The sequence below is a fragment of the Gimesia chilikensis genome, from assembly GCF_007744075.1.
Taxonomy (GTDB): Bacteria; Planctomycetota; Planctomycetia; order Planctomycetales; family Planctomycetaceae; genus Gimesia; species Gimesia chilikensis_A.
Map to the genome: position 1 here is coordinate 6889400 of NZ_CP036266.1, position 57671 is coordinate 6947070.

General features: G+C 52.3%; 41 protein-coding genes (2 of these 41 running past the window's edge). 11 read left to right on the plus strand and 30 right to left on the minus strand.

The genetic code is table 11. The features are described from left to right. Positions 1 to 788 carry the 3' portion of a tRNA 5-hydroxyuridine modification protein YegQ gene (gene yegQ, locus HG66A1_RS26065; RefSeq protein ID WP_145191148.1) on the plus strand. The gene continues 589 nt to the left of window position 1, outside the view, so 788 of the gene's 1377 nt are visible here — the last part of the coding sequence; its start codon lies beyond the left edge, outside the window; its stop codon occupies positions 786 to 788. Positions 789 to 794: 6 nt separating this feature from the next. Here yegQ and HG66A1_RS26070 read toward each other — a convergent pair whose 3' ends face one another. The 13 genes from HG66A1_RS26070 to HG66A1_RS26130 form a co-directional block, all read right to left on the minus strand. After that, positions 795 to 1445 carry a BON domain-containing protein gene (locus HG66A1_RS26070; protein ID WP_232106676.1) on the minus strand — a complete coding sequence of 217 codons (651 nt, stop codon included), beginning with the start codon at positions 1443 to 1445 and terminating at the stop codon, positions 795 to 797. A 167-nt stretch (positions 1446 to 1612) separates the two neighbouring features. Continuing rightward, a complete protein-coding gene (locus HG66A1_RS26075) occupies positions 1613 to 2506 on the minus strand; it encodes a hypothetical protein (protein WP_145191155.1) in 894 nt (297 codons plus the stop codon). Between the two features lie 24 nt (positions 2507 to 2530). Next, positions 2531 to 6349 carry a secretin N-terminal domain-containing protein gene (locus HG66A1_RS26080; protein ID WP_145191158.1) on the minus strand — a complete coding sequence of 1273 codons (3819 nt, stop codon included), beginning with the start codon at positions 6347 to 6349 and terminating at the stop codon, positions 2531 to 2533. A 551-nt stretch (positions 6350 to 6900) separates the two neighbouring features. Continuing rightward, the gene (locus tag HG66A1_RS26085) at positions 6901 to 8799 is read right to left on the minus strand and encodes a cadherin repeat domain-containing protein (RefSeq protein WP_145191161.1); all 1899 of its coding nucleotides are present in this window, start codon (positions 8797 to 8799) and stop codon (positions 6901 to 6903) included. A gap of 61 nt (positions 8800 to 8860) precedes the next feature. Beyond that, complete coding sequence (locus HG66A1_RS26090; RefSeq protein WP_145191164.1) at positions 8861 to 10336, minus strand: hypothetical protein; 1476 nt, start codon at positions 10334 to 10336, stop codon at positions 8861 to 8863. Positions 10337 to 10404: 68 nt separating this feature from the next. Then, positions 10405 to 12111, minus strand: coding sequence for a general secretion pathway protein GspK (locus HG66A1_RS26095; protein WP_145191167.1), 1707 nt, complete (start codon positions 12109 to 12111; stop codon positions 10405 to 10407). Positions 12112 to 12132: 21 nt separating this feature from the next. Further along, on the minus strand, positions 12133 to 13059 hold the full coding sequence (locus tag HG66A1_RS26100; protein ID WP_145191170.1) for a prepilin-type N-terminal cleavage/methylation domain-containing protein: 927 nt from the start codon (positions 13057 to 13059) through the stop codon (positions 12133 to 12135). Continuing rightward, positions 13056 to 13508, minus strand: a complete 453-nt coding sequence (locus HG66A1_RS26105; protein ID WP_145191173.1) for a prepilin-type N-terminal cleavage/methylation domain-containing protein — start codon at positions 13506 to 13508, stop codon at positions 13056 to 13058. The genes HG66A1_RS26100 and HG66A1_RS26105 overlap by 4 nt, the downstream gene beginning before the upstream one ends. Continuing rightward, the gene (locus HG66A1_RS26110; RefSeq protein WP_197996810.1) at positions 13505 to 14125 is read right to left on the minus strand and encodes a prepilin-type N-terminal cleavage/methylation domain-containing protein; all 621 of its coding nucleotides are present in this window, start codon (positions 14123 to 14125) and stop codon (positions 13505 to 13507) included. Before HG66A1_RS26110 ends, HG66A1_RS26105 begins: the two co-directional genes overlap by 4 nt. A 45-nt stretch (positions 14126 to 14170) precedes the next feature. Further along, on the minus strand, positions 14171 to 14623 hold the full coding sequence (locus tag HG66A1_RS26115) for a type II secretion system protein GspG (RefSeq protein ID WP_145191179.1): 453 nt from the start codon (positions 14621 to 14623) through the stop codon (positions 14171 to 14173). A gap of 91 nt (positions 14624 to 14714) precedes the next feature. After that, complete coding sequence (locus HG66A1_RS26120) at positions 14715 to 15923, minus strand: type II secretion system F family protein (protein WP_145191182.1); 1209 nt, start codon at positions 15921 to 15923, stop codon at positions 14715 to 14717. 63 nt (positions 15924 to 15986) lie between these two features. Then, a complete protein-coding gene (locus tag HG66A1_RS26125; RefSeq protein WP_145191185.1) occupies positions 15987 to 17669 on the minus strand; it encodes a GspE/PulE family protein in 1683 nt (560 codons plus the stop codon). Between the two features lie 52 nt (positions 17670 to 17721). Then, the gene (locus HG66A1_RS26130; RefSeq protein WP_145191188.1) at positions 17722 to 21405 is read right to left on the minus strand and encodes a secretin N-terminal domain-containing protein; all 3684 of its coding nucleotides are present in this window, start codon (positions 21403 to 21405) and stop codon (positions 17722 to 17724) included. A gap of 516 nt (positions 21406 to 21921) precedes the next feature. On the opposite strand from HG66A1_RS26130, the gene HG66A1_RS26135 reads away from it, so the two are divergent. Continuing rightward, positions 21922 to 22923, plus strand: coding sequence for a hypothetical protein (locus tag HG66A1_RS26135; protein WP_197996811.1), 1002 nt, complete (start codon positions 21922 to 21924; stop codon positions 22921 to 22923). 36 nt (positions 22924 to 22959) lie between these two features. Here the strand turns inward: HG66A1_RS26135 and HG66A1_RS26140 are convergent, their stop codons facing one another. Continuing rightward, positions 22960 to 24837: a hypothetical protein gene (locus HG66A1_RS26140; RefSeq protein WP_145191194.1), complete on the minus strand. Its 1878-nt coding sequence runs from the start codon at positions 24835 to 24837 to the stop codon at positions 22960 to 22962. Positions 24838 to 25099: 262 nt separating this feature from the next. Further along, complete coding sequence (locus HG66A1_RS26145) at positions 25100 to 28453, minus strand: spermidine synthase (RefSeq protein ID WP_145191197.1); 3354 nt, start codon at positions 28451 to 28453, stop codon at positions 25100 to 25102. Positions 28454 to 28823: 370 nt separating this feature from the next. On the opposite strand from HG66A1_RS26145, the gene HG66A1_RS26150 reads away from it, so the two are divergent. Beyond that, positions 28824 to 30362 carry a M20/M25/M40 family metallo-hydrolase gene (locus HG66A1_RS26150; RefSeq protein WP_197996812.1) on the plus strand — a complete coding sequence of 513 codons (1539 nt, stop codon included), beginning with the start codon at positions 28824 to 28826 and terminating at the stop codon, positions 30360 to 30362. Here the strand turns inward: HG66A1_RS26150 and HG66A1_RS26155 are convergent. The 3 genes from HG66A1_RS26155 to HG66A1_RS26165 all read right to left on the minus strand — a co-directional run bounded on the left by HG66A1_RS26155 (position 30347) and on the right by HG66A1_RS26165 (position 33499). Then, positions 30347 to 30856, minus strand: a complete 510-nt coding sequence (locus tag HG66A1_RS26155; protein WP_145191203.1) for a hypothetical protein — start codon at positions 30854 to 30856, stop codon at positions 30347 to 30349. The genes HG66A1_RS26150 and HG66A1_RS26155 overlap by 16 nt on opposite strands. 88 nt (positions 30857 to 30944) lie before the next feature. Continuing rightward, positions 30945 to 32384: a hypothetical protein gene (locus HG66A1_RS26160; RefSeq protein ID WP_197996814.1), complete on the minus strand. Its 1440-nt coding sequence runs from the start codon at positions 32382 to 32384 to the stop codon at positions 30945 to 30947. Positions 32385 to 32545: 161 nt separating this feature from the next. After that, entirely contained in the window at positions 32546 to 33499 is a 954-nt protein-coding gene (locus HG66A1_RS26165; protein ID WP_145191206.1) for a DNA-methyltransferase, read from the minus strand. 323 nt (positions 33500 to 33822) lie between these two features. On the opposite strand from HG66A1_RS26165, the gene HG66A1_RS26170 reads away from it, so the two are divergent. Further along, positions 33823 to 34269, plus strand: coding sequence for an SRPBCC family protein (locus tag HG66A1_RS26170; protein WP_145191209.1), 447 nt, complete (start codon positions 33823 to 33825; stop codon positions 34267 to 34269). Between the two features lie 16 nt (positions 34270 to 34285). Here HG66A1_RS26170 and HG66A1_RS26175 read toward each other — a convergent pair whose 3' ends face one another. The 5 genes from HG66A1_RS26175 to HG66A1_RS26195 all read right to left on the minus strand — a co-directional run bounded on the left by HG66A1_RS26175 (position 34286) and on the right by HG66A1_RS26195 (position 39029). Further along, positions 34286 to 34663, minus strand: coding sequence for a hypothetical protein (locus tag HG66A1_RS26175; RefSeq protein ID WP_145191212.1), 378 nt, complete (start codon positions 34661 to 34663; stop codon positions 34286 to 34288). A 206-nt stretch (positions 34664 to 34869) separates the two neighbouring features. Further along, positions 34870 to 36201 (minus strand): bifunctional lysylphosphatidylglycerol flippase/synthetase MprF, encoded by a 1332-nt coding sequence (locus HG66A1_RS26180; protein ID WP_145191215.1) that lies wholly within the window; start codon positions 36199 to 36201, stop codon positions 34870 to 34872. Between the two features lie 83 nt (positions 36202 to 36284). Then, positions 36285 to 37184 carry a 2-oxo acid dehydrogenase subunit E2 gene (locus HG66A1_RS26185; protein ID WP_197996815.1) on the minus strand — a complete coding sequence of 300 codons (900 nt, stop codon included), beginning with the start codon at positions 37182 to 37184 and terminating at the stop codon, positions 36285 to 36287. Between the two features lie 56 nt (positions 37185 to 37240). Continuing rightward, positions 37241 to 37495, minus strand: a complete 255-nt coding sequence (locus HG66A1_RS26190) for an acyl carrier protein (RefSeq protein WP_145191221.1) — start codon at positions 37493 to 37495, stop codon at positions 37241 to 37243. A 37-nt stretch (positions 37496 to 37532) separates the two neighbouring features. Next, complete coding sequence (locus HG66A1_RS26195; protein WP_197996816.1) at positions 37533 to 39029, minus strand: class I adenylate-forming enzyme family protein; 1497 nt, start codon at positions 39027 to 39029, stop codon at positions 37533 to 37535. A gap of 469 nt (positions 39030 to 39498) precedes the next feature. On the opposite strand from HG66A1_RS26195, the gene HG66A1_RS26200 reads away from it, so the two are divergent. Beyond that, complete coding sequence (locus HG66A1_RS26200) at positions 39499 to 40464, plus strand: TauD/TfdA family dioxygenase (protein WP_197996817.1); 966 nt, start codon at positions 39499 to 39501, stop codon at positions 40462 to 40464. Positions 40465 to 40504: 40 nt separating this feature from the next. Further along, entirely contained in the window at positions 40505 to 41413 is a 909-nt protein-coding gene (locus HG66A1_RS26205) for a class I SAM-dependent methyltransferase family protein (protein WP_145191231.1), read from the plus strand. Positions 41414 to 41449: 36 nt separating this feature from the next. On the opposite strand, the gene HG66A1_RS26210 is transcribed toward HG66A1_RS26205, so the two are convergent. The 4 genes from HG66A1_RS26210 to HG66A1_RS26225 all read right to left on the minus strand — a co-directional run bounded on the left by HG66A1_RS26210 (position 41450) and on the right by HG66A1_RS26225 (position 46973). Beyond that, positions 41450 to 42961, minus strand: coding sequence for an FAD/NAD(P)-binding protein (locus tag HG66A1_RS26210; RefSeq protein WP_197996818.1), 1512 nt, complete (start codon positions 42959 to 42961; stop codon positions 41450 to 41452). Positions 42962 to 43072: 111 nt separating this feature from the next. Then, a complete protein-coding gene (gene yciA / locus HG66A1_RS26215) occupies positions 43073 to 43483 on the minus strand; it encodes an acyl-CoA thioester hydrolase YciA (RefSeq protein ID WP_145191233.1) in 411 nt (136 codons plus the stop codon). Between the two features lie 69 nt (positions 43484 to 43552). Continuing rightward, positions 43553 to 45247 (minus strand): alpha-keto acid decarboxylase family protein, encoded by a 1695-nt coding sequence (locus HG66A1_RS26220; protein WP_145191236.1) that lies wholly within the window; start codon positions 45245 to 45247, stop codon positions 43553 to 43555. A gap of 46 nt (positions 45248 to 45293) precedes the next feature. Next, the gene (locus HG66A1_RS26225) at positions 45294 to 46973 is read right to left on the minus strand and encodes an NAD-dependent malic enzyme (protein ID WP_145191239.1); all 1680 of its coding nucleotides are present in this window, start codon (positions 46971 to 46973) and stop codon (positions 45294 to 45296) included. A 315-nt stretch (positions 46974 to 47288) separates the two neighbouring features. Between HG66A1_RS26225 and HG66A1_RS26230 the strand changes: the two genes are divergently transcribed. The 5 genes from HG66A1_RS26230 (at position 47289) to HG66A1_RS26250 (ending at position 55363) form a co-directional block, all read left to right on the plus strand. Then, positions 47289 to 48185 carry a carbon-nitrogen hydrolase gene (locus HG66A1_RS26230; protein WP_145191242.1) on the plus strand — a complete coding sequence of 299 codons (897 nt, stop codon included), beginning with the start codon at positions 47289 to 47291 and terminating at the stop codon, positions 48183 to 48185. Next, positions 48182 to 49234, plus strand: a complete 1053-nt coding sequence (locus HG66A1_RS26235) for an agmatine/peptidylarginine deiminase (protein WP_145191246.1) — start codon at positions 48182 to 48184, stop codon at positions 49232 to 49234. Before HG66A1_RS26230 ends, HG66A1_RS26235 begins: the two co-directional genes overlap by 4 nt. A gap of 149 nt (positions 49235 to 49383) precedes the next feature. Beyond that, a complete protein-coding gene (locus tag HG66A1_RS26240) occupies positions 49384 to 51489 on the plus strand; it encodes an acetylxylan esterase (RefSeq protein ID WP_145191249.1) in 2106 nt (701 codons plus the stop codon). Between the two features lie 161 nt (positions 51490 to 51650). Then, a complete protein-coding gene (locus HG66A1_RS26245) occupies positions 51651 to 53972 on the plus strand; it encodes an alkaline phosphatase D family protein (protein WP_145191252.1) in 2322 nt (773 codons plus the stop codon). Positions 53973 to 54034: 62 nt separating this feature from the next. Continuing rightward, positions 54035 to 55363 carry a Trx7/PDZ domain-containing (seleno)protein gene (locus HG66A1_RS26250; RefSeq protein WP_145191255.1) on the plus strand — a complete coding sequence of 443 codons (1329 nt, stop codon included), beginning with the start codon at positions 54035 to 54037 and terminating at the stop codon, positions 55361 to 55363. 9 nt (positions 55364 to 55372) lie between these two features. Here the strand turns inward: HG66A1_RS26250 and HG66A1_RS26255 are convergent, their stop codons facing one another. From HG66A1_RS26255 to HG66A1_RS26265, 3 genes are all read right to left on the minus strand, one after another. Next, the gene (locus tag HG66A1_RS26255) at positions 55373 to 56272 is read right to left on the minus strand and encodes a metallophosphoesterase family protein (protein WP_145191258.1); all 900 of its coding nucleotides are present in this window, start codon (positions 56270 to 56272) and stop codon (positions 55373 to 55375) included. A gap of 98 nt (positions 56273 to 56370) precedes the next feature. Then, positions 56371 to 57009: a DUF502 domain-containing protein gene (locus HG66A1_RS26260; protein WP_145191261.1), complete on the minus strand. Its 639-nt coding sequence runs from the start codon at positions 57007 to 57009 to the stop codon at positions 56371 to 56373. 78 nt (positions 57010 to 57087) lie between these two features. Then, positions 57088 to 57671 carry the 3' end of a sulfatase gene (locus tag HG66A1_RS26265; RefSeq protein WP_145191264.1) on the minus strand. It continues 781 nt past the right edge of the window, so the window shows 584 of its 1365 coding nt (coding positions 782-1365); its start codon lies off the right edge, out of view — the gene reads right to left on this strand; it ends in the stop codon at positions 57088 to 57090.

Sequence of the window (57671 nt, forward strand, 5' to 3'; positions counted from 1 at the left end):
CCAACGCCTGTCGTTGGGACTATAAAGTCAATGAAGCCGTACAGACACTGGAAGGGGACATCGTGCTGAAGAATCCCCCGCCCCCACGTGAACCACAGTTGCCGATCGTGGACCAGGTTTTCCTGCTCGAAGAACCACAACGACCGGGAGAGTACATGCCCGCCTATGAAGACGAGCATGGCACCTACATCATGAACTCCAAAGATCTCCGCGCGGTACAGCATGTGAAGACCTTTACCGACATGGGCATCAGTTCGTTAAAAATTGAGGGACGAACCAAGTCCTTCTTTTATGCAGCCCGCACCGCACAGGTCTATCGTAAAGCCATCGACGATGCTGCAGCAGGGGTGGAGTTCAATTACGAACTGATGGAAATGCTCGACAGCCTGTCGAATCGCGGTTATACGGAAGGTTTCTTCCAAAGACATGCATCAGAGAGCATGCAGAATTACGAGCACGGTCGGTCGGTTGCCAGCAAGCAACAGTTTGTCGGCGATATCATCGACCGCGATGCAGACGGTCTGATTGTTGATGTCAAAAACAAGTTCGGGCTCAATGATGAACTCGAGCTGATGACTCCTGCAGGGAATACGGTCTTCTCACTGAAATCGCTACTGAACCAGAAATCAGAATCTGTGGACGTGGCGCCGGGCAGTGGGCACGTAGTGAAGATTCCCTTCACAGAGAATCAGCTTGAAGAGAGTGCAGGCTCGATGAGCGACCACGATCAACAGTTCGCACTGCTCATGAAATCGGTTGGGACGCCAGCGACGGCCTCACTCACCTAGAGCCGCTTACTTCTGACCTTTAACAGTCAGTTCGTTGTTGATCTTGCGCACCCCCGGCTCAAGCATCGCCAGGAATTCGACCAGCTTCCGAGTTCCTGCTGAGTCGACCTCACCACGCAGTGTCACACTGTGATCGGCGTTGACCTGAAACTGCACGCCACTCAATTTGTCATTTCGAGTTCGCAGTTGATCGAAGGAATTCCCGATTGATGTGGAGACGTTACTCACAGGAATCGCCGGCGCCGTAAATGCGACTCGTAACTGGGGTCGGAACTCAGGGACCCTGGGCCCCGTCTGCCCTGCATTCCGCTGATTCAGACTGTTTTGCGAGCCTCCCCCCGTCGCACGATTGAAATTCCGATTCTGTCCGGGAGCACCGCCGGTCGCAGACTGGGCATTATTGCGACCAATAAATGCATTCTGCGCAGCATCAGAGCGGCCAATAAAATTGTTCTGAGAGTTAAGATTTTGTGGCGTTCCCATTCCAGATGAGAGCGGTGTCTGCAGATTGTTCAGAGGAGTCTGTGCTGTCCCTGAACTTCCCCCCAACCCGGATGTGGATCCTCCCAAAGATTGATTCCCCCCCCGTGATGATTGTGAGCCACCACTGGTAGAAAGCGTCTGCACCTGCCCCTGACAGATTTGTGTCTGGAGCATGACCGCACACGCAAAACCCGCAGTGATCATTGAACTTGTGAAGAATTTATTCAACATGATATTCCCTTGAAATGGGAGATAGAACAGGGGCTTGCAGACACTTCTCTAATTATACCATCGTCATTTACGGGGGGAAGCAAATAATCCGTTTGTCGCCCGCTGCCTCTTTAGCGATTCCCACTCAGACGGTATTGCCGATATTCTGTGTCAGACTGAGAATCAAGCGAAGTTCCCTGCTGAACCGGTGCAGGTTCAATCCGGGTCTGTTTTTTCTCGTTGAGCAACTGCCCCAACTGTTCTTCCAGTCGTCGAATCCGCAGATCCCGATCATCGGCAGATGGAGATTGTTCGCGCGGCGCGAGGGACTCGGCACTCACCTGTTGAATCACAGGTTCCTGGACTGGCACTGATACGGTCTTACGTTTGAGATCGGCAGCCAGTTCCAGTCGCTTGCCGCGCTCACGTCGTGCCAGCGTCTCGACGGAGGTGACAGCATCTTCTTTAGGTTGAGGAGCAGGTGATAGTTGCGCCAGTGGTTGAGCCGAATCAGCAGGAGGCTTATTGCCTTCCAGTTTGACAGAAACCATCCGGGAATAAACTTCGGGGGCCTCCGTTTGAGTCAACTTAACCCGCAGAGCACATTCCGCCTGATCCTTCCCTTTACGCACGTAGGGAATGAAGAGTTGATAAGCTGGCCCCAGGGTCGAGTCCACAGCATGAACCTGCCAGGCTCCGGAATCAAATTTGAACTGGTGGATCGGCTTGGACTGCTCGGCCCCCTCACCCTGATCGTCATAGAGGTAAATCATGACCTCCCCCTTCACGTAGACGGGGGTCGTATTGTTGTGTTGAAAAAAGAGTATCTGTCCGGCGAATCCGCGTGTAGGTAAACCATCCACTCCCTTGCCTTCTGCCGGCTCCCACAGCGCGATCACTTCCACTGCCGGCTTCTTTGCACTGGCATACTGTCTGGAATTCTGCCAGTTCCAGGTCGTGAGTGCCAGGCTGCTGCAACCAGACAGAGGAATGAAACACAACAGGCAGATCACAGAATATCGCATAGATCTGATCGAATGCTGCATTACTTAGTCTCGCTTCCAGTAGGGAAATTTCGGTTTCTTGAATCGTGTTTTCGGAGCAGGTTTAGTGGGGATCGCAGGTTTTGATTTCGTCTCATAATTCATCTGCTGAATTTCTCCCCCCAGAGCAGGTGCCGGCGGAGTTTCGGGCATTGGATTCAGATTCGATTGTGGCATCACAGTCGTGGGAATCTCTTCCAGCATACCAGGGCCATCGGGCATGAATTCCGGTTCTCCCGGAGGCACTGCGAAGATGGGACCGTGCATATCTTCTGCTTTTTCCACCTGTAGATGAATTCGTTCGGCTTCCACCTGCTTGATGAATTCAGAATCTGCATCGTTGCGGATAATTCTCGGCGTGAGGAACACGAGCAGTTCTTTACGACGTGTAGAGAGATAATCGTAACGGAACGGGATGCCCAGAACGGGGATGTCACCCAGCCAGGGAACCTTACGTTCGATCGTGGTATCAGATTCTGTAATCATGCCCCCCAGAACAACGGTCTGTCCGTTGGGCACACTGACTGTTGTCTGCACGGAAGTAATATTCTTGATGGGAGATTCCACAACGTTACCGGTGGTCGCATCGGTAAAGATGGGAACACTCGATCCGTTAAAGTCACTTTTCTCCGCCAGGGTTTCCATGACAATGTTGCCGTCCGGACTGATTCGGGGAGTGACCGTCAGGATAATCCCTGCTTCCGACTGCACGATAACAGGATTCGCTGAACCGACTGCGGTGACAGAAACTCCATTGACCACGGGCACAATCTGACCGACCTGAATTTGAGCTGTCACATTATCTACAGTACGAATCTGTGGACGACTCAGAATGTGCACGTTCCGTTTTGCGGCGAGAGCCCGAATCAGGATACTCACCGATTCCGAACTGGCAGAAAGTACCAGTCCACCGAAACCAAGATCACTGTTGCCTCTCTGCAGCGAGAAGTTACTCAGGGCCTGGCCTGCGGTGTTGCCGGTATTATTCGTGTTATTGGTCCCCAGAGGATTCACAGAATTGAAGATGAAACCTGGTGTTGCTTCCTGAGACACGATCGTCTGATTGGTCTGAGTCACGTTATTCTGCCCGGTTACGGTCTGCTGTACCGTCAGAACATTATCAATCAGACTGCGGTTAAAGAGCAGGGAGTCCTGGATCCCCAGTTCCACACCAAACTCATCGTCGTTATCCAGTTCCACTTCGACAATCAGGGCCTGAATAATCACCTGCGGTGCTTCTTTATCCAGCTCTTTGACCAGGTTGGAAACCTGTTCGAAATAACGGGGAGTCGCACTGATGATCAGGTTATTGTTGATCGGTTCCGGAACCACAATCACTTCGCGTTCCAGCAGTTCAAAACTGCTGATCAGATCCGGGTCCTGGGCAACCAGTGACCTCTGCGTTTCGAGAAATTCATTGATTGCCTGAGATACATCAGCCACCGGGGTATTCTTCAATTGAATAACGGTCGTTTCCCGTTTCCTGCTGTCGGCACTATCCAGTTTGAGCAGAATCGCTTCGACGATCTGCAGGGCATCGGCGCCCCCTTGGGCAACAACAGAGTTTGTACGGCGATCGACTGAAAACTTGAGCGGAATCAGGTTGCTGTTCGCATCATTTACGCCTGCGATCTGAATTCCCAGATCGGTCTGCTGGTTTTCCTCTGAGAATGTTGACTGTAACAATGTAACCATTGACTCAGCATCAGCATTTTTCAGTGTAAAGACTTTGAGCTCTGCAACTGTGGTGACGCGTTCGTCAAACTGTTGAATCAGGGCGCCGATCAGGTCCAGGCTATCCTTAGGGGCTGTTACAACCAGTGTATTGGCCCGAGGATCCGGAATCAGACGAATGTCAGCCAGAAGACCGGATCTGAGTACCCGACTCTGCTGCCCTTCTTTTGACAGGTATTCAAGTACCACAGAGCGGGCTTCCTGCAACTGCTGTGCGGCTTCCCCACCGGCGCCACCAATGTTGGCTCCCAGGCCGGTCGTAGTCCGGGCGGCTGCCGGATTTAATACACTCTGCAGAGTAGCATTCAACGTTTCCGCCAGATCGGCGGCAATGGCATTCTTGAGTGGGAAGATCTTAACACGGCTCACCGCCTGTGACTGATCCAGATCAATCTTATTGATTAAAGCAGCCACTTCCTGCATGTCGCGAGGCTGTGCCTGCACGATGATCGAGTTCGTGCGAATATTTGGTGAGACCACCACCCGCGTCCCCAGTCCGCCGCGCTCGTTGTAAAACTCACGCAGGGTTGTCGCAACCTGACTGGCGCTGGCGCTCTTGAGCTGAAATACACCAAACTCATTCATCGGATCCACTGGCTGATCAAGTTCATCAGCCAGTTTCAGAATGGAGGGCATGTCAGTTTCCGGAGCCAGAATCAGCAGGGCATTCGGTTTTACCAGGGGAATGATTTTAATCTTCTGTTCCTGCCCCTGGATTGCCCGCAGCTTGACGAGGTCTTCGTAAACACCATTCAACAGTTCTGCCAGAGCAGCAGAGTTCACATTCCGCAGATTTAACAGATGAATATCGGGGCGTGTTCCTTCACTGAGTTTTTCCAGTTCCTTGATGATCTTCATCAGCGCGTTCACATCTTCATCTTTCCCGCGCAGAATCAGGACTCCCAGATCGGGAACCGACTCTATGTTGACGTTACCACTCAGGTCCTGTAACAGTTCAGGTAATGATGGCTTTGGGGCCATGTTCTCCGGTTTTTCAGCCGGTTGAGGTGGTACCTGTGGAGCGTTCGGGTTTTGTGGTTGAGCTTCATCAAACGACATTTGGTCGATACGTTCCCGTAGCTGATCAATCTGTTGCTCACGAGGCGCCCCCAGCTGATCTACATAGCCTCTTGCAGGTCTGTTCCGGGTAGCGGCCGCAGTGGAGGCAACCTGTGTCTGCTGATGCAGTGTCTGTGCAACTCGACCAATTTGTGGTGAACCCGTTACGAGCTGAATTGATTCCGCATAACCATTGGCAGATCGGTCCAGCTTGAGAACGGTTGATTTGAGGGCAGCAGCTTTCTTCCGTGATGACTCGAAAACAAGTTCGTTGTTCTGTTTGTCCAGACCGATACGGAAATCGACCTGAGCTGAGATCACATCCAGACCTTTACTGTCCTGATCCCGATTTAATGTCTGCTGGCGTGATTCAAATACCACAATACCAGGCAGCCCCCGGGGGCCTTCCCCCTGCAGTTCTGCCTGTGTTTCAAATGCATGATAAAACAGTCTGAGAATGTCGGTGCTATGAACGGTACGGGGATGGACACTGAAAAGGACTTTTGCAGGTTCAATTGCGCCCGGTTGCAACTGACGGGCACTGTTCTCAAATGCCGGTGGTTCTACAGTAGCGGCGATATCTGCGTGTCTGGTTGCTGGAACCGAAGTTGGTGCAGCCTCCTGATGTGATACACGCTCGACATCTGACGGCTTCTGCTGAGGCTGCTCTGATTCATTTTCTGCTGACTGAATTGTCGGACGGATATATCGCGCCTTGGTCGATCGGAGATCCAGGACGACAATAAATTTATCTTTCTGTAACAGACGGAACCCTTTGGGTTCCAGATCCCGGTTCAAAATCTGAAACGTTTCTTCGAGGGTATGTGGTCGTTTATCTCTGCGGGAGAAGAATCCTTTGGGAACAACGTCCATCACAAGTGTCAGTCCGCTTTGTTCTGCGACTTTACGAAGTACCTGATCCCAGGTGGACTGTAGATGGTTCAGGGTAATATTGGCAACATCTTCGCTGTTTTCCGTTTCATCCTGATCCTCTGCAGGCAGTTCGGATACGGGAACACTCTTTGAGGTCACCACTGCAGCTTTTGCTGACTGATCAGACGACGCAGTGGAAGGTTTGCGCAGGCGGTTCCAAAATCCCGGTTTGCTGTCAGCATATGCTGAGAGAGAGGGACCGCACAGTATAAGAATCGTTAACAGACAACGTAGATGTCTGGAAAATTTTCTGACTATTCTATTGTAAGAAAACAAGGGGGCACCCCATTAGAATCAGAAGTGAACGAGAGGAATCAAAGGTCGGGAAAGTGGACGCATCTCAGGCGAGATCATCTCCGACAGAATCCCTACAATCGTTATTATCGGTAAAGTTTAACATTGACATTGAACAAAGGTTTTGATTTTGCCAAGAAAGTCGGTGTTTTCCCACCGGAGCCAGTCCGCCTTAAGTGCATATTTATCAATAACTTACAACACCACTCGAAATGCAGGCGCAGGAAGAAATGCATTGCTGGCGAATATCGGCAGGCAAAATAGGATGTATTGGACTGATAAAAGGAGAGGAGGATCTACGTAGATAGGAGAGTTTTGCTTTTACAAATGCCACATAAGAGAGATGGGATGCGGCGCTAATTTAACACGGGAACCGAGGCCAGGTTTCGCAGAGATCTGAAATTTTCTCCCAAAGAGAGCATCCAGGGCTTTCCGTCTATTTCCAGAATGATGTGTTGATCGGTGATCGTTTTCACAACCGCATGCAAATCTGCGACATCGATTGAATCCCCCTCTTTGACTTCCCGTTTTTCATTGGTAGCGCGATTGCGGATCCAGGCGATTCGACGGCCATCCAGTTCGATACTGCCTGTTAAAAATGTAAAAAATGCATCATCTAATGTGACATTAACTGTCAGCTTCTGAGTGCTGGACGCAGAGGGTATCCCGGAATCGGTGACTTTGACTGTCACAGGGTATTCTTTCATTTCTGTCGCTACGGACGGCGTCCAGGTCAACTCACCGGTCTGAGAGTTGATCCGCATGCCTTCGGGAGCACCTGACTCTAATTCGAACATCAGTTTCTGAGCAGGTTGATCCGAGTCAGTTGCTTTTACCTGGAGGGTTAAGGGGCGCGTCTGGTATGCCGTCACAGTAGATACCGTTTCCAGTTTTGGGGCGGTATTTTTTTCCATAAACTCGATCTCGAACGTTCTCTCAACTTTCTGATCGCCTTGGGTGGCAGTGATTGTCACGGGAAATGTTCCGGTCTTCTGTTCTGTTGCCGGTGCCCATTGCAGTTTTCCAGCCTGGGCTACAATCCCGAGTAAATCTGATTTGACAGAAATCTTCGGTGCTGACTGTGAGGGATTGATCCCTGCAAGGGGCAGGGACAGATCCAGGCTGTTACCTCTGATCAGAGTCTGTTTCCCAATATCGCGAAGTTCCAGTTGATAAACCTTGTCAGGAACCGGTTTGGCGAAAGGACTGTTATCAGCGATCTGCTGATAGTCATATAATGCCTGCAGGTATTCCGGCACCTGAGTTACAGCCGCTCCTTTGTTATGCGAGGCTGGTCTGGTATCAAGCACACCACGCTGGACAGTCCACTCTGTTGAAGTACGACTGCTCACATTCAGAATTTCATTATCAATTTTGATCAGGAAGCTCTCACCAGAAGGGAAATAGCGATCCGACAGAACCTTGAGCAGCTGAGCATCCTGGGTCAGAGTCTGTTGCAGCTTCGTGCTTCCTTCTGCTGTCTGATTCATGGGAGCCAGTTCGACCGGAGTCCCCGCTTCATAGCGTGCCGGCACCGTTTGGCTAGTACCACGGGTCACTGTCCAGGTATCACCCTTGATCGCATTCACAGTCAGAAATTCCTGATTAATCCGCACGCGGAACGGAGTTTCGTTCGGGAACTCCCCAGCCCCATTCAGTTTCAGACTGGTTGCATCAAAATTCAAACTCTCAGACAACCTGGTACGTGGAAACAGCTGTTCGCGCGGCCTGGCTTTACTCAGTGCCAGCCCTTCCGCAGTTAACTTCACTTCTAGCTGATCCGCTTTTGCAGTCCCGGTGCTGTCCAGTTCGAGATTGATGATGTTCTGACGTAAATCGGTCTGGTAGAAATGCAGCAGAAACTGAGCGAGTTGAGCGTAGGTTGCTGTCCCTTCCAGCGACACCTGAATCGCAATATAGGTTTTGCCTTCTCGAATCCGCCGCCCGGGTGAGAGTTTCAGATTGGTAATACCCGAGAGTTCCGCTACATCGCTCAACCATTCGAGGTAAAGACGCTGCGCGTCATGCTCGTCTGGAGGGAGACTATGTGCCACCCAGTCACCCAGTTGTCGGGCAGAGCGGAGCAGTTCCAGTTCTTTGTTCTCCTTCTGATCGATCTGTTGATTCAATACTTTAAGCTGATTCTGCCGTGTCTGAACCGGTTCGATGAAGGTGCTGTTAATCACAGGCATCCCGAGCCAGACCAGAATGATGGTCCCAAAAATCGCAGCTAGTATTTTTTCTCGTTTCTGCATAACTTTTACATTCAACACTAATCAAGATCGTGGCAGCTCAGACAGTTAAAAACTGCTGACATTATTTTTTTGTTTCTGTTGCCGACTTCGTTGTGGGGGCTTCTTGAGGCGGCAGGCGCTCTGCATCAATTTCAAAGGGAACCGGGTACTCGGTATCGCTCGTCAGATTATTACTTCGTTTGGGATGGACTCGATAATTGTTGTATGAGAGCTGCTGATTCAGATCTCTCACGTCCAGGTCATCTTTGGCATTGCCAGTCGTACGAAGACGGCTCAATGACTGGCCGCTGGAACGACTCACAGAGAGCTCACTCAAATAGATCCGGTCTGTTCCCGGTAATACGCGTTCCAGTTCCTGAAATACTTTTAAGGTCGGAGAATTCGATTTCTCCCATTCTTCGATCACAGCCACCGACTCCAGAGTGGGCAGTCCCCGCTTGAGCAGTTCATCGAGATCGCGCTGTACCTTTTGCCGCTCTGCAATTTCTTCATCCAGTTCTGAGACCCGCTGATGTGTGAGAAAAAATGCCGTCAATACGATCAACGCCAGTCCACCGACTCCCAGAGCAATCTGCAGTTTCCTGCGATCCGGTTTTTCTTCTGCTTTATGGGGATGCAGAAAATCAACTGTTTCCAGACGTTTGTGCTGCCGAGCATAGACGAGTCCCAGGGGTCCTGCCACAGTGCCTGGTACAGCAGAAGTATCTGCAGTCGTTATAGATGCCAGTGGATTCAAAACTTCGACAGTACACTGATACTGTTCCTGCAGATCCTGAATAAGTGACTGCTGTTGGGACTCATCACCGATCAGGGTGATGGAACTGATACCCTGGCCTGCCAGTTGAGTACTGCGTGCCATGAGAAAACGTTTCAGTTCGGTCTGGATTGTTTGATTCGAAACAGTTCCGTCTGCTTCAGAAACCGGTACGGAATTGGTAAACAGTAACCGACGCGCCTGGATCAATGACATTTCCAGATAACCGTCCGTCGGATTCAGTATCAATGTCGGCGATTCCAGATCTCCCTTTGTCGTATGGGCAACCCATTCCGCAGCACTGACGGAGCTTAGTCCGGTAGAGGCGACTTCCAGCCCCATCGACTGAAATGTTTTCAGAGCTTTGTCGTGTAAATCTTTTCCGATACTGACAACGAGAACGTCGCGGGTGGTCTTACCTTCCTGAACCGGCATCAGCAGGTAATCGAGCATTAACTGTCCGAGAGGGACAGAAGATTTCGTAGCCGTCTGAAACCGTACAATTTCGGGAATTTCATCCAGAGGAACATCTGGAATTTCGATCAGGCGCACCGTGGAATCGTGACGGGGAAACGAAATCAGGACCTGCTTCGCGGAGACTCCCAGGCGATGCAGTTCATTCTTAAGCCAGCTGCCGGCAGAGACCGGATCCTGCGCAGGACGATGTTGTTCCGGCCAGGTAATTTCAAAGGCACGTTTGATGGAGACCGAGGTCACACCGACATGCGCTTCGATTCCAGTCAGCTTCGACTTGTCCCAGTTAATAGCCAGATAATCTGCCATAATAAATTTCTCAATAAACGGGTTTAAACATCCTGAGTTCGACTGCCGGTTTGTCTGATACTTTGCAATTACTGATCCGGTGACGTTCCCTGTACCGTCGAGAGATCATAGCCTGCACCGAGATTACTTAAATCACGAACATAGGTAATGCGTGGCGGAATAAAAGTTCCGTCAATAATGGCTTCCATGCGAGTCATCTGTCCTGACTGACCGAAATAGCCCAGCGTCTGCACTCGAAAGACATCGCCGCCACTACAGATATAGGGGGCCAGTTTTCGCAACTGTTCTATTGTCGTCAGACCTTCAATCACAAGCCATCCCGTTGTCTGACGAGCCTGGCTGATTTCTGTGGCAGGGGCTCCGTTTGTAGCAGTCATTTGGGAATTTACGATCGCATTAGCCAGCGTTTCATCCATTTCGGGAATTCCCAACAGAGTTTCCAGGCGGGCTTCACTGATCTGAATTCGTCCCTCAATGTACTGATTCTTTGTGGTCGTCAACATGTCATGGAGAATCGGGAGACTGGTCGTCATGCTCGCCGCATCTGCAGGCCAGGGACTGGTCAGTGTTGTCTTGGTCCCATCGATTTCGATTTCCACTTCTGATCCCACCAGATCATAAATGGAATTGATTGTGAATGCGGCTCCGGCAGACAGGTCCATGCCCCCGCGGGTGACCGTCACTCCCTCTTCCGAAAATATTGCTTTGGCCAGACCGGTCGCCAGTTCATTTAAGGCCTGTTGTTCCGACGTACTGCCTCCCACGGTTGTCAAGGTTGGCCCCGAGTCCAGATCTTCAGCAGTCTGCAGGGGCCCACTCACTCTGTAAGCGACGATGAACCGGGCTTCATCAGGTCCCAGTTCGGTCTCCAGTTGATCGTAGAGTTCCGTGAGCATGGTCTGATTGACGTTAATCTTCTCAGAGCCATCCGGACGAATATTTATCTCTCGACTGTGTACTGTGAGATAAGCCGACCAGCCTGCATTCAGCACCCCATCTGCATTGTCCAGGGGCAGCGTGGCATCGCCATCGTCCTCATTCGGATCGAGAATACCATTGCGATTTGTATCTTCACCATAGAGTAGTTCCGGAGTCACTCCACGGACGAGCAACAGTTCATCCAGTGATTCCAGCGGGGCATTTTTTGCGTAATAAGGTGATTCCAATGTACCATAGTAATCGCTTTCAGCCCCATAAGCGCGTGGATCATCATCTTCATCGATCCAGTCCAGAATCGCCGAGGCAATTTCCTCAGTCATATTCGGGATATACATCAGACGATCAACAGCAGTGATTGCCTCAACATCCAGTTCATTGTCCTCTTCCGTCGCCAGAATATTGAGATTCAACTTGCCCGACTCATTACTCAAACCGAAGCGAATGGTTTTTGATTGTGCGTCTGAGATGACCGGGGCAACAATACTGAAATAGCCACTCACGCGGGGAACATCGCTGGGAATCAGATTGATATTCTGAAACTGACTCGGATTGTGATACGAATTCCAGCCATCAACATCAGAGCGATCTCCAACATAGGCGGCCGCCAGTTCGATTCCGGAAAGCGCCAGCTCCCGAGACTGAATCGCCCGACCATAGCTGTTGGTGGCTTCGATCTCCACGATCATCAGTTCCGAAAAGGTATACGCCCCCAGACTGAGCATCACCACGACTACTAGCACGACCAGCAAAGTGCTACCTGCGCGTTCCGACAGCCTGCCGACAGGTGTCTGTCGAATGCTACGAAAACCAGGTTGTGAATTGACGGTGTACTTCATGGATTATTATCAGAGGTCTGATTAAAACGAACTGGTATCCTGTTCGGTCGTCTGTAATACCGCAGGTAGAGCCAGCGGGAGTGCAATCACCATGCTGTAGGTATTGTTATAACCATTGATTTTTTCGTTCACAGACTCCAACGAAGTCTGTTGCAAATCGCTGCGAAAGCCGATTGTGACCCTGATTGCCTGCGGTACGGTCCCGTATTCAGTGCTGTCCCAGAGTTCGAGCCAGTCAGTGCCATCAAAATATTGAAACTGCAGACTGCTGATTTCCGGTGCCAGGAGTTCTGACTGTGACGCCATCTGCTCCAGATCCGCAGCCTGATCTGCCATGCTCATTGAGAGCCGGTCTCCTTCCAGACGAGCCACTCCCTGCACATCTTCACCGCCCCCAGAAGTATTCCGAAACTGATCGCCGGCGGCCCCTTGCAGTCCTCCGGCCCCCGCAACTGCCAGAAAGTAAGATACGGAAAGCAAATCACTACGGACGCTCGGCGCGGTGGTTGCTCCAGAATTCGAAGAGAGCAGGAGAGGCTGTCGGGCTGGTCTGCTGGTGTGGAGCACAAGAGACTGACTATCACCATACACGCCGATGTTTCCCGAAGTGTAGGCATCATCGGTACTGGTCACCTGGATTTCGACGGTTTCTGCTTCTTCGGTCTCTGAATCAGCAGAGCCTGTACCCTCCGTCTCTGCTTCTGCGGTCTCCAGTCGATAAGTCACGCAGTGCAGATCATGTGATATTTTCTGGAAGACGGCTCGCGCAATCTGAGCCTGTTCCACCTGGCGATGCCCAAGAGTTGTATATTTCCAGTAGAGATCCAGGGCGGAATAAATGGCGGCCAGCAGCAGACTGGTCAGCCCAATGGCCAGGATGACTTCGAGCAGGGTGAACCCGGGTAATTGTACCATGTGAACATGCTTGTGCGATGTGGAGCGTTTCATAGCTGCTCCTCCAGTGTCAGCTCTGAAGCTGACTCCACGGTGTTGGCTGCGTCGAGCAGCATTGCCGGATCTCGAATCTGTCGTGTCAGCTGATAGCTGGTCGTGACACTTTCTCCCGCACCGGAGTAGAGTACTCTGACTGTTAACTGCAGCATGTTCTCGTAGGCGCCAGGCTGGACATCCAGGCTCCACTTCCAGTTTTCTTCATCTTCATACGCAGCCAGAGAAACCGATTCCAGAGGCTGGGCTCCCGCCAGTACTTCCGCAAGTTTTGACTGGCATTTAAGTATTGCCTGTGTTCGCAACTGCGCCTGCACTGCTGCCCGGGAACCGATGCCAATCAACTGACTGAGGGCTGTGAGTGCGCCGAGGAAAATCGCCAGTGAGATTAAGACCTCGAGCAGGGTCAATCCGGCACGAGTGCGTTTTTGCGTTGGAATGCTGATCATGACGATTTCCCCTGTCCGTAGGAAACCGTGGTCGTCCCGGTAAGGCCGCGTAGTTGAATGCGGGCCACGGAACGTTTATCTTTCAGAACATCCTGATTCAAATCAAAGGCAGCCGTCCCATCCGGATAAAAGGTGATGGGGAAAGCCCCCTGCATCCAGTTCCAGTTTTTTGAATTTGGCAGGTTTGATAACCAGGCGTAGGGGACTGCCGCTTCCGTCACGACTGCGGAAGTTTCCTGGCTGAACTGGAATTCCTCGGGCAACCTCCCCGAGAGCACAGATTGACTGGTCGCGATGGTACTCGTATTGGCTCCAGAAGATGCCCCTCCCAGCAGTCCTTGATCGACGGGAACGACCAGATACTGCCGCCCTCCCGGTTCCAGAAAGACCTGATACATCACCCCCTGATCAATGGCCCGCACCCGGGCGGCAGCAAAGGCGGAATTCAGATCCAGCATGCTCTGTCGCAGCCGGTTGCTCGCGCTGATGCGCAACACAGCCGGCCAGACGACACTGACCAGAACCAGCAGCAGAGCCAGGACCAGCAGCATCTCGAGCAGCGTAAAAGCAGCTCGTCGTGAATGCTGTTTTCCTGGCTGGTACTGTCGGTAGATCACGTGGAATATCCTCTGGTAAAATCAGAGACTGGAGTGGGACAGAAACTATTCTGTCTGCTCCCAGTTATTAACATCATCGCCGGAACCGTTTTCATCCTGCTGATTGGGGCCCGAAGACCAGATGGCCGGCTTAGTGGACTGCGCTTTATTGTTCGGGTACTCGTAGTGGAACATCTGCCCCCAGGCATCCAGTGGCAGAGATTCAATGAAGGGTTCAGCAGCCTGACCATCCGAGCTGACGGGTTCGAGCAGCAGCTGTAACTGTTCCGGTCCGCCTTGAGGATATTCACCATTATTCTCGGCGGCATAGAGTTTGAATGCCTGTTCGAGATTATGGATACTGGCGCGGGTCGCTTTGATATTTGCTTTTTTCTGGCTTCCCAGCAGGTTGGGAACGACCATCGCAGCGATCACGAGAATAATGCCCAGCACGATCAGCATTTCGAGGAGGGTAAAACCACGCCGCTGTTGTCTGTTGTGAATCTTGATTTGTTTCATGTCTCCATCCTTTTTACTTTATACTTGTTCCAGAAGGGAATGTTCTGGGTTCTACCCGAGTAAGATAAAACCAATGACTTGTCACATATTATTATATTAAACCAGAGCTTTGGAAAACCGGTAAAAGTAATGCCAGCATCACAAAAACGACCACAGCTGCCATGATGAGCAGCATAAGTGGCTCCAGCATTCGCACAAACATATCCAGCTTGCGGTTGGTCTGGCGTTCCATGTTATCTGCGATATCGATCAACACCTGTTCCAGGTTGTTGGCTTCCTCACCAACGGCGATCATTTCGACGACTTCTTCCGGGAACTGACCACTTATGGCAAAAGGCTCAGCAATCGATTTTCCGGCAGAAATACTCTCTGCGGCTTCACCAATCGAATTACTGATGACTTTATTACCGGCGGCATCCTTGGCGATTCTCAGGGATTGCAGGATGGGGACGCCATTGGCCAGCAGGGTCCCGAGAATTCGGCAAAAACGGGCGATAGCCAGACTACGAACAATGGCTCCCAGGCCATAGGCATTCAACCGGAACTGATCGAATTTCATACGGCCTTCCGTTGTCTCGAGATATTTATAAACTGCGGCTCCCACGAAAACGATCGCAAAAAATATCAGAAACCAGTACGACTGCATAAAAGCACTGAAACCAAGCAAAGTTGTGGTTGCCCAGGGGAGGTCGCCTCGCTCAGACATCCGTTGAAAAATCGGTTCAAACTTGGGAACGAAGTAAACCAGCAGAAAGCTGACGATCACAGTTCCGAAGGTGGTCAGGAACGCGGGATAGATCATCGCACCGACTACCCGGTTTTTCAGTTCTTCCTGATGATCCGTGAAGCTGGCAATTCGCTTTAATACATCTTCCAGGAAGCTGCCTTCCTCGCCGGCACGTACCATACTCACAGCCAGTTCCGAAAAGACTTTGGGATGCTGCCCCATCGCGACTGCCAGCCGGGTTCCATCAGCAACTTCAGCGCGGACCTCTTCAAGTACCTGCTTGAGTGACGGGTTGGTCGATTGCCGGTTCAACAGTTCCAATGAGCGTAAGAGAGGCACCCCCGATTTGAGCAAGTCGGCCAGCTGTGTATAAAAAACAGACAGATAGCGGGCCCGAACCCGTTTACCAGACCGTCTCAGCTGCGCTTTCGCCGCATCTGCCAGATCGACTTTGACCGGAAACAGACTCTTGGCAGCCAGCGAATTCAGTGCATCCTGCTGATTGGCAGCAGAAAGCACACCGGTCACCTGGCGGCCTGTTGCTTCTCGTGCGATATACTGAAATTCGGGCATCTGACTGACTTCAATTACTTACTAACTGGACTCAACTCTTTTTGCTCTCTGCGGGAGTGCGAGTTAAATATCTCCCTTGGTGACCCGCAGGATCTCATCGATCGACGTGATTCCGGCGAGGACCTTTTCCCAACCGGCATCCCTTAAGGTCTGCCAGCCATTCTTTCGCGCGTAATCGCGAATCTGGCCTGAGCTGGCGTGTTCGGTACACAATTTTCGTATAACAGGATCATTTATGAGCAGTTCCAGGATACCAATACGCCCCGAGTATCCCATTTCTCTACAGTGTCGACACCCCACAGGTTCATAAATTTCCTGCATCCGTTCCAGGGGAAAGTCCGGGGGAATTTTATCCGGGTGAGGCTGATGTGGTCGTTTACAATGTTTACAGAGGACACGCACCAGACGCTGAGCCAGAACGGCTTCTACCGTACTGGCCACCAGGTATGCTTCCACTCCCATATCAACCAGACGGGTAAAAGCACCGGGTGAGTCGTTGGTGTGCAGCGTGCTGAAAACAAGGTGCCCGGTCAGCGATGCCTGAATGGCGCTGTTCGCAGTTTCTCCATCACGAATTTCCCCGATCAAAACTACATCCGGGTCGTGACGCAAAATACTTCTCAGTCCGGCTGCGAAAGTCAATCCGATGCGGGAATTCACCTGAATCTGGCTGATCCCTTCGCTGTGATACTCGACCGGATCTTCCACCGTGATGATTTTCGTTTCCGGACTTTTAATCTCGTTCAAAGCACTGTAAAGCGTCGAAGTTTTACCGCTACCCGTAGGTCCGGTCACCAGAATAATTCCGTGAGGCAGCTCGATCATTTCACGGAATGTAGACAGCATGTCCGCATTCAACCCCACATTATCCAGTCGGAAAACCATGCGTTCTTTGTCGAGCAGACGCAGTACGACGCCTTCGCCGTAAATCATGGGAATGATCGAAACACGCACATCGATTTCACGCCCCGTAACTCGTAGTTTGATGCGTCCGTCCTGGGGAAGTCGTTTTTCCGCGATATTCAGATGCGCCATGATTTTCAGACGCGTAATGATCGCTGAATAAAAATGATTGATCTCTGGTGGCACCGATTGCACCCGCAACAGACCATCCACACGATAACGGACCACCAGTCCGGTTTCGTGTGGTTCAATGTGCACGTCACTGGCCTGCTGCTGAAGCGCCTCCACGAGCAATTCGTTAACCAGACGAATCACCGAGGCGGTCTGTGCCATGTCGGCCAGTTCACCATGTTCCTCGGAGACTTCTTCCAGAAGTTCAACGCCGTCTTCAGCCGCTTTCTGAGAGACCAGTTCGTTGATGGTATCGCCGCCAACACCCAGGTTCTGCTTGATCAGATCGACGACGTCTTCATGCAACGCGAGCACAGGCTCCAGTACTTCACCACTGAGCGAGCTGAGTTCATCCAGGGCTTCGAAGTCAAACGGGTCGGCAGAAGCGACCAGCACGCGTCCATTTTCACGCTGTAAGGGGAGCAGGGAATGACGAAAGATCGGAGTTGCCGGAAACTGCGACAGCAGCTGGGTATCGACCTGATAGTCTTTGAGCTCGAAATATTTCATGCCCAATTCATCGGCGAACGCTTTGAGCAGATCCTCTTCAGAGGCGAGCCCCATATCCATTACCACGCGGTCCAGACGATGACCGTTCGCCGATTGCTGGGCTAACAGCAACTGGCGTTCGTCAAGGATGCCACGTCGTTGGAGAATATCACTGATTTCCATGGATTTGACCCGATGGGATAACGAACTTTTCAGGAGATGATTTCAGGTATGTTTATCGTCCACGGTTACGACCGAAACGGCTGCTACCACCACGGGAGCCCCCGTCGCTGCCGGGAAATCGGAAACCACGTGAGGACCGACCACCAAACGGTGAACTGGAAGAACCACGGCCCGAGTCACCACCACCCGGCGATGCGCCCCCCATGCGTTCCCGCATCCGTTGTTCGAAGAAACGTCGAATTTCTTCGCCACGATCGCTGGATCCGGAGGAGCTATCCGACTGGTTTGAGCTGGAGGGAGTTGGTTCCGTTGTTTTCTTACGCGAATCGCTGCCGGTGGTACTGACACTGACATTGGGGAGCAGAGAGGTTAAGGCATTCTGAATCAGGGCCGAGTTGCCGTTATTCAACGTGACAACACGCACTGACTTGCGAGACATTTGCGCGGAGTAATCAAGCTCGCGTACCAGAGATTCGATCTCCTGAAACAAAGAGTCATTTGCAGATACCAGTAACTGATTGGCGTTGGCATCCACACTGACGGCCAGCTTGGCTTCGGGAGGCTGTGCATTCTGTGAATTCTGAGATCCCCGACCGCCCATCATCGCAGCAAAGGGATTGCCGCCCCGAGAGTTATTCTGCTGCCGGGGTGCTTCCATATAGTCTTTGTAAAGCTCTTTGACGATATTCGCAACTTCTGTCGCAGACGCATATTCTACGGGGATAATGCCTGGAGAACGATCCCGCAATGAATCGGGTAGTTCAGAAGCATCCAGCACTTTGAGCATCTGTTCGACCGAACGCACCTTATCGGGAGGTCCTGTGACATACAGAGCATTGGAACGTGCCTCGGGGATAATGCGGAGTGTCTGCGGGCCCATACCCAGTGTGGACAGTCCAGTTGCATCCATCAGCCCGCCCCCAATCGAAGAGATCCCGCTGAACATCCCGGAATCACTGGAAGTATCGGAAACGGAACTGCTGGGAAAGAGACTTTCCAGCATCTTGGCTGTGGCAGTCGCATCAGCAGAACGGAGATAAAAAACCGTCCACTGATTTTTAGGAGGGATCGCCTGGGTCAAGGCATCGATCATTTTCTCCAGACGATCCAGAGCTTCCTGGTCGGTGGATGTGATAATCAGATTATCCCCGTTGGTGGAAACCGCGATCGGATTTTTCTTTGAAGAGTCTGCGGCTGCTTCAGGTGCTTTGTCTTCTGATTCGGTAGCAGGCTTTTCTGGCTCAGACTTTGCCTCTGTCTCAGTTTCAGTCTGTTGTTCGCTGGCTGTGAACAGGAACCGAGTCTGATCGGAGTCGGTTTTACGGTGTTGCTGCTTAATCGGTCGATCCAGCGGAGTGCTGATATTCCGTGATGGATTGCGAAAACCCCGGTTCCGGGTGGGGTTCTCATCTTCTCCCAATACACGTTCCCGAATCTGACTTTCCTGTGATGGAACAACAATGCGAATCGGGTTTTCATCACCCGACGAGGCTGACCAGAGCTTATCAATCAGTTGCATGATTTCACGTGAATCTCGACCTCCCAGAGGGATCGTGCGAATGGGACCACGATCTGAGTCATCCTGGGCTCTGCCAGTACCATCCTCCCCCAGTTGCGCCAGCAGGGCTTTGACCTGAATCACCTGATCCGGAGTTCCTCGAATCAACAGACGCCGCCCCAGAAGATCGGCTTCGATCGTGGGAGCATCGTTTCCATCCCGCAGAAACAGGGAGCGTAGGGTTGTGGTTGCGGAAAGGGGATCCAGCTTGCTCAGGTTGATGACTGAGACAGACTGACTGCCCCCTTCGCCATCCAACTGTCGGATCATTTCTTCGATCTCCTGGTGCTCCTTGGGAGTCGCCACGATGTGAATCTTGTTATTCCGACCATCTTCATTAACGACGACTCCCGGCATCATCGCATCCAGGGTCTTGGTGACTTCCCGTGAATCCGAAGAACTGACAGAGTAAACCCGCAGGTAAGGCTTATTTCCACCGGGGGCCAGCATGTTGCCTTCGTCGACATCAATCGATTTGATAATTTCTTCCGCCAGTTTAAGTTGGGCGGGTGTCGCAGTTACCAGCAGCCGATTAGTACGCGGGTCCGCTGTCACCTGTGTTGTCGAATCTTTTGTCGGCGTCTGAGGAGGTGGAGAACTGTCTCGACTGCTGCGACGTCGATAATCGTAGTAGCGTGAAGAAGAAGAGGACGAGCTGGCACTGACATTCTGGGTAGCAGAGGGCAGCCCGAACTGGCTGCGAACTATTTTCTCAGCCTCATTGGAATCAATAAACTTCAATTCAAACGCGCGGAATGCGAGATCGGTAGGACCGGCATTCGCAATGGCGCCTTCCAGCAGTTTTTTCACACGCTGCAGGTTGCTGCCGATATCGGTAACGATAATCGAATTGGCGGTTTTCAGTGCAACAGACTTCCCCTGCGGGCCCAGAATGGCCTGGACTTCTTTGGCGACTTGATCGATGTCGACCCCCTCCAGCTGGAAGCTCACGCTCATCAGTTCATTTTGGCCTCGCTGGGGTAACTCACTGGCATCGACAATGGGTACCAGGTTTGGTGGAATGCCGTTATCGATGTTCAGAACGACCAGGAACTGATTCCTTCGAACAATGACATACCCTTTCTGCAGCAGATATCCATTAATGATATCCAGCGCTTCGGTGGGAGTGTAAGAACCCTGATCGTAGTAGTTGAAGGTCCCCGGGGGCACATCGTTGAGATCGAGCGTATAGCCTGCGGACTCAGCAAACAACTTCAGGACATCGCCCCAGGGAGCGAAACGGAAGTTGAACGACATCTTGCCAACTTCACCCGGCTTTTTCGCAGGGACGGTTTTCTCATCCGCTTCGTTCTCACTCATTGCCACTGGTTTAGCACCGAATGAGATGCTGCGGTCTTCAGGCTTGAGCCCTTCCGGTTCAACGGGGATCTGCGGTCTTGGTCGCGGAGCAGCTCCGGGAGTACTGCTGACAGAGGGAGTCGCTCCCGGGGTGGCTGTGCTTTCGGCTGTGACCAGTACGGGACCGAGCATCTGCTTCCACTGAGACTTTTGATCTGGAGTCAGGACCGCCTCAATTTTCTGGTCGAACTCCTGCTGCACTTTTTCCCGTTCTTCCGAGGTAGCACGTCGCCCCAGATCCCGACGGGCATCCGAGCGCTGCTCTTCAAGTTCTTTGATCTTCGCCAACTGATCATCGGTCAGTTTGAGCTGTTTGCCTGTTTCGTCGTCGGTCAGCTGACGATATCCGTTTTCCTGCAGCTGTAGTTGTTTCAGACGTGCTGACTGCTTTTCATTCAGGAGCCCCCAGAGTTTGGCTTCGCCTTCCGTGCGCTGTTTTTCAAAGGAAGCACTCATTTCTTCGCGGACTTTGGTCCGCTCTTCGTCGGTCTGGGCATCCCGCATGCGGTTCATGAAGGGTTCCATCGACTCGCGACTGGGACGCATTGACTGGGCTGCTTCCTGGAGCTGTTTGATCTGATCTTCGGTGAGCTGGAGTTCTTTCTGAATCTCTTCCCGCGTCACCATGAAGCCAATCGCTCCGCGGAAGCCGCTAAAACCACCTCCGCCAAACCCACCGCGAAAACCGCCTCGGTCGCCTCCGAATCCACCTCTGCCACCAAAGCGACTTCGGTCACCGCCGAAGCCTCCGCGGTCCCGTCGGCCTCCAAAACCACCTCGGTCTTCAGAGTCACTGGAAGGTTCCTGGGCAAGAAGCACTGAGTGTACAGAATCTGAACACACAAATGTGACAGAGAGTACGCTAATCAGGAAGAACTGGAATTTCATTTTACGAGTCATATTTAATCACGATTCTGCGATAAAACGGCAAAGAAGTGCAAAAAAGATATTCTTTTGATCATTATGCTAGAACTGCAGAAAATCAATTACAAGATAAAAATTCGACTCAGTCAGTATCACCTTATACCCCAAGGAGTTATGGACCGTTTCAAGGATCCACTGATTCTCCCAGAATGAAGCGATCTTTTCTCCAGGGTCTGGTGTTTCTATGTTAGAGTCAGAAACGGGGTTATTACAGCTTATTTCAAAAGATGCGCAAATTCCCTGTCTCTGTTTATTAAACACGGTTTTTGACTCGAAAGACCGCTCTATTTCATGTGGAGCCAGAAAATGTTCCGGTTTGTCCGATATTTCGTTCCAGTTGTACTGCTGGTAACGTTCAGTGCTGATCTGTCATATGCGCAGCCTGGTGGAGACAGTCGCTCACGAGGGTTCATGTCCTTTCTGGATCGCAACCGCAATGGTGTCATCGAACCCGATGAATTCGATCGGATGCCGGGACGCTTTAAAGAGATGCTCGAATCAGCGGGTGTTGACACCTCCCGCAGCATGACAGCTCAGGAATATGAACGTGTCATGCCACGCGTGATGGAACAGATGCGGAGCCGTCGCGGATCTTTCGGCGGTGGTGACAGTGATGACCGACGTCGCTCCAGTTTTTCCCGCGGATCTGGAGGTCCCAGCTTTGGTGGTTCTGGTTTCGGCGGGCCGCCCAGTTCTTTTTCCCGTTCCCGGGGGGATGACGACGATGGCCGCGATGATGACTCGCGGGGCGGCTTTGATCGGGACTCCATGCGAGGACGCTACGGATCATTCCAATCAGATCGAGGTCGTGACGAGGGCGATTCACGCAGCCGCTCCAGCAGTTCACAAAAGGAACCCAGCAAACCGGTACGGACTACTGTGGATCTGAATTCGGATTTTGTACCCCATGATACCGACCAGGACGGGCAGATCGGACTTTATGAGTGGCGGATGAACAACCCCGGCAAGTTGTCAGAGTTCTTCTCCATGGACCTCAACGGTGACGGGTTTCTGACTCCGAAGGAAATTCAGCTCTCCAAAGCGGGTACTCCGCAGAGAAGTGCTGCCTCATTCATGTTCGCCTTGAATTCGGGACAATCAGGAACTTCCCAGCCAGCTCCACAAAAGTCCTCAGCGAGCACGACTCCTGCTTCAGCGTCCAAATCAGCAGAACAGCCTGCTCAGCCGACAGCAGAAACAAAACCTGTGGCCCCCAGTTCCGACCCGATGGTCAGTCAGGCAAATTACTTCTTTAAACTGCTGGATCGCGACAAAGACAATTCCATCTCGGCAGAAGAATGGAAGAAGAGCCGATCCATGCGACGCATGTTTGAGGAAGCCAGCATCGACCTGACTGTGACCATGTCGCAGGAACAGTTTGTCAAGCATTATATCGCCATCAAAAAAGATTGATCTGGCCGACAACGCTTGGATATCACTTCGATACCTTCAAGGTTTGGGCTGGGGTAAAGCGTCTCGCTTTTGTCCGCGTTCTCTGTTGCGTCGCGCACGCCGTTCCTGATTCCGGTCAAACTGTTTCCCGATGGAAACTCCCAGCAGCTTCAGATAGCCCTCGTCAAACTGGAAACGGGAGCGGACTCCGGTTTCAGTCGGTTGAGTTGTGATGAGCACCAGATCATTTTCTGAAGTGAAGATTCCGTCCAGGATTTTCATGATTTCACTATCGTTGATCTCCGCTTCTGAGAACAACTGCAACCAGGGCTTGATATGGAACTCGAACTGAAACGGAGCCGTCCGCTGAACCTTGCGTTCTTCGGGGGTTGCAGCATGGATCCGCTCGATCGCTTCATTCAGAGCGGCAACCGCGATCTCGGTTCCCATCGCAAACCAGATGACTTCAGAATCGGCGCCCACATATAACGAGGGGACACCGCCGAGGAATCGTCGCTGTCGATCATCGGCATTTTTAACATCAGGTTGTAACTGATGCAGGCCAATTCCCTGAACGGTTTCTGCGTTTGTGAAAATGCGGGCCTTATTATCAGGATTCTTCTCGACTCGATTGATCATATCGAGCAGAGCAGCCGGCAGGTTTGAAGACGGAGACACTTTAATGCCACCGATCAAGGCAAATTTCTTGGATGGGGTCGAAACCAGTTGCACAAAGGCATCAATGTGGCCTTTATTAACCTGAGATTTGACAGGGGCAAAGAACTGCTGAACGGAATTCGTCTGCTGGAGCCGCTCATCAGCAGTAAGCAGTTTTTCACTCAACTGTGTTTCAAAATAATTCAAATAATTGAGATAGGTTTTGCGATCGCGACGGGGCATGATGACGGAAACAGACGCCGCCAGCGGTAATGTTTCACGGGCTGTCACGACGCTGAAGTAACTGGCCTGGCCGGGCAGGTTTTTCATGCTGCGTGCCAGATCACTGTTGGGACGGGCCTTGATCAACAGATCGACAAATCCCTGCTTCTGTTCTTTATCGATATGGGCTCCGAGTGTCAGCTGCTGGGCTTCATTGAGAAAATATTCAATGTTCTCCAGGTTCTGCTTGCCCGACATTCTCCGCAGTTCGTAAGCCGCATTGGACTCACCATCCCGCTGTTGTAACTGTGTTTCGATTGCCGTGCGGAAAAAGCCCAGAAACGTGGTCCGCATCAGTTCTGGAATTGAACTCATATCAAGTTGTGCAGCCGCATCGAATTGAGTCGTCAGCTGCTGATATTGTTGGGCTGGATCTTTGAACTGATGTGTTTCAAAAACTTCCAGATCGAGCGACGCCTCTCCCCGCTGATGAAACTGATGAGCATATTTATCTTCGATGCGAAAGTAAAAGGCGCTGTTGCCCGCTTCGACTACATACAAGCCTTCCTCGCGGGGCAGACGCTCTTCTGCATTCATGAAACCGGGCAGAATACTCTGAAAAGTTTCAATGAAGGAACTGATTTTCGAGACGGGATAATAAGGGATAAAAACCGGCTGAGGCAGCAGACCTGTTTTCAGGTATAATTCGAAACCCAGATTGCGATTCTGATCGAGGCCCTCCAGGTCGTTCACATTTGCCAGTGAGGCTGAAGCGATCTCAGCAATTTCAGGTCGCTCTGCCAGTTCAAAAATGAAGTCGATATCCTGCAGGATCCGCTCCACACTGGCAACATTCACCACGATGACAGGTTTGGGCAACAGAGCTTCGACAGACTGACTTTTTTTCTCTGGCTCCTCGTCCTTTTTTTTCTGGTCCGACTCCTGTGCCTGTAATGAGCCGCAACAGAACAGGGCCATCAGTAAGGTCAGACTAAACACGCAGCGCCAGCCGAATTGTCGTTGAGTAAAGTTCGGAGCAGAATATGGAAAAATCATACGATCCCTTTTCACAGACGTGAGTTTCATCAGATTACTTCAAAAGCCCGACCCATCGCCCGCAAGATCTGATTGCATTTAGAGACCGGCACAGCCACTGATTTTATGCCATATTCTGTGCCAGAGAAGCCGGGGCGAGACAGGCCTGCTGTCGCGCTATCATCCTGTATACCCCTGAAAAAATCAAATAGATTCAGGGAATCCGGAATTTTAGATCAGCGTGCATCGCAAGGGCGTCTGAGTTGTGAAACACACCAATGTGTTACAGAGACGGCACTTGAGGCAGGTTGAGATTATCCAGGAGCTTCTTGCGTTCCTGCCGGTTCTTCCTGTCCTGCTTGTAATGGTGTGGCAGGACGCGTTGATGATAAGTCTCCAGAGGGCGAACCAGGGTCCGATCCAGGACTTTCTTGCGCAAAGACCACTCCTGTTCCGAAATCCCCGCATTTTCCCGGATCTCTTCCATGGCCTCAAACGCCAGGTCAATCGCGGTCATGCTGAGTTCGATATCATGCAACGCCTGCTTCGACGTCACTGGTGGAGCCTGGGAACGATTGTCCCAGCGGGTCTTCAAATGCTGTAACAAGCCATTCAGATGGTCCCATTGCTGTCCGGTCTCCTCGAAGAGTTCCGGTTTCTCTGCAGCGAGTTCAATCGCCCGGACCACCGAGTTGATCGAACGGTCAGAGCCTGCGCCGTAATTGATCGCGTGCAGACGATGAGCAAACTCCAGTTCCGGCGGAGCATCATCAGATTTTCTATAAAGTTCAGCGACCTCATCGTGCATGAAGTAACTGATCATCGGGTCATAGATCGAAGTAAAACGGGTAACGCGCGTAATCAGTTCTACCGAGGGAGAAGGTTTCGCCATCGCATCGGATAGAGCCTTGAAGTAGAGCATCCGGCGTTTATCTTCATTGTGGATAAAATCATTCTCATTCAGCCCTTCAGCAGCAACCTGTCTGATCAGCGAACGGGGGTTGTCAGTGATCTGTTCTTTAGCCGGCTTGCGATATTTCCAGTACTGATCCGGATATTGCACCATCAGTTTATTCTGCGCTGTGACTTCGGACAGCCTGCGGAGCACGATCGGGTCGTCCTGCTCATTATGCATCCAGTTAATCAGTCGTTCGGTCCGTTGATCACGGCCCACCATCCGCTGAACTTCTTCGCGTTTCAGTCCCCAGCGCATCATTTCATAGGGAAGCGTGAAGGCAAATTGACCTGTCGCTGAACTGTTTACCGAAGTTGGCTGATCTGCCACCATCTGCTGGAGAGACTCATTGGAGTAGGCGGCCAGGTTCAACAGAACTGACCAGTCCCAACCTACCTGTGCCAGCGTGCGACGGACCTGAGGTGCCTGGAGGCGATCCAGCAGTCCGGGGCGAACAAAGCCCTCTTCAGAATTGGTCGCCAGGAACAGGGTTTCTCCATTCGCAATCTCAATGGCCATTACCTGTTTGAATTCCGACAGAAATGTGCGGGCGATTACCCGCAGAGGTTGTGCGCCAAAATCAATATGCTGGAAGCGCTGGCAGAACATGCCACCTGCTTTCAGATGCCGGGAGACATTTCGATAAAAATCAGCCGTATACTCTGACTGAGATTGAGCGACTACAGACTGCACGGGATTACTGATAATCAGGTCATAAGCAGCAGTCGTTTTTGCACGCGAGGCCATGGCCAGAGCGACAGGGGACTGCACCAGAGTGACGCGGTCAGAATCCAGTGCCGAGATCGAATTACGGGTAGCAATTTCATCCTGATATAACTGAATCAGTCCCGGATCATGTTCCAGACAGGTGATATGCTGCACTGGAAAATCCAGGCTGGAGTTAAGACTCACTCCCGATCCCAGTCCCAGAAACAAGACATCGGCGGGGCGGTCATGCAACGTTACCGGTATCACAAAAGGCATCAGTTCCCCTGTTGTATGGGGGCACAGCCCTGCATCGGTAGTGGTGACTCCTACAGGCAGCCCGCTGCGGCGGATTTGCAGCTGGTTTTCATGATATGACCAGACAGTATATGTTCCGTGGGGTCCTTCTACTTCTGACAGACAGCGACCTTCATCCATGTAGGGAAGCAGATCCGGTTTTAAGCCGTAACGGAGTCCGGTGAATGTATTCGTGGAAAACAGGAGTTTCGTGGAACGATGCGGATCATAATTATTGTACCCGGAAGTCAGGACAACCAGCAGGACCAGAGCACAACTGACGCCGGCTGTCTGCCAGCGTGACCGGGGAAAGCGGAACTGGACAGCCCAGATCAAGAGTGACAAGCAGGACAAAGCCCCCGTAGTCGCCAGAGACAGTATTTTAAGATCCACACGTGCGGTACCAATCAACCAGGACCCGCAGAGCAATCCTGCCAGCAAACAGAAAGGTTGCCAGACCGGCAGACGATAGACGGAAATGTTGTTAGTGCTGTCTGACTGGCGTGTGATCGACAGCTTCATCCAACCACCCCAGCAGAAGCCCAAAGGTGCCAGGAACAGCGTCAGCAGCCCGCCTCGTATCACCGCCAGCAGAAATGCAAATTCGATGTAAGCGTTGGCATACAGCATCCAGTTCACCAGGAATGGGAACAGTGCCAACGCCGCTGCTCCGATCAATGCAGCTCCCAGGGTCAAGCGTGATGCGAGTTGTGAACCCCGCGCTGCACTGCGTGCTTCAATCCAGTACCAGGCTGCACTGACGCCTGCGAGCAACGCCGCCCAGGCAGTCACTTTCAAATAGAGTGAGTCCGGATAGAGCTGGAAGACGACACGCTCAATGATGACAGTCAGAAAACCGGTCGCCAGGCTGACCAGAAAGCCGCTGGCAATCAGCAATCGGGAATGTTTCCACTGCATACTTCCTTTTTCGGAATCGTTTTTGGCGTTCAACGGACTGCCAGTGGTCATCGTCTGCAGCCAGCTGACCATACCGGGCAAGTATCGAGTGGCCAGCTTGCGCAGCCAGGGACTGACCACAATCAGCAGAACGATACCCACTGCGGTCCCTAGTGTGAGATTCCAGCCCAACGCGGGAACCAGGCAATAGACAGCTGATAGCAATGCGAATGTCACGCCGGTGAGAAAACGTGCAACAGGGGAGACCAGGGGGGTACTACCTTCGGACTGCTGTTCGAGTGAAGCTCTGACTGAGAACCAGCAGATGCGGGCAGTCCAGAAAACTACAGGCAGCAGGAGCACCATAGCAGAAAGTGTCATCAGTCCCGTTAAAAAGACCGGGTTAGAAACCTGATCCAGTGAGATCAGATGCAGGATCTGGTTGAGCTGCCAGAGCAGTATTGGAAAACAAAGTGTCCAGATCGAAAACAGAGCCAACGTGATGCCGGTCCGAAAGCGCTTCTGTTTCCAGCGCGTCGTTTCAGACTCGCAATTCCCTTTATCTGAGGCGGAAGAGGGTAATCCCAGCCAGATTCCCATGACCGTGGCCAGACCGATGCCTGTAACGACAGACAGATGTGCTCCAACCAGGGTCTGAAACCGCTGAATACAGGCAAGCAGAAAAAGGCCGCAAATCCAACCGGACAGGAAAGCGAACCCTAATCGCGTCTGAGCGAGAGTGAGAGTGAATTTGACTAGATTTTGAGCAAACGAACGTATCATGGCTTCCTTGCCTGTCGTTATTGATCAATCGGAATTGCATCACGGCTTAAAGTTTCATACTCTAAGTCATTCTTTAAGAGTCCCTTAGCAGCAATTTCTGCCGATAGAATCGCAGGGACCGAAGACTGTGTTTTATCGAAAATGCGTAAATATATGCAATACCAGTCGTTGTAACCCCATTACCACTTGCCCGCCAACAACACACTTGTACACTACACTAGTCAAAGATACGTCACTGAGTAAAAATAGGTAGATTCAAAAATCTCCCATTCCACTTTGAATAGAAATCATCGGTGTGAAACGGAAAACCCAACGCCCAATGGCCTCTCCCCCAGTCTCCAGACTGAGCAGCCAGCCAGAAGATCCATGGTTGCCATCACAGTTCACGTATTCTTTGATTTTCTGCTGCCTGACCTGGGTCACAGGTTTCTCAGCGTCGAATGCTGCCGAGACCAGTTATCTGGTTACAGCGAAAACTGCGTCCAGTTCAATTCAGACAGATGAGCTGAAATCTCATATCGAGTTCCTGGCCAGTGACGCACTCGAAGGACGCGAAGCAGGTACCCAGGGTGGCCAGGCTGCTGGAACCTATATCCGCAATTTTTTACAGAAGCATGGTGTCCAACCCGGAATGGGTGAAGAAGGCTACTTTCAGGAGTTCGATGGGGGATTTCGGAATATCCTGGGAGTCATTCCGGGTAATGACCCAAAATTAAAAAACGAATACATTGTCATCGGGGCTCACTACGATCATGTGGGGTACGGCAAGCCCTCCAACAGTCGGGGTGGGGTCGGTCAGATTCATAATGGCGCTGATGACAACGCCAGCGGAACTGCAGCCCTGCTGGAAATCATTGAAGCCATCTCTGAGCATAAAGAGCTCCCCCGGCGTTCTATCCTGTTCGCCTTCTGGGATGCTGAAGAGATGGGATTGCTTGGCTCCCGACACTGGATGAATTACCCGAGTGTTCCACTCGAACAGATCCAAATTTATTTCAACCTGGACATGGTCGGGCGGCTCAAAAAACAACCGCTGACTTTATTCGGCTCCCGTTCTTCCATCGGTTTGAGATCCTGCACCGTCAAATGCAATCATCGTGACACGGATCTGAAAATCAAATTTGACAGTGCGATCCGCCCCGACAGCGACCACTGGCCTTTCTATCAGAAGGGAATTCCCTTCCTGATGCTGCATACCGGGAAACACGATGACTATCATCGTCCTGAAGATGACGCCTTCAAAATCGATTACGCAGGTACCCAGAAATGTGCCCAGCTGTTGACCCAGCTGGTATTTGAATTTGCCATGCAGGATAAAAAGCCGGAATACCGTGCTGCAGATCAGGATATTCTGGCTGGGATCGATCAGGAAACAAGAATCACGACGCAGGATCCGCCCCGACTGGGTGTCGCCTGGAATGCAGACCAGTACGAGGAAGGGCATCTGATGATTACTCAGGTTCTGGCCAGTTCAGCAGCGGATGCCGCTGGCCTGAAGGTCGGGGATGAGATCATTAAAATCGACGGACGATCGCCTGTAGAAGCGCCTGGATTTGCAGCGCTGGTACGGAGTTCCCCTGAAAAGATCAAGCTGCAGATCAAACGAAAAAAGGAAGATGAACTACTGGAAATCCCGGTAGAACTTTCAGGCAATCAGCTCAAACTGGGAATTCAGTGGCAGACTGATGAAACCGAACCCGAAGTGATGGTGATCTCGAACATTATCAAATCATCGCCTGCAGATCTGGCCGGTCTAAAAATCAACGACCGGATTTATGAGATCAGCGGACGCTCATTTGAGAGCAGTGATGAATTTCGCGAACTCGTAAAAGATCTGCCTCTGCCCTTGAAACTTCAGGTCGAACGCGAGGGACGACTACAGCACTTTGAAGTTCAATCAATGAGATGAGATTTCCATTCGACCTGGTGTGCATTGAGGCCGGATTTTGTCAGTTCCTCTTTGAGCGTTTTTTCCGGTACCACGCGTGCAGAGCCTGTACGATAGACGCGAACTTTGACACCATCCTCGTCCCCGGTAGCACGCCCCGCCAGCGTGAGAATGGTTTGAATATCAGCGGGCTGATATTTTTCGCGAGGCTGTGAGTCGGCTTTGACCTTGTAACTGCGATCATCGATCAAAATATCGAGGACCTGCAAAGGGAGCTCTGCCAGGGTTTTCTGTTCTCGTGGTTCCGGTTGGATTAAAACCGGGATCATATCTGACTCCGTCGAGGCCATTACGGAGGGCGAACTCTCTTCCGCCTGTGGTTCAGCCTTCTCTTCTCCCTCCCCCGGTCCGGAATTAATGCCGGGACTCAAGCCGATAAACTGGCCCAGAATGATCCCCAGAATTAAAACGCCTCCCCCGGCATACATCATTCGCTTTGGTTGCTTGCGCATCATTCGGTCCTGTCAGTGGGTGAGAGAAAATCGCATAATACCGAACCACACCTCTGATACGGAATTCAGCTGTATGATGAGCATAGAAACATCAGGGTTGAGATTTCAGTTTTCGCATCAGGTCCAGAATCACCTCCACAATTTTATCTGAAGCATCTAACTGGACCCGGTTGGTTCCCATCCAGGTTTCATACCCTCCCAGTTTATGCTGCTCAGGTGTGGGCAGATAACCGTTGTAACCGTTTGCCAGTTCAATCGTGAAGGCATCTTCAAATGGGGCTTTTTCTTTCAGTTCCAGACCGATTTCACAGAAGGTTTCAAAGGGAATTGCAGCCACAGTCAGATCACCAATTCTCAATGCCTGTAGTATTACAGTAATTTCATCAGGACCTTCCAGCAGTCGCTGAACTCGCTCTGCATAATTCCGCTCGTAACGATGATGCTGTTCCGCACCCTCCGGTTGAGCCATCACTTTTTTGAAATAAGCCTGCATCGCGGCATCAGGTTTACGGACCTTTAATGTCAGTTCTGCATTGGCTGCTCCGAGAGGAACCCAGGTCTGATACTTTACCTGCTGACAGGCGTCGGCCACACGTCTGGCGACCAGTTCTGCCACCTGGTTCATCTTTTCGTACGCAGCCATCCGCTTGCCGGGCTTCTGGAAATTGATGTTATTGATGTCACCACTGGTGCCGTTCGACAGCATTCCCACAAACGGAGGATCTTCCGGCTTCGCACCGAGCAGGGGGCCAATTTTTTCGGAAAAGATACCGAAGTAGTCTGCAGAGATTTCTCCTTTATTGACGCCTCCCACATAATGCAGAGAGTAATTCGCCAGGAGCGCCAGTGGCCGACCATCCAGCGACTGCACACTGATGAATGAGATTTCCGGATCGATGGGCCCTGCGGGTTTTACCAGAGCGGCATTGCCCCGCGGTGGATTCATCCGCACTTTGTCGACCCCACCGAATGGATTCTTACAGAAATCAGGATTTGTCGTATACCAGCGACGGTTAAAAACTTCAGAAGGTTCATCTACGCCGCCCCAGCCGATGCGTGCCGGTTCCCGATTCTCCATCGCACAGCGGACACAGTCAGCTATTCTTCGTGCCAGGAAGTCGTGATATTTGGAACTGCTGGCGCGGGTCGCGGAATGCGTGTGAGTAGCCGCCATCAGAATATTCTCGGGTGGCAAATCGGTTTCTGCTTTGATGTAATCCCGGGCCGCCTGAAATACATCAACAGTGATCCCCAGATTGTCACAGATCACGAAGGCGATTTTAGTTTCACCGTTATCCAGTACCAGACAGCGGGCGTGCAGTTCATCGTGTACGTTTTCGGCCGGAAACGGTTTGAATCCACCGACGATGTATTCTCCCAGAGGAGGCGTAATATTGCTGGTCGCTGCCCCTGCCTTCAGAACCTTATCAGCCGCAAAAGTTGTGGTGGTACTGAATACGAACAGGAACAGACAGAAACTGGCACCCCAGATTCCTCCCCTTGACTCAAGTCGGCTGAATTTATACGTCATCTGGTCTGCTCCTCGGGATGATGGTCTGCATTGTTGTGTACGTAAGCTGCTCCTACGATTATAAGAATGAGGAACCACCAATACAACAATCTGCATCGCTGGATGAAAACAGCGGGGATCGTCAGCGCTGCTTTGCGTTCTGCAAAACCGGCAACAAGAGCTTAACCCTCTGAAACAGTCTGCGGATTCAGATCGGGAATGTCTTCAAAGGGGTGCCCGTTCTGCCAACCGGATTTCCCTGTCGCACGAAAGTGTTCCAGGCGACGAATACTGATCTCACAGAAAATGGGATCCAGGTCAGCGGTCAGGCAGCGGCGGCCCAGTTGCTCACAGGCTATGAGCGTAGTACCGGAATGAGCAAACAGATCGAGTACAAAGTCATCCTGTTGAGAACTGGCCTGCAGAATTCGTTCGACCGATTTGATCGGCTTCTGGGCATAACATCCTGAAACATTTTCTTCCATGCGATAGAAGACCTGCTGAATATCGACCCAGACATTCCCGGGCCTGATGTTCTCGGAACGGCCCCGTTCGAGGTTCTCCGTCTTTTTTCCGTTGATGTTTTTATAGTACCCGCGCAGGATCTTCGGGATATCCGTGTATTGTACTTCAAAAAATGGATTACCTCGCGTGTAATATAGCAGTTCCTGACGCACGGCCATCCAGTTTTTCTGCGTGCCATAACCACGCTGATTCCTCATGGTGACAAAGGACCGTGATTCGAACAGCCCGGTCTGCTGCATCATCATCATGAACTGGGGCAATGGTTGAAAATGCTGATTCTGGTCCGCTCCCAGCCAGACATAAAAGGAAGCATCCGAACTCAGAAAGCGGGCCGACATGCGCACCCAGTCGGCACACCACTCAATAAACGTATCGATATTACGCAGATCGAAGGCGACCAGGTTATAGGGCGGGTCCTGAATCGCCAGGACAGGACGATCCTCGCCGATCAGCCTGCTGATCTGTTCCGAATTGGTGGCATCTGCGCAGGCCACTCGATGTCGACCGGTGGGATCCTCCCAGACTTCTCCCGGCTTCAATCGGCAGAATGGTAACAGTTGTTCTCTCAAAACCAAATCTTCGTCCAGGCGCGGCAGAGGATTGTTTTTCATCTGACTCTTTCTTTCGCCGGGTTTTGTGTCAGGAAGCGAAAGGTCATTATTGCAGCTTATTGTCCGCTTTGAGTTCCATTCGCATATCATCATAGTCTTTTATTTGATGCATCAGATAAAAGATCTGGAACCAGAATATACAAATTTGTATTTTCGGGAAAGAGTTGAATCCCCCTGCTGTGGTAGATCCTGGAACTGTCACTCGATTCTATTATCAGTCTCTATAACGAGGAGCGAACAACTCAGTCTTGCAGTCAAAATCCATTCGAAACATACTTAGCAATCTTCAATAACACACACCAGCTGACAGGATGTCTCCACAAATGAAACTAGAGCTGTCCGAAAAGACAAAACTGAATGCTTCTCCGCAGGTCATTCATGAATGGCTCAGCAATCTTGAGAACTGGCCCAAGATCAACGATAAGATCAAATCGGTCACCGTGGAGGGGAATCGTTGTTTCGGTGAGATGGAGTTCAAAGGTAAAACACTGGAATTTGCCGGTATGGTCCCGGAAGATGATGACCCGTTAAAGATCACCTGCAATATTGTCATCCAGACGGAGTCGGAAAAACGAGACCCCGAACACATGACCGTGGTCTATGAAATCAGACCCGGTGGACGTGCCACTCAAATTGTCGAACGCATTATTTTCGAGAGAGAAATCCCCTTCTGGGGCTGGTTGCTCGTCAAGCTGATTATGAAAATCGGTAAGCCGACCGGTCTGACAAACCTGCAACGGATCAAAGAGCATATTACTGCGGAAGACTAACTGTAAGGAGGGTGATTTACTTGTTCTCTTTGAGAACGAATTCACCGTAGTAGCCGATATTCGACTTATACTTTCCGCTGAGCGTTGCTCCTTTCATCAAACCAATCCACTGGTACTGATGCCCGCGAATGGTCGCCTTGCCTGACAGGTTGTATTGACTGCCTGTGGATTTAAACTGAAAGGTCGCCTCATATTTGAAAGGATCCCCTTTAAACAGCCCGGTAAAGGTGGCTTTCCAGCTCCCCTTCTCGTCAGACGTAGCGACACATTTCAAGGGGCCCGTCGTATTGTACTTGCGGTTATTCCATTTCCCTTCCCAGGTCCGTGTCTCCCCAGCCCGGACCTGGGAAAGGCAGAACATCCCCAGCACTGCAATCAGCATGAATCGTGACATCGTCGCCTGCTCCTGCCTGAATCGAATTTCGAGTGAGAAAAATCATCTCTCTGACTGAAACTCGTCAAAGCGCTGACAGCAGCGACATTTTTGGTCCCTTTTTTCTGGAACCTGATATCAATCTCTCAGATATTTGCGTCCCCAACTACGCTAAACTACTGACAGGATACAGGTTGCGAAACGGTCATATTCGTGTTTCGCGGGAATCAGGCACTCTTCCGCAAAGAGTAAGGTTTAGAATTCGTTTTTAGCGAAGCAGCGCTTTCAGACTGCGTCGAATTACCAGTCGACAGATTTCGGCGGAGCCTTCGTTTGCAGTGCTGATTGTAGAGGATGCGGGAATAGCGTCCGTAGTGCAGATCGAGGACGCCGGTAGTACTGACGAAGGCCAGAATCGAACCGATGGTGACCTTGGGATAAACGCAGGCAAACCGCTTTTCATAGCGCGGTCGAAAGCGGCTCTTAAAATGTCGCAAGCCGGTAAAATCAAAAATACTGGTCAGATAATTTTCTGCAAATCGCAAGCCGTGCCTCACCAGCGCACTGTCCCCGGGCAGGCGGTGACAGTCACGCCCCAGATCCAGACAGAGCCCGGCCTGCGCAACACCTTCCTGTTTCAGCTGCTGTAATACGAAATGAATCAGGAAGGCCATGGTGCCTTTAACCGAATCCAGGCGATGCCGATAGAGTTCTGTCGCCCAACCGGTCCCATTCAAAATGGGATTACAGATCACAAAGCCTTCGATCCGTCCCTGGTATCGGGCAACGAACAGGCGCCGTCGCCCGAGTGCATGATTGTCAATTCGTCCCTCAAAAAATCGCATCGCTTTTTTTTGAGGTTTACGCGTCAACGATTCGTCGGCGACTTCAATGACCTCGGAGATGATATCGGACCAGTGCACCGGATGCAGTTGATCTGGACGAACTTCGCAGGCGGTCATCCCCTGCCGGAGGCAATAATTGGTCTGTCGGCGGACCCATTCATAGTCTTTTCCCTGCCAGGTGCAGGTATCCAGATCGATCATCGGGTCTTCGCCCCACTTGGTCACCTGAAACTGCATTTCCTGGAACAGGGGAAGATCTGCTTCTCCGATGTTGTGAAAAGCAATTGATAGTCGGTTCTGTTTTGCATACTCCAGAAATTCGCGTACCAGTTGAGGCTTATGGGGTTCGGGAGCAATCAGGCCTCCGCCGATGATGATATGCCGGTACCAGCGTTTGTAGGAGATCAATCCCCGTTTCCCCTGAGACCAGAACAGATCACGATCCGGTTCGGAAGCCAGATAGGAATCAAAATATCTGCCATGCTCAAAAATAAAATCGCGCAGTTCTGTTTCTGTGTGCTCCTCAGGCAGGCCCAGCGGTTCGTGATCGAATGCCTGATGCGAGGGATCGATCCGCCACTGTGTCCCAGCTTGTTCAAAACGGTCTGCGTTCTGACTGGTCAGCTGGTCGACGGGCAAGCCCTGGCGTGTCTGCCCCTGATCGCTCTGATGCAGTTGCAGGCCCTGTCTGGAATGAGAATCAGCTGACGACATTGGTGTGCTCCGAAAATTAACGGACCGTGGTACGGAACTTCCTCGTGTGGGAGGCAGGATTTAAAATGAATCTCTTCTTCAACTCAGGCAGCCCGTTTCTGAACTTCTGCATCCTCAGACTGCTGAACCAGGCTCTGCGGGTGCATCAGAAAGCCGCGCAGCGTATTGATGAACGCTGCAGACTGATTTCCGTTGACCATACGATGGTCCAGCCGCACAAACAGGGAAGCCTGTTTACGCACGACGACTTTGTCATCCACAACGACAGGGCGTTTTTCAGTCGCTCCCATGGTGACGGCGATACAGTATGCATTCAGCGGGAGCGACGCGGGTTTATGGGCAATCAACGGCGGTGCACCGGAGAATCCCAGATAATTGACGAATGCCCCGGCATGATTCAGTCCCTGCTGCCAGGGCCAGATGGTGGGAGCCCGAAGCCAGTTGCCGGCCGTGAATCCAACTTTTGATGTGTGTAGAATCCAGGAAAGCCGGAGCCAGTGACCCAGGTTGATCAATGCGTTTTTAAACGTCGATCCCTCTTTGACGCGTTTTTTATCACGGGCCACCTGCATCGATTTTTCTCGGGCAGATTCCCAGAAGAAACCCGCGATCTCGTCGAGTGAATAATCTTCGGCTTTCCGCATGAAGACACAATCGACTTCGCCCGTGCTGGTCTGCAGCATCGGCATGACGATATTCACGCCCTCGTACTGATAAACTTTTTTCCCAATCACCCGGCGGTTGACTTCTGGATGCTGTCGCAGGCTTTCAGCCACGGCACGGACCAGAACATGCGCGGGAGTGAGCAACGTGCGGTTGCGGCTGCGCTGCTCTTCCAGAAAGGATTCCAACTCTTCGGTATCGACCGTGGTTCCCCAGACGAGCATCGGATCGCAACGGAGCGATGTACTCGCGAGATAGGTGGTATTGATCCAGCCAATCTCGGAGAGTGGCACCGGTTTACTCTTTGTCGCCCAATACATATCAGACATCCTGTCTATTGGATTTGTAATACTCTGACGTCCTGTCCAGAGTAGTTTCAGGCAGCTTTTTTCTGCTCTGCCTGTCGCTCTGAAATCAGCTGAGAAATCGTGGCGGGATTTTTAAATAAATCTGGTCTGATATCCTGAAAATCGAGTCGTACTTCAAAATCAGATTCGACGAAGACCAGCAGGTCCATCATCGTCAGGGAATCCAGCAGACCGGAATCAATCAGTTCGGTGCTGTCAGTAATTGTCTGTCCTGTGATGGAGCTGAGAAATTCAACCAGTTGTTCCTGAATCGATGCACTCATTAGTCGTGTCCTTTGCAGTTGCAGACGAAAGTTAAGATTACAGATCGCCGACTGCTGCCAGTTCTGACAGCTTGACCCGATCGACTTTCATGGCGTGATTTAATGGTATTTTCTGTAAGATCCGGATCCGGTCCGGTACGAGTTGGCGTGGCAGCTGGCTACGACAGACACTCAGCATTTCTGCTTCCGTGAGTCCCGCATCTTCTGGAGTGGTTTCGATGTACAATGCCAGCCGCGTACCTGTATTTTTTGCTTCAAAGGGGACCGCCACCGCCTGCGACAGGGGAAAAGTTCGCAACGCGAATTGCTCCAGATCTGCCGGATGCACGCGATAACCGGATATTTTGACCAGTGAATTTCGTCGACCCTTGATGACGATTCTGCCTGACTGATCGAAAGTGGCCAGATCTCCCGTATAGAGCCAGCCGTTGTGTATCCGTTTGCGGGTCTCTTCCGCATCTCTCCAGTAGCACTGCATGATGTTGGGGCCACGCGCCCGCAGCTCGCCAACCGTTCCTGCAGTCACAAGTTGTCCACTTCCATCAACTATCTGCAGCGTTACTCCAGGTATTGCCTGACCGATGGTTCCGTCACTTACACCGACGAGTTGCTCCGGTGGTACGTAGGCCAAGCGAGCTGTAGCTTCCGTCTGGCCGTACATGACAAAGAAACGGGCCGGATGGATGACATCACTGATTTCTACAGCCTGTGTATGAGGCAGGGCACCTCCCGCAACAGACATATAACGCAGATGTGGAAACTGCGTCTGCTTAAACGAAGTTCGTTCCAGCAGAATCCGAAACAGGTCGGGGACGGCTGAGAGACTGGTGCATTCATGGCGGATCATTGCTTCCAGAATGCTTTCAGGAAAAATGGTATTCCCGTCCAGAATCAGGTGCGCCCCCTGTAGAATGTGAGACTGCAGTACAGAGTTTCCAAACGCATGATGGAAAGGCAGGATGCATAAAGGCCGTTCGTCTGCCTGCAACTGAAGGTAATCCTGGATCGATTGTGCGTTAGAGATCAAGTTCCCATGACTCAGCATGACCCCCTTGGGCATCCCACTGGAACCGGATGTAAAGAAAATCGCAGCCAGGCTCATCGCAGAGCGTGCAACCGGCTGGAGTGTATTTACTGGAACTGTTCCGGTCACAGATTCCTCTGAATCCATGCCCTTTACAGTATATTCTTCCAGATCCGGGTGACGCCTTAAAACCGGGGTGGTTGTAATCGTACAAATCGCCTGCGTTGAATCCAGAATATTCTTTAGCGCGCCGCTCTCCGTATTCGCTGGAACAGGCACAACGACACCGCCAGCGAACAAGACTGCATAGAAAGCAGCGATATACTCCACGGAATTGGGAACCAGCAGTACAACACGGCTTCCAGATTCAAAACCGGCGACCTCAGACAGCTGTTCGGAAATTTGTCTGACCAGCAAAATCAGCTCACCATAACTCAAGGTCCGCTCAGATGTGGAAATCGCGGGTTGCTCACTATGCAGAGCTGTGATTTCCAGTAGTCGATCGACCAACCCTGCTCCCGTACTTTCAGAGGTCACCTCCTCCAAAAGGGTTATGGGAGAAGCTGCAAGCGGATGCTCGACCAGCCTGAGGCTGGAGAGAAAGTCTATGGGGAAGTGCATACGATACGGTCTCAAAGTGTAAATTGCTCTCTTCAGAGAGAGTCCCTCTGACCGTAGTAGATCGGAGGGTAATTTCCCTCATCCTTATCGGCGTTCCATGATCGTTTGCACCGCTGAATCGGTATACATACCCCCGTTTTTATCAGGACGACCAGACCAAACACCCTATTCCACCCATCTGCCCAACCAGAACGAACATCACAGGGGATATAAAGGGATTTACACCTAATCTATTCAGAACTATCATCCACCCGTTCAGTAAATAGCCGATACCACTGATTGTGGCCTTTTCTCCAGCAACAATCTCCGGCTGACCTTTATGTGCCATTCAAACTTTCTCTATTTCCGAGTAAGTCCCATGCAAGTGAAGACTTCGAATCTGGAAAAGCCACAAACCCTGCCCCTGCTCATTGAACCGGCCGATCAGGGGTCTGCCTCCCTGAGTGACCTGATTGAATACATCTCACGGGAACGGAACTGGCTGGATCAGACTCTGCTTGAGCAGGGAGGCGTGTTGCTGCGTGGATTCACCATTCAGGAAATTGATGAATTTCAGGACGTGGCCCAGGCGCTGATTCCAGAGTTAAAGCCGTACGTCGAAGGGCAGTCTCCCCGCACAAAAGTGACCGGGAACGTATATACTTCCACCGAATTTCCTGCCCAGTTTCGCATCACGCTGCACAACGAGCTTTCCTATACCAAGTCGCCCCCGCCGCGAATAGTATTCCACTGTCATCTTGCTGCGGAGACCGGCGGAGAAACGCCAATCGTCGACTGCCGAAAGCTCTACCGTGAGATGTCAGCCGAGATTCTGGCGAAGTTCGAAGAACGGGGAGTCCGCTATGTTAAGAACATGCATGGGCAGGAGCGGGGGATCGGCAAGTCCTGGATGGATTATTTCGAAACCAATGATCGGGATCAGGTCGAAGCATACCTCAAAGACAACGACATCGAATTTGAATGGACGGCCGATGGAAACCTGCGTACCTGGTCCATCCGCCCCGGCACGCTGGCCCATCCAGTTACAGGAGAAATGCTCTGGTTTAACCAGGCGGATCTCTGGCATATCACCAATGTGAATGAACGAAACCGCGCTCAGCTGCTACAGCGGTTTGGAGAAGAAAACCTGCCAACCCACGCGTATTACGGAGATGGTTCCCCCATTACCGATGAGGATCTCGCTGGAGTCCGAAAGACCCTGTGGGAGACGGCCGTTATCTTCCCGTGGCAGCAGGGCGATGTGCTGGCCCTGGATAATTTCAGTGTCGCCCATGGCCGGATGCCTTATGCAGGACCACGGAAGATTCTCGTTGCAATGGGATAAATTTAGAGTTTTAAATGTCTAACCACTAAGGCAGGACGGTATGGCACATACAACGGCAGCACCTGAGTCAGACACAGATTCTGCTGCGATCTGGCTTCCCCAGGATCTTCAGCAGTCGCTGGAAAGGATGACCCGGGGACAGCGAATCGGGAACTGGCTGATCAATCCTTACAAAAATTATCTGATCCCTGCCAGTTGGCTCAAAAGATTACTACAGTCGAGTCAGAGCGAGTTACTCGCGGAGACCTTTCGCCGTCCTGGTGGCTGGAGGGCTATGGAAATCCTGTACCGGAAAGATGCACCGGTCGACCTGCTGGATCGACAGGCGATCCTGGATAACCCCATTTCCAGAGCTTCACGGAATCGATTGCAGACGGTAACCCAAATCCTGATCGATCTGATTCAGGCTTGTCAGTCGGACGGTCCCGTCATTCTCATGGGCGTCGGTGCTGGCCCGGGTCGTCATGTGCAGACCGCGATTTCTCGATTGCAGTTAAGCGCAGACGAAGTCCACGCCCACCTGATCGACCTGGACGATGATGCCTTTGAATACGGACAACAACTGGCAGAACAACTCGGAATTTCAGACTGTATCAGCTTCCTGCAGGGGGACGCGCGCGAGATTCAGACGGTATTACCCGATGTCAAACCGAATATCGTCAAACTGATCGGTCTCATCGAATACTTGAATGACCAGCAGTTACACGAACTGTTGTCCGCCCTGCATACAATCATGGTCCCGGGGGGAAACCTGGTCACACATGGGATTCTGGATCCCTGGCATGGTGCTCCCTCTCTCAAACGGATCTTCAATCTACAGCACATCAGACGCTCCGGCGATGATGTAAGACAGATGCTGGAAACCGTCGGATTTCGCGTCATCGACCAGGTAACCGAACCGATGGGAATCTATCCGATTGTGACCGCAGTGAAGCCGATGGTAGAGTAAGATTTAAGATTGTTATTTACGGCTTACGCTAACGTCTCAAATGTAATATTCGATGACGTGTTCCTCCTCGACGGACATCCGGTAATCGTGTCCTGGCGTGACCAGAGCGACATCATCCAACAGCAACTGCGCGACACGCATCGCCTGACCACGCAGTTCCGGAACTGCTGTGGTCTCCCAGAGAGTCCCCTTCATCAACGGTCCAACAGCGAACAGGAACTCAGAGGGATTTCCTTCCGCATCAATCACCGCGAAATCGGCACCGACATCGATGCCCATATCCAGTTCGTCTGGGCGGATGAGTCCCCGTTTGAGCAGATTCTGGAACAGCGGCACACTGGTGCCGGAAAATCCACAATTGGGTCCGGTGCAATTAATGACCAGTCCCCCCTCAAGTGACTGGGTTAAACCGGTTTTGTTCTGAACATCCACCACGACCTGATCATTCTGAGACGTGACTCCCGTGATTCTGCCCCGTACCACTTTGAGGCGTCCTTCGGTAATCGCTTCCGTCACCCGTTGATGAATAGGCTGCGCAATCCGATGTCTGATCACATTCCAGCGGGCAGCGTAACGTTTGAGAAATTCCTGTTTTTCTTCGAGGTCAAACTGCTGCCAGATCCGCTGCGTGTGGGGCCGCAGTCGATCGACGACGATGCCAGGGTTCTCACCAATCCGCTGCAGCTGTCGACAATGTTTTTCCAGTAACTGGACCAGGTTTTCGAGGCCCAGGCTCTCCGGCTCTTCTGGCAGGAAGTCGGGATATTCAATGCCGCGGAAATGAGCCTGCGGAATCATGCCGTTATGCGACACTGCGATCATATTCCCTTCCCAGCCCAGTTCGCTGAGCGTGAGAAAGACGTCGATCATCGACAATCCGGTGCCGAGCACAATGATGTCCTGATCGGGATCCGGAATCTTTTCCATCCAGTTCCCCCAGGGGTCTGCGCAATAGGCGGGATGCGTAAAATCTTCCCCGGCCAGTGAAGTGGGAGGCTGATTCCCTGTCGCCAGCAGCACGCGATCTGCTTCCAGCGTTGAGCCATCACGGAGTGTGATTTCTGCACTCCCGTCAAAACTGTAATCTATATCGACGGCTTCATTTTCGACGACGCGGATTTCCGCCGGATGATGTGAGTCAATCGGCTGCATGTAATTCGCGAGGATACTTCGCAGATAATCGCCATAGATCCGTCGGGGGACATAAGTCTCACGCAGTTGCGGATCGGGCAGGTCGCTGTAATCCACGCGAGTGCGTAACCAGTCCAGAAAGTGATTGGCATGGTCGGGAACAGCAGACATGTTGCGAGCGGCGACATTCAACAGATGTTCTTCCCGTTTCGTGCCATAAGCGACGCCACGTCCCAGTGGATAGCGGTCGTTGATCAGTTGAATGCAGAGCGGACCGTCACTCAATCGTGCCAGATTCACCGCTGCCATGGTCCCGCTGAATCCGCCTCCAATAATCGCCACTGTCTTCATGAGAGTCCGGTCCTTTCGCACACCGCGTCGACCGGAGTAGAAGGGTTCCGGCTGTGAGTGTGTCACTCAGAATGTTTGCTGATGGAATGACTGCGATCTGACTCAGGGAGTCTTCTGAATTGTACCCAGATCGTATTACCAGCAACAGACAACGGCCCATAAACGGCCCGGTCTCCATCAGCAGTCCTGCTGAACAATGGGCGTTTTGTTTCCCTGAGCATCAATGGCTACGTAGGTAAAGGCGGCTTCGGTCACTTTGAAACGGGGGCAGTCGGACGCTTCGTGTCGCAACACTGGCTGGACCCAGACCTCCAGCGACAGGGTAATCGATGTTGTCCCGATCCGATCAATCTGGCCAAAACAGCAGACAACATCTCCCACCTTGACCGGGCGAATGAATTTCATCGACTCTACTGCGATCGTGACGGTGCGGGTGCCGGCTACCTCTTTTGAGAGAATCCCTCCGGCAATATCCATCTGCGACATGATCCAGCCTCCGAAGATGTCTCCGTTGGCATTCGTATCCGCCGGCATGGCCAGCGTACGCAGTATCAGTTTTCCTTCCGGCAGGTCACAGAACTCTTCCATGGTTGTCGTTCCTGTTTCTCTGTTGTCGGTGATGGACGCGTCTCCCTGATACAACGAATACGTATCAGCTCAGTTCACGCGTGGAGGACGACCATTATTCTTGGCTACATGACTGCCCCAGACCAGCAGATTTTTACTACAGTCATCGCGATCGATCAGAACTTCAATAAAAGCAGGACCATTATGCGACTTTGCCGTTTTGATCGCCTCATCCAGTTCACCTTCGGTCGCCGCTTTACCACTCCAGCCATTGCCGTCCGCAGCATTGAAAACATGAACCAGATCAGCGTAGTTCCAGTTCTTGATATTGTTATACGGTCCGTCGTGAATTTCGACTTCGATGGTGTAACCGCCATTATTGATCAGGAAGATGATCGGATTCAGGTTGTACCGGATGATGGTTGAAATTTCCTGTGCGGTCAGCTGGAACGAGCCATCGCCGATCAATGCAATGGGCCGTCGTTCCGGCGCCCCGATACAGTATCCCAGCAGCGCTCCCACAGACCAGCCGATGGAACCGTATTGCATCTGGATTTCAAATCGGGATCCGGTCGGCAGATTGAGCTGCATACCGTTGAACCAGGAATCTCCCGTTTCTGCAATGACGGCTGAATCTGCGGTCAGCATCTGTTGGACACGCGAAACCAGCTGTCGGGTCGAGAGAGGCGTCTCGGGGGCACCAGCAGATAGTGCAGGCGGATCTTCCTGAATTCGTTTATAAGCGACCATGGAAGCATCGTTGGCTGTGATGCGGGGAGCCAGTTGCTCAAGGAACTCGGACAGTTTCACATTACTAAAAGTCTGATTCGGGCAGACTACGCTGTTGGGGCGAGCCTGAATCACCTTACTCGGGTCTACCAGTGCGGCGTGTCCCGTTGTCGTGTAATCGGTGAAAGTCGGGCCGGCGAACAGGCAGAGATCTGAAGAATCGACGATTTCGCCACAGCCAGGCGATCCGACAGGCCCCCAGTAAATGCCCATGTAATTCGGATGCTGTTCGTCAAAAAAGCCCTTGGCATTGGGCATACTGGCAATCGCGTAGCCTGAGGCATCAGCCAGCTTGTGAAAATTTTCCTCGGCTCCAAAGGAACGGAGCTTGACCCCCGAGACCAGAACGGGCTTGGCTGCGTTGTTGAGCAGATTCGCCACATGATCGACGGCTGCTTTGAGCGATACAGGGTCGCTGGCAGTGGGACCTCCAAAGGAGCGAACATTTGGTTTGGAGGTGATTGCATCCGCAATGTTGCAGGCGATTTCAATGTAGACCGGCTTACGAAACCGCAGGGCGGTCTGAATCGCATGGTCGATTTTCGTTGGAGCTTCATGGGGATCGCGGATCGTGACCGCTTCCGCTGTCACTTTGGAAAAGATATCTCGCTGGTAATCATAGTCCAGTTTCCCCAGTGTGTGATGCAACATTTCGAATTCGGCTTCAGAATTCGTATTCGGGCCGCCGGAAACAGCGATGACAGGCAGGTCTTCCGCATACGCTCCGGCAACAGCATTGAGCAGGCTCAGACCACCGACACTGTAAGTTACGAACACGGCACTGGCTCCACCGGTGGCCCGGGCATATCCGTCTGCAGCATAGCCGGCATTCAATTCATTACAGCAGGAGATCATCTCCAGATTCTTATTCTCCAGGATCCGGTCCAGCAGAACCAGGTTGTAGTCTCCCGGGACGGCGAAGTAATGCTTCAAGCCGATTTCTTCGAGACGGTCAGCCAGATAAGAACCGACGGTGGTGGTACAATGGTCAGTCATGAGTATTCCTTACAGACAAAAAATGCTGGCGAGACGATCAGTCGAATTAGAGAGACTTGTATTCGGGTTTCCACATGGTTTCTTCGATCCGCTGATCGATTTCCTCTGCGGTCAGGGAATCTGCGACTTCCGCATCAATGGCTGCCTGCGCGACAGCCCGGGCAATGGACCGGCCCACGTCGCGGATAATCGTCAGAGAAGGGAGTAGCGAAGCCGTCGGATCCTTGAGGGCCGGAGAGGCCTCTTTTAAGGCAAACGCTGCCGCCATGAACATGGAATCGGTAACCCGTCGCGCCCGGGAAGCCCGAATCCCCAGTCCCATCGCAGGGAAGATGTAACTGTTATTACACTGGGCGATTACATGGGTCACACCATTATATTCCACTGGATCGAAGGGGCTGCCGGTGGCGATGACGGCTTTGCCGTCCGTCCATTTCAACAGGTCTTCGGGTGTGGCTTCTGCCCGTGAGGTTGGATTCGAAAGCGGAAAGATGACGGGATGTTCTTCGTGGCTGGCCATTTCCCGGATAATCTCTTCGGTAAATGCGCCCGTCTGTCCCGTGGCGCCGACCAGGACGCCTGGTTTTGCATTGCGGACGACATCCGCGAAAGAGATCGCACCACTCACATCGCAGTCCCAGCCCTGGAGGTTCTCTGGTGACTGCGCGAGTCGCTGATGCAATTCATCCAGATCGCTTCTACCGGAATGCAGGAGTCCATCTCGGTCGATCACATAAAACCGGGCCTTTGCTTCATCCTCACTCAAGCCGGACTGAAGCATGGCCTGTTTCAACTGCAGACAGATGCCCACTCCTGCAGAGCCGGCCCCCAGCATCACGATGTTCTGGTCGGTGAGTTTTCCGCCGGCTGCTTCAATCGCTGCCAGAATTGTTCCCGTTGTGACCGCGGCGGTTCCCTGGATGTCATCGTTAAAGGTACACAGGTCATCCCGATATTTATCCAGAATTCGCTCCGCATCGACTGAAGCGAAATCTTCCCACTGCAGGAGTACGTCCGGAAACCGTTTCTTGACGGCCTGGACGAACTGATCGATAAAGGCATCGTATTCCGCCCCCTTGATGCGGTGTTCCCGCCAGCCGACATAGCGGGGGTCATCGAGGCGTTCTTCGTTGTTCGTCCCCAGATCGAGGAGAATCGGGAGTGTCTTGGCCGGATCAATCCCGCCACAGAGGGTATAAAGCGAGAGTTTACCGATGGGAATTCCCATCCCGCCGGCCCCCTGGTCGCCCAGTCCCAGGATGCGTTCCCCGTCGGTCACCACGATGACTTCGATATCCCGTTCGATATTTTCCAGGATCTCGTCCATTTGATCACGTTCGGGATAAGAAATGAAAATTCCGCGGGGACGACGATAAATGTGGCTGAACCGTTCACACGCCAGACCCACCACCGGTGTATAAACGATGGGCATCATCTCGGAGATATGCTCCAGCAGCAGCCGGTAGTACAGGGTCTCGTTCTCGTCCTGCAGCTGTCTCAGGAAAATATGTTTGTCGATATCGTTCTGAAAATCGCAAAAGGCTTCATAGGAGCGTTCAACCTGTTCCTCAAGCGTGTCGATATGGGGTGGCAGGAGGCCCACCAGACCGAACTGACTGCGTTCTTGGTCGCTGAAGGCGGTCCCCTTATTCAGGAGGGGATCCTCAATCAGCAGATGTCCCCGTTTCTGTATCGAAAATTCTTCGGTTGACCGTCCTGAATTCATAGTAAGAATTGCCCTAAAAAGAAGGATCGCGAGTGGATGAGGAGAAACGGGCGTGCCGCCTCTGGCATTCGTCGGCGACAGGCATAGAATACTGGAAACAGAGCCAATCTGTCGATGTTACTCTCAGGAAACTGCCCGGATTCCTGAAACCCTCGCGCAGAGTAATCATCACCCTGCGAATTGCCGGCAAACGTTCTAAGTTTAGCATCCACTCCTTGCAACTCGGAAACAGATATCGTAAATATCCACATGGCCCGGTTCCGATTGACCGGATTTTAAGTTTTCTGCTTTTCATTTCCTGGATAAGTTTGTCTTATGGTCCGTCGCTTCCAACTTGCACTGGTGCAGGTCTCACTGAATGGCACTCCGGATGAAAACCTGACGAAATGTCTGGACTGGGTCCGTACCGCCGCTGAAGAAGGGGGACAGGTCATCTGTCTGCCGGAACTTTACAGCTCATTCTATTTCTGTCAGAAGGAAACCACGGAGTACTTCAAGTTCGCCGAGCCCCTGTATGGTCCTTCCTTCATGGCCTTCAGTAACCTGGCCAAAGAACTGGGTGTCGTGATTGTTGTACCTTTCTTTGAGAAACGGACCGAAGGGCTTTATCACAACAGCGCCTACGTTATCGACGCCGACGGCAGTGAAGCTGGTCTGTATCGCAAGATGCACATTCCCGACGATCCCTGCTTCTACGAAAAATTCTATTTCACGCCCGGCGACCTCGGTTTCAAAGCGATCCCCACCCGCTTCGGCAAAATCGGGACACTCATCTGCTGGGACCAGTGGTTCCCCGAAGGGGCCCGGATCACGGCACTCTCTGGGGCGAACGTGCTGATCTATCCAACCGCCATCGGCTGGCATCCCCACGAAAAAGAAGAATACGGTCCCAAGCAGCACGATTCCTGGATGACAATTCAGCGGAGTCACGCGATCGCCAACGGGACGTTTGTGGCTGCAGTCAACCGCGTTGGCTTCGAACAGCCGGAACCGGAACAGGCGGGCCTCGAATTCTGGGGCTCCTCATTTATCTGTGGGCCCCAGGGAGAAATTATCGTCCAGGCATCAGAGGACCAGGAAGAAATTCTGATTGCGGAAGTCGATCTGGATCAGACCGCCGAAGTTCGCCAGAACTGGCCCTTCCTGCGTGACCGCCGGATTGACGCATATGGTAATATTCTGAAACTCTATCATGACGATGCCACTCCATGAGCGAGATCACCCGCAGACTGCCCGCCGAATGGGAACCACACCAGGCCACGCTACTCTGCTTTCCGCATAATGGCAATGACTGGCCGGGGAAGTACGAAGTCATCCAATGGGCGTTCATCGAAATCATCCGCAAAGTGGCCGAGTATGAGCGCGTGCTGCTGGTTGTAAAAAATGAGTCGCTGCAGCAGAAAGTCCATTCGATGCTGCAGCAGGCACACGCGAACACGAAGCAGGTCAAATTTATCCTGCAGAATACGAACCGCAGCTGGATGCGAGATTCGGGACCAATTGTCGTGCAGCGAAGTGACGGCAAACGCGAGGCACTGCAGTTTCGCTTTAACGGCTGGGCCAAGTATCCCAATCATCGCCTGGACTGGCACATTCCCTCTGCAGTCGCGCAATCATTAAAACTTCCCTTGAGGGAGGTCACCTATGAGGGGCGTCCCGTGGTTCTGGAGGGGGGAGCAATCGAAGTCAACGGACGGGGCACCCTGATCACAACCGAGGAATGTCTGCTCGACCAGAAAACCCAGGTGCGTAATCCCGGCTTCTCAAAAGAAGACTACTCTGCCGTCTTTGCAGAATATCTGGGTGTTTCAAATGTCATCTGGCTCGGGGACGGTATTCAAGGAGACGACACGCACGGACACGTGGATGACATCTGCCGATTTGTGAATCCGACGACCGTTGTCGCCTGCGTGGAGCCGAACAAAAAGGATGTCAATCATCGTCGTCTGGCACAGAATCTGGAGCGTTTAAAGAGTGCGCGCCTCGAAGATGGCAGCAAGCTCAAAGTGGTAGAAATGCCCATGCCGGGTCGTCTCGACTTTGAGGATTTACGCCTCCCCGCCAGCTACGTGAATTTTCTGGTCACCAACGGCTGTGTGCTGATGCCAACGTTTAACGATCCAAACGACGCGCAGGCCCTGGGGATTCTGAGCGAGCTTTATCCGGATCGCCAGGTGATTGGCATTCATGCGGTCGATCTGGTCTGGGGCCTGGGCACTCTCCATTGTCTGAGCCACGAGATTGCGGCTGCAGCGAAATAATCTCAAATCCTGCCTGACCTCGCAGGATTCGATTGAGTCTGCAGTTCGACACAGGTATCATATTTAATATTGTTTATTTATCCGCCGGTCGCCGTTTCTGCAGCGACTACTGATACCTGCCCGAACTCCTGCTACCGAGGTCTTCTACCATGAAATGCCTGCTGTCACTGTTCGCTTGTGTTTTCACTCTGAGCAGTACGCTGCTCGTCTATTCTGCGGAAGACCTCACGGTCCTGCCACCAATGACGGGAGAAGCCGCGGAGTCCGGTCTGGTGTACCAGGCTCTGCAAAAGCGGGCACATGAGGCCTTCGCGAAACGGAAAGAGGTTTATGAAAACATTAAAACGCCGGAGGACTGTGAAGCCTACCAGAAGCGGATGAAAGATTTCTTCCAAACACAGATTGGCGGTTTTCCGGAACGGACGCCGCTGAATCCCCGTGTGATCGGGAAACTGACGGGGGATGGTTTTCGAGTCGAGAATGTGATTTACGAAAGCTGGCCCGGCCATCATGTGACCGCCAACCTGTATCTTCCCACCACGCCGCCCCCTTATCCAGGCGTGCTGGTCCCCTGCGGACACAGTCACAACGGAAAGGCTTCAGACGGTTACCAGCGGGCCTGCATGCTGCTGGCCAAAAACGGGATGGCAGCACTCTGCTACGATCCGATCGGGCAGGGGGAACGGTATCAGGTCTTGTCAGAGCAACCCAATGAATTCTTCAAAGGAGGCAGTCGCTATCGTCCGCCTCATCCACAGGTACAGTATTACTGCACGGCAGAGCATACGCTGATGACGGTCAGCTCGATTCCGCTGGGCAGCAACTCCGCCCGCTATCGCATCTGGGACGGCATGCGGAGTATTGACTACCTGGTCAGTCGCCCGGAGATTGATGCCAGCCGAATCGGCTGTACGGGGAACTCGGGGGGAGGTACGCTGACGAGTTACATCATGGCGCTGGACGAACGGGTGCAGGCGGCAGCGCCGGTCTGCTACTCGACCATGTATCGATACCTGATCGACTTCAATGGTCCCCAGGATGGCGAGCAGAATATCTTCGGCCAGTTAGCTTACGGCATGGACATCGCCGATTACACTTTGATGCGGGCTCCCAAGCCGACGCTGATCTGTGCCGGCACACATGACTCGACGTTCAAAATCGACGGTACGTGGGAACTGTTCCGCGAAGCCAAACGGTTCTATACACGCATGGGTTATGCGGAGCGGGTGGATATCATCGAAGCCGACGCCCCTCATGGCTTCACCATCAAGCTGCGGGAAGGTTCCGCACGCTGGATGAACCGCTGGCTGCTGCACAAGGAAAACGCGATCTTTGAAGGAGATCTGCCCGTCTTTACCGATGAGGAACTGCAATGTTCACAGTCGGGGCAGATACTGCTCGATGCCGGCGAACGTTCGCTGTTTGAAATCAATGACGGGCTGAATCAGCAGCTAGCGAAAGAACGGGCGGAACTCTGGAGCAGCGGCGACCTCGGCACTCTGCGCGATCAGGTACGTGAAGTGAGCGGAATCAAGCGACTGGAGACACTGCCCCGCCCGACATCTAAAACAGTCGGCTCTATTGAGCGACCGGGTTACAAGATCACAAAACTGATCCTGAAACCAGATCACGGTCTCCCACTGCCTGCACTGTTGTTTGAACCGGAAGCCCCCACCGGTAAACGGACCCTCTATCTGCATGGTGAGGGTAAGCAGCTAGATGCTGCAGCAGGAGGACCGATTGAACAACGAGTCAAACAGGGCGAGACCGTTCTGGCAGTGGATATTCGTGCGATCGGAGAAACTTCACGTAAGAACAATCGTAAGATCGGCTGGTCACATGGCCTGCTGGGCCCCAACTATCATGAATGGGCAGTGGCCTACCTGCTGGGAGAGTCGATGGTCAAACTACGGGCTGAAGACATTCTGGTCGCCGCCCGGTTCCTGTCAGAATATGGTTCGAATGACAAACCAGAGAAGGTTGAACTGGTCGCGATCGGAGAAACGGGTATTCCCGCGCTGCACGCCGCAGCTCTGGAACCGCAACTCTTTTCAGAAGTCGATCTGAGCCAGATGATTTCCTCCTGGGGGGAAGTTGTGAAAACACCGGAAACGCAGAATCAGCTGATCAATACGGTGCATGGTTCGCTCAAGGTCTACGACCTGCCGAACCTGATCACTCTGGTGGGGAAAGAGCGGGTCAAGGTCTCCCAGCCAGCTGATGTTAAAGCGGGCCTGGCCACCCGAGAGCCTTGAGCTGAACAGGCATTTCTTAACAAGTTTAAACAGCGTGATCTTCTTTAAACCACGCTGGACAAAGCCTGCTGCGCCCTTAATAATGACAGTTCTGGACTTCATTTACGACATTTCATCTCCGCCGGTTCGCACGGCGGTTTGTGCTCGACAGGAGACAATTAATGCAATCACTGACCCGACGGATGGCGCTGAAACTGTTTGCCCTGGGGACGACATTTTTCGGTTTCAAAAAAACAACAGCATTAACCGCAGCAGAGTCGGAGAATGCCGCTCCTGTCATTGGCCGCTGGAAGAAAACAAATGATCGGGTCTGGCTGGGAGAAGAATTCTGGGCCAATCCGATGGAAGACTGGCGAATCATTGATGGGGCCGCCGAGTGCCTCTCAACGGGCGGCAGTCGCAATATTCAGTTGCTGACTCATCAACTGACGAATCCCAAAGCGTCGTTTACCATGTCCGTCCATGTCAGTCAGGTAGAAGTGAAACAGCAGGACGGTGGCGTCGGTTTCCGCATCGGGGTGAAGAGTGACATTAACGAATACCGCAGCAACTGTTTCGCGAAGAGCGGAATCAAAGCGGGGGTCGTCAACGGCAAACTGATCCTGGGCAATAAAGAACAGAAACTCAAGCAGCCGGTCGATCTGAAAGACTGCGTGTTGACTGTGATTGGTAAACCCGAGGGCGAAAAGTATTCTCTGACCCTGATGGTCAGCGGCTCTGAATCAGACAAGCCACTGGATACGATTTCACACACCTTCCCTCCCCAGGCTGTACTGGGCAACGTCGCGGTCGTCAGCAATTTCGACCCACGTTTCAAACGCATGATTGGTGCCCGTTACCGCTTCAGCGACTGGTCGGTTTCCGGCGATGCGTTCACGGTCAGTCCCGAACATGAATTTGGACCGATTCTCTGGTCCATGTATTCCTTGAGTGATTCCCGTGGCAAAGATGGCTTCGTGATGAAGATCAGCGCCCTGACCGGACCGCTGGGTGAGAAAGACAATAAAGACGTCGAACTGCAGATCGAGCAGGACGGCAAATGGAAGTCCCTGGGTACCGCGCCCCTCGATACCGATGCCTGGACGGCGACTTTCAGAATCGCCAACTGGAACGAAAAAGAAGCAACGCCGTTCAAGCTGATTTATAAAGAACAGCATACTGACGGATCTGAATCCGTCGCCGAGCGAACTGGGATCATTCGTGCCAATCCGACCGGTCGTCCGCTGAAACTGGGTGCGTTGACCTGTCAGAAGGATTACGGCTTCCCATATGAACCGGTAGCCAACAACCTGCTGAAGGTTGATCCGGATCTGCTTTACTTTTCCGGTGACCAGTTATACGAAGATCACGGTGGATTTGGTCTGATTCGAGATCCCGCCGAACCTGCGATTCTAAATTACCTTCGCAAATATTACATGCACGGCATGGCCTTTGGCGAAGCGATGCGGGATCGGCCGACCATTTGCATTCCCGATGACCACGATGTTTTCCAGGGGAACATCTGGGGAGAAAATGGGAAGAAGATGGTAGAAGGAACGACTTCTTCCAACGGTGGTTACCGGGAACCGGCGCGAATGGTCAATGTGGTTCACAAGACCTGTGCCGGGCATCATCCGGATTATTATGATCCGACTCCCTGTCTGCAGAACATCAGCGTTTATTACGGCGACATGGTGTATGGTGATGTCGGCTTTGCCATTCTGGGCGACCGTCAGTTCAAGAGTGGACCCGAGCATGTCGATACGGGCAGCGGTCGGGCAGACCATGTAACTGACCCCAACTTTGACACTTCGAAGCTGGATAAACCGGGGCTGGAACTACTCGGAGATCGTCAGGAGAAATTCCTCGCGCACTGGTGCGATGACTGGCGGGGCCACACGATTAAAGTCCTGTTCAGCCAGACCGTCTTTGCCGGAGTCGCGACTCACCATGGCGGTTATGATGGTTACCTCAAAGCCGACCTCGACTGTGGCAGCTGGCCTCAGACGGCTCGCAACCGGGCTGTGCGTATTATCCGTAAGGGGATGCCGCTGCATATCAATGGCGACCAGCACCTGACCACGCTCTCCCAGTATGGAGCCGATGAGCAGCGCGATAGTTGCTGGTCTTTCTGTACTCCTGCGATTTCCGCTGGTTACCCCCGCTGGTGGCGTCCGGATGAACTCGGCATGCAACATGAGAACCGCCCGAAACATGGTCTGCCCAATACGGGTGAATATGTAGATGGGTTCGGAAACAAGGTGTATGTCTACGCCGTAGGTAATCCGGAACCGGCCAGTGAGAAAAACCGCTACGATCTGGCACATCAGAAAGGCAGCGGCTTTGGCCTGGTGTTGATCGATCCCAAGGAAAAAACGTACACGCTGCACTCCTATCGTTTCCTGGTAGATGCGACCGACGGGAAAGCATCCAATGAATTTCCCGGTTGGCCCGTTACGATTCACCAGAAAGAAAACGGAGGGGAAATCAAACTGATCAACTGAGACACTTTTTAACGTCAATACATCTGACATACTCCCACCCGCCGGTTTATGGAGACAGTACTATGCTGAGGAACGTTTGCGTCTGTGTACTTTGTGTGTTGACTTTTGGTTCACTGCTCCAGGCCCAGACGCGCGAAGAAAAGGTGCGTCAGGATCGGGAGAAAGTGGAAGCCTCGGGCTACTGGATCTATAACAATCTGGAACGGGGGTTCCAGCAGGCACGTGAGACAAAACGCCCCATGCTGGTTGTCCTGCGGTGTATCCCCTGTGAAGAGTGTGTCAAACTGGATGAGGAGCTGATGGAAAAAGATCCTCAGCTGAAGCCTCTGATGGATCAGTTTGTGCGGGTGCGGCAGATCTCGACCAATGGTCTGGATCTCTCCCTGTTTCAATATGACTACGATCAGTCTTTCGCAGTGTTTCTGCTGAATGCGGATCGAACGATTTACGGACGATTTGGTACACGGTCGCACCATACGCTCTGGTCCGAAGATGTGTCGATCGAAGGGCTGGCCAAGGCGATGCAGGGGGCACTGGAACTGCATGCAAAATATGACTCAGTGAAAGATTCCCTGGCCGCCAAGCAGGGGCCTCGCCCCGACGTTCCTTCGCCAGAAAAATATCCGCTGCTGGAAGGACGTTACCGGTCGCAGATTAATGAGAAAAAAGAAGTTGTCAAAAGCTGCATCCACTGTCATCAGGTCGGTGATGCCCAGCGAGACTTTTATCTGCGACAGGGAAAACCTCTGCCGGAACGAATCCTGTTCCAGTATCCGCATCCTAAAATCCTGGGGCTGATTCTGGATCCGACTGAAAAAGCGACGGTGAAAGAAGTCAAACCGGCGTCGATTGCTGCGAAATCAGGATTTCAGCCCGGCGATGAGATCCTGATGTTGGCAGGTCAACCCTTGCTCTCGATCGCAGACATTCAGTGGATCCTGCATCGCGCAGAGAGCCAGGATGAGTTGACGGCAGAGATCAAACGTGACGGTAACATACAACAGCTGACGCTTGCCTTACCCAGCGGCTGGAAACGAGCCGATGATTTGTCGTGGCGCGTGAGCAGTTGGCCGATGCGGCGGATGGTACTGGGAGGGGCGATCCTGGAAGAGACAACTCCGGAAGAACGAACGGCAGCCGGTCTGCCTGCAAATGCATCGATGGCACTGCGAATTCGGGGTCTGGGCAAATATGGTCTGCATGCCACCGCCCGGCGACGGGGCTTTCAGGAGGGAGATATCATCACAGGCTTTGACGGACAAACCAACCTGGCCCGCGAGACCGATCTGTTAGCTTATGGAGTTAACGCCCATCAACCGGGAGAGACGGTAAACGTCACTGTCTTCCGGGGCGGGAAACAGCTTAGGCTGAGTCTGCCCCGTCAGAAGTGAGCGGTTCGCTTAACGCCAGGTGAGTGTCTGGCTCTGGTGATTCCAGGGATGTTGATCGTCGGTTGTACGGGTGGTGAGTGTGATGCCCGTGGGGCTCAGTTTCGCGATCGTCCAGCCGGTCGTGGAAGCTTTGGGATTCCCGACATAGGAGGTCGCTGGAGTATTGATGATGTGAATCCCTTTATGCTCGGCATTACTACGATGGTGAATGTGTCCATGGATGTAAGCTTTCACCTGTTTACGCGGTGCCAGGATTTCCCAGAGTTCGACCGAATCCGTTAAGCCACCCGGGAAATGATTGGGATCGCCTCCCAGTCGGGGATTGTGGTGAGTCATAATGATGGCCGGCTTATCGGCGTGGGCATCGAGGGCTTTCGCCAGCCAAGTCCGTTGATCTGCCCCCAGAGTTCCCTGGGTGACCATGGTTTTGTGCAGCGAATCGAGCAGAAAGAAGTTCGCGTGCGGTGTCTGTACCACAGAAATATGCTTCGATTTAACCGGCGGTGTCTCTGGCTGTTCTTCCTGCATGACGCTGTAGAACACATCACGTTCGTCATGGTTGCCCAGGGTCAGGTGCATGTCGATTTTTGCCTCCTGCAGGGGGCGAATCAGTTTCGCCAGATGACGGTAATCACCGGGCTGACCATCCCGTAGTGCCAGGTCTCCATTGATGAGGACGCAGGCGGGCTTCTGTTCGAGGCTTACCAGTTCACTGACTACTTTGCGGAGATGACTGGGCACGGGAGAATTCTCCGGGTGCTTCTCACCGATATGGGTGTCGTTGAGCAGGTAGATAATATCTGACTGTTGTGAATCTTTGGCAAAGGCACCAGCAGAATACGTGAGGAAACCAGCTCCGAGAGTAAGCAGGAACTGGCGACGGTTCTGGGCGGGCAGATGCACGGGCATGGGAAATACTCCCTGATGGATTAAGTTTAGAGGCAGGAATAAACTGGTAGAGCTATTATCCTACTCGACCTCTGAACCAGACGAAACCGAAACCTGAATTAATTTTCCGTGAGTGGTTGGGGCGGCTGTTCCAGAAAGTGTAGCGACTCCCGCCCCATCCGTTCGCAGATCCCCAGTGCTTCGGAGAAGGGAATGTCGAGTCGTTCGACCCTGTCCGGTGACATGAAAATCACATTGCCCGTCCAGGGATCGGGTGAACCGGGCAGGAAGATGGAAACGAGTGAACCTTCCGTTCGTTCGGCCTCGAAGGCCAGTCGGGTGACATCGTCAAAGCGGACCAGAACCGGAATCAACTCCGGTTTATTATGCTCGCCGCCAATGCTGCCTTTGAGCTGCTCACGATAGATGGCATACCGGGGGAAGAGAATGATCAGATTCTTTTCCATGAACCTGGACAGTTTTTGTCCGATAGACCAGCGGGCAATCATCCCCGCTAAGAAACACATCAACACGACGATCGCAATCGACAATGCAAACAAGAGTGCGACGTCGGCAGGTTTTTCAGTGTCGATGTAACTGGAATTGGACAGCACCTTGGCGATCGCCAGCACGATCGGAGCAATCTCCCCCACCAGAATCCCGATGACGATCAGGGGCAACAGAAAGATCAGCCCCCCGATGGCGGTGGTTTTCAGAAAACCAAAACTCTTTTTAACGTGTGTGACGTGCTGTTCCATAAAAGGATCTCATCTCTGTAGATTCAGCGGTGTAAATCAGACTGGGGAATGTTGAATAGTCTACTCGCGGAGTTGCGTCTATGGTGAAAGCGTTTTGGCTAGTTCATCCCGACGCTGCTGGAGTGCCTGATATTTTTCCGGCTCTGTTTTAATCAGGTTCTGTTTTTCAGAGGGATCTGTTTTCAGATCGAACAGAAATTCTGCTCCCTGGGCGTCCTCGAGGTATTTCCAGTCCCCCTGCCGGACAGCGGTCCAGCGGCCTCGATCCAGTTCCTGATGGGGCCCCAACTGCCAATAGAATTCCCGGGAGCCAACTGGTTTCTGTTCTGTCAGTAGTGTCGAAATATCACGACCGTCCAGAGTCAGGCCGCTGGTATCTGCATCAGCGAGGCGGCAGATGGTGGGGAACAGGTCGAGCGCCCAGGTGACTTCGCTGGTTTCTGTTCCCGCTTTAATCTTGCCGGGCCAGCGCATGATAAAGGGCACTCGGATGCCCCCTTCAAACAGAGTTGCTTTGCCCCCTCGAAACGGCTGATTACTGCCGCCATAAACGTAGTCGCCACCGTGATCGGTCATGAAAATCACCACTGTATTTTCATCCAAACCGTTATTCTTCAGGGTCGACATAACACGACCGATGCCATCATCGAGGGCGACCGTCA

Excerpts from the sequence above, each read along its gene's own strand:
- HG66A1_RS26070 (WP_232106676.1), bottom strand. The coding sequence starts at position 1,445 with ATGCTCCAGACACAAATCTGTCAGGGGCAGGTGCAGACGCTTTCTACC.
- HG66A1_RS26075 (WP_145191155.1), bottom strand. The coding sequence starts at position 2,506 with ATGCGATATTCTGTGATCTGCCTGTTGTGTTTCATTCCTCTGTCTGGT.
- HG66A1_RS26085 (WP_145191161.1), bottom strand. The coding sequence starts at position 8,799 with ATGCAGAAACGAGAAAAAATACTAGCTGCGATTTTTGGGACCATCATT.
- HG66A1_RS26090 (WP_145191164.1), bottom strand. The coding sequence starts at position 10,336 with ATGGCAGATTATCTGGCTATTAACTGGGACAAGTCGAAGCTGACTGGA.
- HG66A1_RS26095 (WP_145191167.1), bottom strand. The coding sequence starts at position 12,111 with ATGAAGTACACCGTCAATTCACAACCTGGTTTTCGTAGCATTCGACAG.
- HG66A1_RS26100 (WP_145191170.1), bottom strand. The coding sequence starts at position 13,059 with ATGAAACGCTCCACATCGCACAAGCATGTTCACATGGTACAATTACCC.
- HG66A1_RS26105 (WP_145191173.1), bottom strand. The coding sequence starts at position 13,508 with ATGATCAGCATTCCAACGCAAAAACGCACTCGTGCCGGATTGACCCTG.
- HG66A1_RS26115 (WP_145191179.1), bottom strand. The coding sequence starts at position 14,623 with ATGAAACAAATCAAGATTCACAACAGACAACAGCGGCGTGGTTTTACC.
- HG66A1_RS26120 (WP_145191182.1), bottom strand. The coding sequence starts at position 15,923 with ATGCCCGAATTTCAGTATATCGCACGAGAAGCAACAGGCCGCCAGGTG.
- HG66A1_RS26125 (WP_145191185.1), bottom strand. The coding sequence starts at position 17,669 with ATGGAAATCAGTGATATTCTCCAACGACGTGGCATCCTTGACGAACGC.
- HG66A1_RS26135 (WP_197996811.1), top strand. The coding sequence starts at position 21,922 with ATGTCCTTTCTGGATCGCAACCGCAATGGTGTCATCGAACCCGATGAA.
- HG66A1_RS26140 (WP_145191194.1), bottom strand. The coding sequence starts at position 24,837 with ATGATTTTTCCATATTCTGCTCCGAACTTTACTCAACGACAATTCGGC.
- HG66A1_RS26145 (WP_145191197.1), bottom strand. The coding sequence starts at position 28,453 with ATGATACGTTCGTTTGCTCAAAATCTAGTCAAATTCACTCTCACTCTC.
- HG66A1_RS26155 (WP_145191203.1), bottom strand. The coding sequence starts at position 30,856 with ATGATGCGCAAGCAACCAAAGCGAATGATGTATGCCGGGGGAGGCGTT.
- HG66A1_RS26160 (WP_197996814.1), bottom strand. The coding sequence starts at position 32,384 with ATGACGTATAAATTCAGCCGACTTGAGTCAAGGGGAGGAATCTGGGGT.
- HG66A1_RS26165 (WP_145191206.1), bottom strand. The coding sequence starts at position 33,499 with ATGAAAAACAATCCTCTGCCGCGCCTGGACGAAGATTTGGTTTTGAGA.
- HG66A1_RS26170 (WP_145191209.1), top strand. The coding sequence starts at position 33,823 with ATGAAACTAGAGCTGTCCGAAAAGACAAAACTGAATGCTTCTCCGCAG.
- HG66A1_RS26175 (WP_145191212.1), bottom strand. The coding sequence starts at position 34,663 with ATGTCACGATTCATGCTGATTGCAGTGCTGGGGATGTTCTGCCTTTCC.
- HG66A1_RS26180 (WP_145191215.1), bottom strand. The coding sequence starts at position 36,201 with ATGTCGTCAGCTGATTCTCATTCCAGACAGGGCCTGCAACTGCATCAG.
- HG66A1_RS26185 (WP_197996815.1), bottom strand. The coding sequence starts at position 37,184 with ATGTATTGGGCGACAAAGAGTAAACCGGTGCCACTCTCCGAGATTGGC.
- HG66A1_RS26190 (WP_145191221.1), bottom strand. The coding sequence starts at position 37,495 with ATGAGTGCATCGATTCAGGAACAACTGGTTGAATTTCTCAGCTCCATC.
- HG66A1_RS26200 (WP_197996817.1), top strand. The coding sequence starts at position 39,499 with ATGCAAGTGAAGACTTCGAATCTGGAAAAGCCACAAACCCTGCCCCTG.
- HG66A1_RS26205 (WP_145191231.1), top strand. The coding sequence starts at position 40,505 with ATGGCACATACAACGGCAGCACCTGAGTCAGACACAGATTCTGCTGCG.
- yciA (WP_145191233.1), bottom strand. The coding sequence starts at position 43,483 with ATGGAAGAGTTCTGTGACCTGCCGGAAGGAAAACTGATACTGCGTACG.
- HG66A1_RS26220 (WP_145191236.1), bottom strand. The coding sequence starts at position 45,247 with ATGACTGACCATTGTACCACCACCGTCGGTTCTTATCTGGCTGACCGT.
- HG66A1_RS26225 (WP_145191239.1), bottom strand. The coding sequence starts at position 46,973 with ATGAATTCAGGACGGTCAACCGAAGAATTTTCGATACAGAAACGGGGA.
- HG66A1_RS26230 (WP_145191242.1), top strand. The coding sequence starts at position 47,289 with ATGGTCCGTCGCTTCCAACTTGCACTGGTGCAGGTCTCACTGAATGGC.
- HG66A1_RS26235 (WP_145191246.1), top strand. The coding sequence starts at position 48,182 with ATGAGCGAGATCACCCGCAGACTGCCCGCCGAATGGGAACCACACCAG.
- HG66A1_RS26240 (WP_145191249.1), top strand. The coding sequence starts at position 49,384 with ATGAAATGCCTGCTGTCACTGTTCGCTTGTGTTTTCACTCTGAGCAGT.
- HG66A1_RS26245 (WP_145191252.1), top strand. The coding sequence starts at position 51,651 with ATGCAATCACTGACCCGACGGATGGCGCTGAAACTGTTTGCCCTGGGG.
- HG66A1_RS26250 (WP_145191255.1), top strand. The coding sequence starts at position 54,035 with ATGCTGAGGAACGTTTGCGTCTGTGTACTTTGTGTGTTGACTTTTGGT.
- HG66A1_RS26255 (WP_145191258.1), bottom strand. The coding sequence starts at position 56,272 with ATGCCCGTGCATCTGCCCGCCCAGAACCGTCGCCAGTTCCTGCTTACT.
- HG66A1_RS26260 (WP_145191261.1), bottom strand. The coding sequence starts at position 57,009 with ATGGAACAGCACGTCACACACGTTAAAAAGAGTTTTGGTTTTCTGAAA.